This is a genomic window from Klebsiella sp. LY, assembly GCF_004010915.1.
Taxonomy (GTDB): Bacteria; Pseudomonadota; Gammaproteobacteria; order Enterobacterales; family Enterobacteriaceae; genus Klebsiella; species Klebsiella quasipneumoniae.
This window is the reverse complement of record NZ_CP022444.1, coordinates 1,867,166-1,923,532: the sequence shown is the minus strand read 5'-3', so window position 1 is coordinate 1,923,532 and position 56,367 is coordinate 1,867,166. Positions and strand designations below refer to the sequence as shown.

Below are 56,367 nucleotides of genomic sequence, written 5' to 3'. Positions count from 1 at the left end.
CATCGACCAGGAAGTGAAATCGCTGATTGAGCGTAACTATGGTCGTGCTCGCCAGTTGCTGAACGACAACATGGATATTCTGCACGCGATGAAAGATGCGCTCATGAAGTATGAGACCATCGATGCGCCGCAGATTGACGACCTGATGGCTCGTCGCGATGTTCGTCCGCCAGCGGGTTGGGAAGAACCAGGTTCTTCTAACAACTCTGACAACAATGGCACGCCTCGTGCGCCGCGTCCGGTTGATGAACCGCGTACGCCGAACCCGGGCAATACCATGTCAGAGCAGCTGGGCGACAAATAAGCTGCCGCTGTTGATGTCTTGTTTTAACCTTAAAACCCCGGGGCGCCCGCTCCGGGGTTTTTCTTTTTTAACCTCTTCTGTCTCAGGGATTTTGTGATGAAACTTGTAGCCCAGGGCTCAACCCTCGATCTCTCTCACCCCCACGTGATGGGTATTCTTAATGTGACGCCTGACTCCTTCTCTGATGGCGGCGCCCATAATTCGCTGATTGAGGCGGTGAAGCATGCCAATCTGATGATCAACGCCGGGGCGACCATCATTGATATCGGCGGTGAATCGACGCGGCCAGGGGCGGCTGAGGTTAGCGTGGAAGAGGAGCTTGCGCGGGTGATCCCGGTGGTGGAGGCTATCGCCCAGCGCTTTGAGGTGTGGATCTCAGTGGACACCTCCAAAGCGGAGGTTATCCGCGAATCGGCCCGAGCGGGGGCGCATATCATTAACGATATTCGTTCGCTGACCGAACCCGGCGCGCTGCAGGCTGCGGCGGAAACCGGGTTGCCGGTGTGTCTGATGCATATGCAGGGACAGCCGAAAACCATGCAGGAGGCACCGAAGTATGAGGATGTCTTCGCCGATGTAGAGCGCTTTTTTAATGAACACATCGTGCGCTGCGAACAGGCGGGGATCGCAAAAGAAAAATTGCTGCTCGACCCGGGATTCGGTTTCGGTAAAAATCTCACCCACAATTATCAGTTGCTGGCCAGGCTGGGAGAGTTTCATCACTTTGGTCTGCCGCTGCTGGTCGGTATGTCGCGTAAGTCGATGGTAGGTCAGTTGCTGAACGTTGGGCCGTCGGAACGGCTGAACGGCAGCCTGGCGTGTGCCGTCATAGCAGCAATGCAGGGCGCGCAGATTATCCGCGTCCATGATGTCAAAGAAACGGTAGAAGCGCTGCGCGTGGTGGAAGCCACCCTCGCCGCTAAGGGAAAAAAACGTTATGAGTAACCGCAAGTATTTTGGCACCGATGGTATTCGTGGCCGCGTCGGCGATGCGCCGATCACTCCGGAATTTGTGCTTAAGCTCGGCTGGGCGGCGGGTAAAGTGTTAGCGCGCCACGGCTCGCGTAAAATTATCATCGGCAAGGATACCCGTATTTCGGGCTATATGCTGGAATCGGCGCTGGAAGCCGGGCTGGCGGCAGCGGGACTCTCTGCATCGTTCACCGGGCCAATGCCGACGCCGGCGATTGCCTACCTGACGCGCGCCTTTCGCGCCGAGGCGGGGATCGTCATCTCCGCTTCACATAACCCTTTCTACGACAACGGCATCAAGTTCTTCTCCATTGAGGGCACCAAGCTGCCTGATGATGTGGAAGAGGCGATTGAAGCCGAAATGGAGAAAGAACTCACCTGTGTGGATTCGGCTGAGCTGGGTAAAGCCAGCCGTATCGTCGATGCCGCGGGGCGCTACATTGAGTTTTGTAAAGGCACCTTTCCCAATGAACTGAGCCTCTCCACGCTGAAAGTGGTGGTGGACTGTGCGCATGGCGCAACCTACCACATCGCTCCTAATGTATTCCGCGAGCTGGGCGCCCAGGTTATCGCGATGGGCTGTGAGCCTGACGGCCTCAACATCAACGAAGAGGTCGGGGCTACCGACGTGCGGGCGCTGCAGGCGCGCGTGCTGGCGGAAAAAGCCGATCTGGGCATTGCCTACGACGGCGATGGCGATCGGGTGATCATGGTTGACCATGAAGGCAATAAAGTCGATGGTGACCAAATCCTCTACATCATCGCCCGGGAAGGGCTGCGTCAGGGACAGCTGCGCGGCGGCGCCGTCGGTACGCTGATGAGCAATATGGGCCTGGAGCTGGCGCTCAAGCAGCTAGGCATCCCGTTTGCCCGCGCGAAGGTGGGCGACCGCTATGTGCTGGAGATGCTGCAGGAAAAAGGCTGGCGCATCGGTGCGGAAAACTCCGGCCATGTGATCCTGCTGGATAAAACCACCACCGGCGATGGCATCGTCGCCAGTCTGCAGGTGGTCGCGGCGATGGTACGCAACCACATGAGCCTGCATGACCTGTGCAGCGGCATGAAGATGTTCCCTCAGCTGCTGGTGAATGTGCGCTTTACCGAGGGCAGCGGCAACCCTCTGGAGAATGAGCATGTCAAAGCGGTGACCGCAGAAGTAGAAGCGGCATTAGGTAAGCGTGGCCGCGTCCTGCTGCGTAAATCGGGTACGGAGCCGCTGATCCGCGTCATGGTGGAAGGCGAGCATGAAGATCAGGTGCACGAGTTTGCGCATCGCATCGCCGAAGCGGTAAAAAGCGTCTAAGCTTGCCGGCTAAGTGGTTAAAAAGGCGGCGCTTGCCGCCTTTTTTATGATCGAATACCGGCTTTTTGCTGTTTTTTTCTGCAGTTGATACAATGTGTCGAAATTGCCCTTGCGAAGGTCATTCGCTTTGGTTAGTATTCACACCCGCTTCAGTGGGAAACGTTAAAACGCCCCGCTTTATTGGTCGAAGCACTTGGTATGCGGCGAATCCGCAAGGAACAGGTTGATTATGTACGAAGCTCTTTTGGTTGTTTTCCTTATTGTAGCGATTGGCCTCGTAGGTCTGGTTATGCTGCAGCAAGGTAAAGGCGCTGATATGGGAGCCTCCTTCGGTGCAGGCGCTTCCGGCACACTGTTTGGGTCCAGCGGTTCTGGTAACTTCATGACCCGTATGACCGGCATCCTGGCTGCGCTGTTCTTCATCATCAGTCTGGCGCTGGGTAATATCAACAGCAACAAGACCAGTAAAGGAAGTGAGTGGGATAACCTGAGCGCGCCGAAAACAGAGCAAACTCAGCCAACTGCGCCGGCTCAGCCGACCAGCGATATCCCGCACTAAGTATTCTGTACCGAGGTGGTGGAATTGGTAGACACGCTACCTTGAGGTGGTAGTGCCCTAACGGGCTTGTGGGTTCGAGTCCCATCCTCGGTACCAATATTCCAGAAGAAAGACGCTGAAAAGCGTCTTTTTTTGTTTTTGTCCCCACCGACCATTTATTATTAAACATCTCTTCGCTGGTCCCCTCCTTTTGCTGTCGTTAAAGTCGCCTCGTCAAATTAACAGAGGTGAAGTGACACAATGAACAAGATCGGGTTGCTTATCGTCGCCGGCGTGCTCGGTTTAGCGGGATGCAGTTCAACATCGCCATCCAAAACGGTGGAGACGATTAATACGCTAACCGTACCGGTATCGCACAGTGAGCCGGGGACTGCGGCGAACAATGCCCAGGCGGTGACGCGCTATTTCCAGGACAATACGGCACTGATTGGTCGCCTTAATCATTCGTTGAAAAGCCATTATTTGCAGGATGTAGAGCGCCGCGATGTTTTCGACAGACATAGTGAGGTATATCAGGTGTATGGCGCGTTGACCCGCCTGGAGCAGATGGCGTCCATGAATGACGTTTACCGTAAAGAGAATAATGTTGCTGGTCTGCAGGAGATCAACCGTGTACTGAAAAGCGTGCCGCTGACCAGCTGAGATGAGACAGGGACTGCCGGAAGGCAATCCCTGTGCATGGATTAAAAGCGGAAGTTAACCCCGGCATAGGCCCCGTCGGCGAGGGTGTTGTCGCGGTTGCCATTTTTCCCCGCCATATCGATATAACGATAGCCAGCTTCGATATTTAGCGACGGAAGCACGTTAAGGCGTAGCCCGGCATTGGCCTCCACATAATCATCGACGCCGCTGGACATCGAGTCCGGCGAGTAATAACCCTCACCGAAGAGCGTGAAGTACTGGCCGAGTGGGAGTTCTGCTCCGCCACCTGCGGCGATAGCGTAACCTTCATCACCGTCTTTAGGGTTCAAATAGACCCCTTTACCGCCCAGCGTCATCAGAAAGGGTCCGAGGTTAAAGTTGTAACCCATTCCCAGTCCTACGCTGTCCCCGTCATTGTCGCTGTGGGCCCACTGGGTGTTGAACGTCATGCCAGGTTCCCCGGCACCAAAGCTGGCGGACAGATTGGTAAACTCGGCGCCGGCTTCACCATGCAGGTTAACGGATGCGCAGGCAGCGCTGCTGGCCCCTAAAGCGATCATCACGGCAACCATTTTTGGAGCAATAGACTTCATTGTTGAATTCCTTCAGATAAAAAAAAGCCCGATACGGGCGTTCGGGCAAAATTAACGGGTTCTTGGATCTCATCGTTATGGTCGCTGCAGACGGCAAACAAGAGGGGTCAACTCCCGCTGCCGCTGCTCACGCCTGGCCGATTTCCGGTGGCATATCCTGAGCTGATGCAGGCCCGGCGGTTAACGCCGTGAGTGGCAGTCTGCTGGTTGAGCCTAGGGACATGTTGTCCACCGGTAAATTCAGGAACTCAGCATAAAATTTTTCTTTTTTTACCGTTAGCGTTTATTGATTTAAATTTAAACATTTTCAACAGTAAGGTGAATAACGACAAAAAGATGGTGACGGGCGCGGGTTAGAATTTTTCCGGAAGCGAGGCGATACTTTGCAAATAACCGCCGCGGGCAAAGGCAATATAACCGCCTTTCTTTAAGGCTGACAAGACATTGAGAATACTGCTGCGCGACAGATGGGTCCGGTCCTGAATATATTCCAGAATAGACACGCGCTGCCGAGTCTCTTCGGTTAAGAGCATCATTTCCAGCAGATGGTTACGGATCACCGAATAGGTTCGCTGCTGCAGGACCAGATCGTCACGATATACCATATACGAGGTATGATAAGCCAGCAGGCTGGTAACTTCTTCCCACAGGTTGTGCTGACGGAATAGCGCCGACGCCAGGTCATAATCGATACGCAGCAGTTCGGAAGAGACCTCCGCCCGCAGACTATGGCTGCGGCTGGGCTGCAGCATTTCCGCCACGCCGAACAGATGCGGCTCATAGACGGTCACCATCAATAGCTTGTCGGAATTACGAATAATCGACAGCTCGCCTTTTTTAAAAATAAAGAGTTGGGTCTTACCTTTATATTCCCACGTTAGTCTTTTTCTGGCGATCGCGTTAACGGGCGTCGCGTGTGGCTCAAGCACATCGATCAGTCGGTCAATGGCCTTTTGCGGCCTGATCGGCGGTTTAATATTCATGATGTTTATCACCAGATATGAATTAATCAATTGAGGCTATTATAGTCAACAATTTTGCTGGCCGGGTGATAAGGAAAAAATGCCTCTTTTCGATTTTTCTGCTGCTGACTGGTAACAAAAAATAAAAAGCCGGCGGAGAGCCGCCGGCAGAGAGAGTAAACATCGTCAGGCGATTATTTGCCTTTGTTTTCCAGATTTTCAACCTGCGGTAAACCCGTCGCTGAGGAGGCGCTCAGCAGGCCAGACTGCGCGTAACCGAACAGCTTCTCGCGGGTATCGGTGATATCCAGATTACGCATGGTCAGCTGGCCGATACGGTCTTCAGCGGTAAACATGGAATCGCCTTTTTCCATGGTCAGGCGCTCTGCTTTATAGGTCAGGTTGTCTGATACCGTATTGAGGATCGAGTAGTCATTGCCGCGACGCAGCTCAAGGGTGACTTCGCCGGTGATCTGGCTGGCGACCCAGCGCTGCAGCGAATCACGCAGCATCAGCGCCTGGGAATCGAACCAGCGGCCCTGATACAGCAGACGGCCCAGCTGGCGACCGTGAGCATGATACTGCTCGATAGTATCTTCGTTATGAATACCGGTCAGCAGACGCTCGTAGGCGATATGCAGCAGCGCCATCCCCGGGGCTTCATAAATGCCGCGGCTTTTCGCTTCGATAATGCGGTTTTCGATCTGGTCGCTCATGCCCAGGCCGTGACGACCGCCGATGCGGTTGGCTTCCAGCATCATTTCAACGTCATCGGCGAAGGTTTTGCCATTCAGCGCCACCGGGTGGCCTTGCTCAAAGCGTACGGTGACTTCTTCCGCAGGGATCTTCACGTTTTCGTCCCAGAACTTCACGCCCATAATCGGGTTGACGATCTTGACGCTGGAATTCAGAAACTCCAGATCTTTCGCTTCGTGGGTAGCGCCGAGCATGTTGGAGTCGGTGGAATAGGCTTTCTCGACCGACATCTTGTAGTCAAAGCCGCAGGCGATCATAAATTCGGACATTTCGTGACGGCCGCCGAGTTCATTGATGAAATCGCTGTCCAGCCACGGTTTGTAGATCTGCAGTTCAGCGTTGGTCAGCAGGCCGTAGCGATAGAAACGTTCGATATCGTTGCCTTTATAGGTGCTGCCATCGCCCCAGATGTTAACGCCGTCTTCTTTCATTGCCGCTACCAGCATGGTGCCGGTGACCGCGCGGCCCAGCGGCGTGGTGTTGAAATAGGTCAACCCGCCAGTGGTGTTATGGAAAGCGCCACACTGAATCGCGGCGATCCCTTCTGCGACCAGCTGTTTGCGGCAGTCGATCAGACGGGCACCTTCGGCGCCGTACTCTTTCGCGCGGCGCGGAATAGCATCGTAGTCGTCTTCGTCCGGTTGACCCAGGTTAGCGGTATATGCATAAGGCACGGCGCCTTTTTTGCGCATCCATAACAGCGCGGCGCTGGTATCCAGTCCACCAGAGAAAGCGATACCAATACGTTGACCAACCGGGAGATGCTTGAGAATCGTCGTCATAAAATAAAACCCTGCTCGATAGACTGTGGTGAGTTCGACCCAACAACCTTAACTGCATTTTTATGCATTAATTGTGAGTATTCATTTAACCATCTTTTACTGGCGACAGGAAGGGCTTCATCATCTTTTTGCTAAAAAAGCCTGAAATACCAGCACAAACGGCAATCGGGGGCGCTAAAATGCATGTTGACAAAATATACTAGTTGCCGTTACAATTCATCCCGATTTTATGTCCCGTCTTCGGTACCAAATCCCAGCAGTATTTGCGTCTTTTGCTCAAAAAGAGTAAAATATGCCACGTTTCAGGCGCGGGGTGGAGCAGCCTGGTAGCTCGTCGGGCTCATAACCCGAAGGTCGTCGGTTCAAATCCGGCCCCCGCAACCACTTTCCCATTAAGTACTTTTTCAAATATACTGTGAGGACTAGGTGTCCTTCGTAGCCGAATTTGAAAGAATTCTTGCGGAAGGTGTTCCAGATCGCCATGGCGATCTCAGGGTTCAGTTATCTAAAGCCCCGATTTATCGGGGTTTTTTGTTATCTGACTTCAGAATAACTGGGCTATACGCCCTTTTTTTATGTCTTGGGGGTGGGTTTGTCCACATTAGAGCAAAAATTGACAGAGATGCTCACTGCGCCGGTTGAAGCGCTTGGCTTTGAGCTGGTCGGCATCGAATTTATTCGCGGTCGCACATCCACACTGCGCATCTATATTGATAGTGAAGATGGCATCAACGTTGATGATTGTGCTGATGTGAGCCACCAGGTAAGCGCCGTCATGGATGTCGAAGACCCGATCACTGTCGCTTACAACCTGGAAGTCTCTTCGCCTGGTCTCGACCGTCCGATGTTCACCGCCGAACACTATCAACGTTTCACTGGCGAAGAAGTTGCGCTGGTGCTGCGCATGGCGGTTCAGAACCGTCGCAAATGGCAGGGCATTATCAAAGCGGTAGACGGTGAAATGATCACGGTAACCGTCGAAGGCAAAGATGAAGTGTTCGCGCTGAGTAACATCCAGAAGGCGAACCTGGTTCCCCACTTTTAACAGTCTGGATTGAGGTGAAAGGCCCCGATGAACAAAGAAATTTTGGCTGTTGTTGAAGCCGTTTCCAACGAAAAAGCGCTGCCGCGTGAGAAAATTTTCGAAGCGCTGGAAAGCGCGCTGGCAACGGCCACCAAGAAAAAATACGAACAAGAGATCGACGTTCGCGTTGAAATCGACCGTAAGAGCGGCGATTTCGACACTTTCCGTCGCTGGCTGGTTGTAGAAGAAGTGACCCAGCCGACGCGCGAGATCACGCTGGAAGCCGCGCGTTTCGAAGATGAAAGCATGAACGTCGGTGACTACGTCGAAGATCAGATTGAGTCTGTCACTTTCGACCGCATCACCACCCAGACCGCTAAACAGGTTATTGTGCAGAAAGTTCGCGAAGCCGAGCGCGCAATGGTGGTCGATCAGTTCCGCGAGCACGAAGGTGAGATCATCACCGGCGTGGTGAAAAAAGTGAACCGCGACAACATCACTCTGGATCTGGGCAACAATGCTGAAGCCGTGATCCTGCGTGAAGATATGCTGCCGCGTGAGAACTTCCGCCCGGGCGACCGCATTCGCGGCGTACTGTACGCAGTCCGTCCGGAAGCGCGTGGCGCCCAGCTGTTCGTGACCCGTTCCAAACCTGAGATGCTGATCGAACTGTTCCGCATCGAAGTGCCGGAAATCGGTGAAGAAGTGCTGGAAATCAAAGCGGCGGCTCGCGATCCGGGATCTCGTGCCAAAATCGCGGTGAAAACCAACGACAAGCGTATCGACCCGGTTGGCGCTTGCGTCGGTATGCGCGGCGCGCGCGTGCAGGCGGTTTCCACTGAGCTGGGCGGCGAGCGTATCGATATCGTCCTCTGGGATGATAACCCGGCGCAGTTCGTGATTAACGCTATGGCGCCGGCAGACGTCGCGTCCATCGTGGTGGATGAAGATAAACACACCATGGATATCGCGGTAGAAGCGGGCAACCTGGCGCAGGCGATTGGCCGTAACGGTCAGAACGTTCGTCTGGCCTCGCAGCTCAGCGGCTGGGAACTCAACGTGATGACCGTTGACGATCTGCAGGCTAAGCACCAGGCGGAAGCGCATGCCGCTATCGATACCTTCACCAAATATCTCGATATTGATGAAGATTTCGCGACAGTGCTGGTTGAAGAAGGCTTCTCCTCGCTGGAAGAGCTGGCCTATGTGCCGATGAAAGAACTGCTGGAAATCGACGGTCTGGATGAAGCCACCGTTGAAGCACTTCGTGAGCGTGCGAAAAACGCACTGACTACGCTGGCGCTGGCTCAGGAAGAAAGCCTGGGAGATAACAAACCTGCCGATGATCTGTTGAATCTCGAAGGTCTGGATCGTGCCCTGGCATTCAAACTGGCTGCCCGTGGTGTTTGTACGCTGGAAGATCTCGCCGAGCAGGGCGTTGATGACCTGGCTGATATCGAAGGGATGACCGACGAGAAAGCTGGCGAGCTCATCATGGCCGCTCGCAACATTTGTTGGTTCGGCGACGAAGCGTAATAAACTGTAGCAGGAAGGAACAGCATGACAGATGTGACTATTAAAGCGCTGGCCTCAGAGATTCAGACCTCTGTGGATCGCCTGATACAGCAATTTGCTGACGCAGGCATCCGCAAAACGGCTGATGATTCTGTGACCTCGCAAGAGAAACAAACTTTGTTGACGCACCTGAACCGTGAGCATGGTTCGGCGCCAGACAAGCTGACGTTACAGCGTAAGACGCGCAGTACGTTGAATATTCCAGGTACCGGTGGAAAGAGTAAATCGGTACAAATCGAAGTCCGCAAGAAACGCACCTTTGTGAAACGCGATCCGCAAGAGGCTGAACGCCTGGCCGCGGAAGAGCAGGCGCAGCGTGAAGCGGAAGAGCAGGCCCGTCGTGAAGCTGAAGAAGCAGCGAAACGCGAGGCGCAATTAAAAGCTGAACGTGAGGCCGCAGAACAAGCTAAACGTGAAGTCGCTGATAAAGCGAAACGTGAAGCTGCGGAAAAAGACAAAGTGAGCAATCAACATACCGACGAAATGACCAAAACCGCCCAGGCTGAAAAGATCCGTCGCGAGAACGAAGCCGCGGAACTGAAGCGCAAATCGGAAGAAGAAGCACGCCGCAAACTTGAAGAAGAAGCGCGCCGTGTAGCGGAAGAAGCACGCCGTATGGCAGAAGAAAACGAAAAAAATTGGTCTGAAACTTCAGACAGCCCGGAAGACACCAGCGACTATCACGTCACCACGTCACAGCATGCTCGTCAGGCAGAAGATGATAACGATCGTGAAGTCGAAGGCGGTCGCGGCCGCAGCCGCAGCAGCAAAGCGGCGCGTCCGGCGAAGAAAGGCAACAAACACGCTGAATCGAAAGCCGATCGTGAAGAAGCCCGTGCGGCCGTTCGCGGCGGTAAAGGCGGTAAGCACCGTAAGGGTTCTGCTCTGCAGCAGGGCTTCCAGAAGCCGGCGCAGGCCGTTAACCGTGACGTGGTGATCGGCGAAACCATCACCGTTGGCGAACTGGCTAACAAGATGGCGGTGAAAGGTTCTCAGGTCATCAAAGCGATGATGAAGCTGGGCGCCATGGCGACCATCAACCAGGTCATCGACCAGGAAACCGCACAGCTGGTTGCCGAAGAGATGGGCCACAAAGTTATCCTGCGTCGTGAAAACGAGCTGGAAGAAGCGGTAATGAGCGACCGTGACACCGGCGCGGCGGCTGAACCGCGCGCACCGGTTGTGACCATCATGGGTCACGTTGACCACGGTAAAACCTCGCTGCTGGACTATATTCGTTCTACTAAGGTTGCCTCCGGCGAAGCGGGTGGTATTACCCAGCACATCGGTGCTTACCATGTAGAAACCGACAACGGCATGATCACCTTCCTGGATACCCCGGGCCACGCCGCGTTTACCTCCATGCGTGCTCGTGGTGCGCAGGCGACGGATATCGTGGTTCTGGTGGTGGCGGCAGACGACGGCGTGATGCCGCAGACTATCGAAGCTATCCAGCACGCCAAAGCGGCGCAGGTGCCGGTGGTAGTTGCGGTGAACAAGATCGATAAGCCTGAAGCCGATCCGGACCGCGTGAAGAATGAACTGTCCCAGTACGGCATCCTGCCGGAAGAGTGGGGCGGCGAGAGCCAGTTCGTCCACGTCTCCGCGAAAGCCGGTACCGGTATCGACGACCTGCTGGACGCGATCCTGCTGCAGGCTGAAGTCCTCGAGCTGAAAGCGGTCCGTAACGGGATGGCGAGCGGCGCAGTGATCGAATCCTTCCTTGATAAAGGTCGTGGTCCGGTTGCTACCGTTCTGGTTCGCGAAGGTACTCTGCACAAGGGTGATATCGTTCTGTGCGGCTTCGAATACGGCCGTGTGCGTGCGATGCGTGACGAACTGGGTCGCGAAGTGCTGGAAGCGGGTCCGTCCATTCCGGTGGAAATCCTCGGCCTGTCCGGTGTGCCGGCTGCCGGTGACGAAGTGACCGTGGTTCGTGACGAGAAAAAAGCGCGTGAAGTGGCGCTGTATCGTCAGGGCAAATTCCGTGAAGTTAAGCTGGCGCGTCAGCAGAAATCTAAACTGGAAAACATGTTCGCTAACATGACCGAAGGCGAAGTTCACGAAGTGAACATCGTGCTGAAAGCGGACGTACAGGGTTCTGTCGAAGCGATTTCCGATTCCTTACTGAAACTGTCTACCGACGAAGTGAAAGTGAAGATCATCGGTTCCGGCGTAGGTGGTATCACCGAAACCGACGCCACCCTGGCTGCAGCATCCAACGCGATTCTGGTTGGCTTCAACGTTCGTGCCGATGCCTCTGCGCGTAAAGTTATCGAAGCGGAAAGCCTGGATCTGCGCTACTACTCCGTCATCTATAACCTGATCGACGAAGTGAAAGCGGCGATGAGCGGTATGCTGTCTCCGGAACTGAAACAGCAGATCATCGGTCTGGCTGAAGTGCGCGATGTCTTTAAATCGCCGAAATTCGGCGCCATCGCGGGCTGTATGGTTACCGAAGGGACCATCAAACGTCACAACCCAATCCGCGTGCTGCGTGACAACGTGGTTATCTATGAAGGCGAGCTGGAATCCCTGCGCCGCTTCAAAGATGACGTTAACGAAGTCCGTAACGGCATGGAATGTGGTATCGGTGTGAAGAACTACAACGACGTTCGCGTTGGCGATATGATCGAAGTGTTCGAAATCATCGAAATCCAGCGTAGCATCGATTAATCATCGGATGGCTAAGCCGCCGGGGAAGCGAAGCGCCACCCGGCAATCATTTTAAAAAGGGGCTTTAGGCCCCTTTTTTGTCTTTATTCTGGAGAATTTATTATGGCGAAAGAATTTGGTCGCCCGCAGCGCGTGGCCCAGGAGATGCAAAAAGAGATTGCGATTATCCTGCAGCGTGAAATCAAAGACCCGCGTCTGGGCATGATGACCACCGTTTCCGGTGTGGAAATGTCCCGTGACCTGGCCTACGCCAAGGTGTATGTCACCTTCCTCAACGACAAAGATGAAGCCGCGGTGAAAGCGGGCATCAAAGCGCTGCAGGAAGCCTCTGGCTTTATCCGCTCTCTGCTGGGGAAAGCGATGCGCCTGCGCATCGTGCCGGAGCTGACCTTCTTCTACGACAACTCACTGGTGGAAGGGATGCGCATGTCCAACCTGGTCACCAGCGTGGTGAAACACGACGATGAGCGTCGTGTGAACCCGGACGACAGCAAGGAGGACTGATGAGTCGTCCTCGTCGTCGCGGCCGCGACGTGCACGGCGTATTGCTGCTGGATAAGCCTCAGGGCGCCTCCAGCAACGATGTGCTGCAGAAAGTAAAGCGTATATATAACGCCAACCGCGCCGGACACACCGGCGCGCTGGATCCGCTGGCGACCGGCATGCTGCCGATCTGCCTTGGCGAAGCGACCAAGTTTTCCCAATACCTGCTGGATTCCGATAAGCGCTACCGCGTGATCGCCAAACTTGGCCAGCGCACCGATACCTCCGATGCCGACGGTCAGGTGGTGGAAGAGCGCCCGCTGACCTTTAGCGACGAACAGCTGGCGGCGGCGCTGGACAGCTTCCGCGGCGAGACGCAGCAGGTGCCGTCGATGTACTCGGCGCTGAAATATCAGGGCAAGAAGCTGTACGAGTATGCCCGTCAGGGGATTGACGTTCCGCGGGAATCCCGGCCGATTACCGTCTATGAGCTGCTGTTTATCCGCCACGAAGGCGATGAGCTGGAGCTGGAGATCCACTGCTCGAAAGGCACCTACATCCGGACGATTATCGATGATTTAGGTGAGAAGCTCGGCTGCGGCGCGCACGTGATTTTCCTGCGTCGCCTGGCGGTGAGCAAATACCCGGTTGAGCGGATGGTAACCCTCGAGCAGCTGCAGGCGCTGGTCGATCAGGCGGCGGCGCAGGATATTCCTGCCGCGCAGCTGCTCGATCCGCTGCTGATGCCCATGGACAGCCCGGCCTCGGACTATCCGCTGGTGACCATCCCGGAGACCTCCGCGGTCTACTTTAAAAACGGCAACCCGGTACGTCAGTCAGGCGCGCCGCTTAACGGGCTGGTACGGGTGATGGAAAGCGAATCCGGCAAGTTTCTCGGCATGGGCGAAATTGACGATGAAGGCCGCGTGGCGCCGCGTCGTCTGGTGGTGGAATACCCGGCGTAAGCGCTTTTCTTGCGATAAAAGCCTGCTACGAGTAGAATATCGCCGCTTAACGTCCGCTAAAGTGTTTTAACATTTTCGGGCGTTGCATCAGGGGTCGCTGAATTAGAGATCGGCACCCTTTCTTTCTTTTAATTTCTGGAGTTCTAAAATGTCTCTAAGCGTTGAAGCTAAAGCAAAAATCGTTTCTGAGTTTGGTCGTGGCGAAAACGACAGCGGTTCTACCGAAGTTCAGGTTGCACTGCTGACAGCACAGATCAACCACCTGCAGGGCCACTTTGCAGAGCACAAAAAAGATCACCACAGCCGTCGTGGTCTGCTGCGCATGGTTTCTCAGCGTCGTAAACTGCTCGACTACCTGAAACGTAAAGATGTTGCACGTTACTCCGCGCTGATCGAGCGTCTGGGTCTGCGTCGCTAATTCTGCGAGTTTCAGAAAAAGGGGCCTGACGGCCCCTTTTTTCGACCGGGCGGCAGCAATTCATTCAAAACTCATGTATTGTTGCTAGTAATGATCTTCATGCAGAGGTTCGCGCGGCTAATGAGAGGCTTCATCCGCAGGGGCGGGTAAAGGTTGTCATTAGTCGCGAGGATGCAGAGGATCGGGTCAATAGACGCTATGTCGTGGATATGGCGTGATTTATAGATAAAAAGGATAGAATTTTGCTTAATCCGATCGTTCGTAAATTCCAGTACGGCCAGCATACCGTGACCCTGGAAACCGGCATGATGGCGCGCCAGGCAACGGCCGCTGTGATGGTTAGCATGGATGACACTGCGGTATTCGTGACCGTTGTGGGCCAGAAAAAAGCGAAGCCAGGCCAGGACTTTTTCCCGCTGACGGTTAACTACCAGGAGCGCACCTACGCTGCCGGTAAAATCCCGGGTGGTTTCTTCCGTCGTGAAGGCCGCCCAAGCGAAGGCGAAACCCTGATCGCGCGTCTGATTGACCGCCCGGTTCGCCCGCTGTTCCCGGAAGGCTTTGTTAACGAAGTACAGGTTATCGCCACTGTTGTTTCCGTTAACCCGCAGGTTAACCCGGATATCGTCGCGATGATCGGCGCTTCCGCAGCGCTGTCCCTGTCTGGTATTCCGTTCAATGGCCCAATCGGCGCCGCGCGCGTGGGTTACATCAACGACCAGTACGTACTGAACCCGACCCAGGAAGAGCTGAAGTCCAGCAAACTGGATCTGGTGGTGGCCGGTACCGAAGCGGCCGTACTGATGGTGGAATCCGAAGCGGAACTGCTGAGCGAAGACCAGATGCTGGGCGCGGTGGTCTTTGGCCACGAGCAGCAGCAGATTGTGATCCAGAACATCAACGACCTGGTGAAAGAAGCCGGTAAACCACGTTGGGACTGGCAGCCGGAAGCCGTCAACGAAGCGCTGAACGCGCGCGTTGCTGCGCTGGCTGAATCCCGCCTGAGCGATGCTTACCGTATCACCGACAAACAAGAGCGTTACGCTCAGGTTGATGTGATCAAATCTGAAACCATCGCTACGCTGGTTGCAGAAGATGAAACCCTGGACGCTAACGAACTGGGTGAAATTCTGCACGCTATCGAGAAAAACGTGGTTCGTAGCCGCGTGCTGGCCGGTGAGCCGCGTATCGATGGTCGCGAAAAAGATATGATCCGTGGTCTGGACGTTCGTACCGGCGTTCTGCCGCGTACTCACGGTTCCGCACTGTTCACCCGTGGCGAAACGCAGGCGCTGGTTACCGCGACGCTGGGTACCGCACGCGATGCGCAGAATATCGATGAACTGATGGGCGAGCGTACCGACTCCTTCCTGTTCCACTACAACTTCCCTCCGTACTCCGTAGGTGAAACTGGCATGGTGGGGTCTCCGAAGCGTCGTGAAATCGGTCACGGTCGTCTGGCTAAGCGCGGCGTTCTGGCCGTGATGCCGACTATCGAAGAATTCCCGTACACCGTACGCGTGGTGTCTGAAATCACCGAATCCAACGGCTCTTCTTCCATGGCTTCCGTCTGCGGTGCCTCTCTGGCGCTGATGGACGCTGGTGTGCCGGTGAAAGCCGCCGTGGCGGGTATCGCCATGGGCCTGGTGAAAGAAGGCGACAACTTCGTCGTGCTGTCTGACATCCTCGGTGACGAAGACCACCTTGGCGATATGGACTTCAAAGTAGCGGGCTCCCGCGACGGTATCTCTGCGCTGCAGATGGATATCAAAATTGAAGGTATCACCAAAGAAATCATGCAGGTTGCATTGAACCAGGCTAAAGGTGCGCGTCTGCACATCCTGGGCGTGATGGAGCAGGCGATTAACGCGCCGCGCGGCGATATCTCTGAATTCGCACCGCGTATCCATACCATCAAGATCAACCCGGACAAGATCAAAGACGTTATCGGTAAAGGCGGTTCTGTTATCCGTGCCCTGACCGAAGAGACCGGTACCACCATCGAAATCGAAGATGACGGTACCGTGAAGATCGCAGCGACTGACGGCGACAAAGCACAGCATGCTATCCGTCGTATCGAAGAGATCACCGCTGAGATCGAAGTTGGCCGTATCTACAATGGTAAAGTGACCCGTATCGTTGACTTTGGCGCGTTCGTTGCCATCGGCGGCGGTAAAGAAGGTCTGGTTCACATCTCGCAGATCGCTGACAAGCGCGTTGAGAAAGTGACTGACTACCTGCAGATGGGTCAGGAAGTGCCGGTTAAGGTTCTGGAAGTTGACCGCCAGGGCCGTGTCCGTCTGAGCATCAAAGAAGCAACTGAACAGACTCCGTCTGCCGCAGCGCCGGAAGTTCCGGCTGCCGAGCAGGGCGAGTAAGGTTGCCGTTAGCCCTCCGCTTTTGCGGAGGGCGTTTTACGGGCAGGACGCCTCGTTTGCAGCCGGGGAACAGGACGTTCATCCAATCGTTGTCTTCGGGAGTGGGAAATGAAGCCTTTTTTGCGCTGGTGTTTCGTGGCGACAGCTCTCACGCTGGCAGGATGCAGTAGCACCGCCTGGCGTAAGGACGCCGTCCTCGCAGTACCATTGCAACCGACTTTACAGCAAGAAGTGATTCTGGCACGTATGGAACAAATTCTTGCCAGTCGGGCTTTATCCGATGACGAACGCGCACAGCTTTTATATGAGCGCGGAGTGTTGTATGATAGTCTCGGTCTGAGGGCATTAGCGCGAAATGATTTTTCACAAGCGCTGGCAATCCGACCCGATATGCCTGAAGTATTCAATTACTTAGGTATTTACTTAACGCAGGCAGGCAATTTTGATGCTGCCTATGAAGCGTTTGATTCTGTACTTGAGCTTGATCCAACTTACAACTACGCGCACTTGAACCGCGGTATCGCCCTGTATTACGGCGGCCGGGCTAAGTTAGCGCAAGATGATCTGCTGGCGTTTTATCAAGACGATCCCAATGATCCTTTCCGTAGCCTGTGGCTTTATATCGCCGAGCGTAAACTCGACGAGAAGCGGGCGCTTGAAGCACTCAGAGAGCGCTTAGACAAGTCGGACAAAGAGCAATGGGGATGGAACATTGTCGAGTTCTACCTTGGCGACATTAGCGAAAAAGAGCTGATGACTCGTCTGAAGGCAGACGCAACGGATAACACCTCGCTCGCTGAGCATCTCAGTGAAACCAACTTCTATTTAGGTAAGTACTACCTAAGTCTGGGGGACAAGGACAGCGCTACGGCACTGTTCAAACTGGCGGTCGCCAACAACGTACATAACTACGTTGAGCACCGATACGCATTGTTGGAATTATCGCTCTTGGGCCAGGAGCAAGATGACCTGGCAGAATCGGACCAGCAATAGCTGACGAACACATCAGCCCATAGTTTTTTGCTTGCCATCACCTTCGCGGGTGAGGGCGTTGTTGTTCGTTAATACACCTACTTTGAGCCGGTTCACACTTTTCAATGAAAATTATCGTAAATTTTCACGATGAGTTATGTAGACTGGCCGCCATTAATTTTGAGGCACACGTACTACATGGCTGAATTCGAAACCACTTTTGCAGATCTGGGCCTGAAGGCTCCTATCCTTGAAGCGCTTAACGATCTGGGTTACGAAAAACCATCTCCGATCCAGGCTGAGTGCATTCCGCATCTGCTGGACGGCCGCGACGTTCTGGGTATGGCCCAGACCGGTAGCGGTAAAACCGCAGCGTTTTCTTTACCGCTGCTGAACAACATCGATCCTGAGCTGAGAGCACCACAGATCCTGGTGCTGGCGCCGACCCGCGAGCTGGCGGTACAGGTTGCTGAAGCAATGACGGAATTCTCTAAACATATGCGCGGCGTAAACGTGGTTGCCCTGTACGGCGGCCAGCGTTATGACGTGCAGTTGCGCGCCCTGCGTCAGGGTCCGCAGATCGTTGTCGGTACCCCGGGTCGTCTGCTGGACCACCTGAAGCGCGGCACCCTGGACCTCTCTAAACTGAGCGGTCTGGTACTGGATGAAGCAGATGAAATGTTGCGCATGGGCTTTATCGAAGACGTAGAAACCATTATGGCGCAGATCCCGGAAGGGCATCAGACCGCGCTGTTCTCCGCCACCATGCCGGAAGCGATCCGTCGCATTACCCGCCGCTTTATGAAAGAGCCGCAGGAAGTGCGTATTCAGTCCAGCGTGACCACTCGTCCGGACATCAGCCAGAGCTACTGGACTGCCTACGGTATGCGTAAAAACGAAGCGCTGGTGCGTTTCCTGGAAGCGGAAGATTTTGATGCGGCGATTATCTTCGTCCGTACCAAAAACGCGACCCTGGAAGTGGCTGAAGCGCTGGAGCGTAACGGCTACAACAGCGCGGCGCTGAACGGCGACATGAACCAGGCGCTGCGTGAGCAGACCCTGGAGCGTCTGAAAGACGGTCGTCTGGATATCCTGATTGCGACTGACGTGGCAGCCCGTGGTCTGGACGTTGAACGTATCAGCCTGGTGGTGAACTACGACATCCCGATGGATTCTGAATCCTACGTTCACCGTATCGGTCGTACCGGTCGTGCGGGCCGCGCGGGCCGCGCGTTGCTGTTCGTTGAGAACCGTGAACGTCGTCTGCTGCGCAACATCGAACGTACGATGAAGCTGACCATCCCGGAAGTGGAGTTGCCGAACGCAGAGCTGCTGAGCAAACGTCGTCTGGAAAAATTCGCCGCGAAAGTCCAGCAGCAGCTGGAAAGCAGCGATCTGGACCAGTACCGTGCGCTGCTGGCGAAAATCCAGCCGACGGCGGAAGGCGAAGAGCTGGACGTGGAAACGCTGGCTGCCGCGCTGCTGAAAATGGCCCAGGGCGAACGCTCGCTGATCGTGCCGCCGGATGCGCCGATGCGTCCGCGTCGTGAGTTCCGTGACCGTGACGATCGCTTCGAGCGTCGTGGCGACCGCAACGATCGCGCTCCGCGTGGCGATCGCGAAGATCGTCCGAAGCGTGAGCGTCGTGACGTAGGCGATATGGAACTGTATCGCATTGAAGTGGGTCGCGATGACGGTGTTGAAGTGCGTCATATCGTTGGCGCGATCGCTAATGAAGGCGATATCAGCAGCCGCTACATCGGTAACATCAAGCTGTTCGCTTCTCACTCCACCATCGAACTGCCGAAAGGGATGCCGGGCGAAGTGCTGCAGCACTTTACTCGTACCCGCATCCTGAACAAGCCGATGAACATGCAGCTGCTGGGCGATGCGCAGCCGCGCACCGAACGTCGTGGCGGTGGTGAACGTCGTGAAGGTGGTCGTAGCTTCGGCGGTGAGCGTCGTGAAGGCGGTCGTGGCTTCGGTGGCGAGCGTCGTGAAGGTGGTCGTGGTGATGGTCGTCGTTTCAGCGGCGAACGTCGTGAAGGCCGTGCGCCGCGTCGTGATGATGCATCCGCGCCGCGCCGCGATGACTCTGCCGGTCGCCGTCGCTTCGGTGGCGATGCATAATTAACGTAGCCCGCTAGCGTAAACTAAATAATACAGCCCCGATCGTCATGATTGGGGCTTTTTTTATTTCTTTTGTACTCGTGTACTGGTACAGTGCTTCGCACCCATCGTGGGAAAGTATTTTTGACTGGAGATTTCGGTAAATGGCGACACTAACCACTACGGCAACCCGTCCGTCCCTGTTTGGCGGCGTGGTGATCATCGGCGGCACGATTATCGGCGCGGGTATGTTCTCGCTGCCGGTGGTGATGTCCGGCGCGTGGTTTTTCTGGTCGCTGGCGGCGCTGGTTTTCACCTGGTTCTGCATGCTGCACTCCGGTCTGATGATCCTCGAGGCCAACCTTAACTACCGGATCGGCTCCAGCTTCGACACCATTACCAAAGACCTGCTCGGCAAGGGCTGGAACCTGGTCAACGGCGTGTCGATCGCCTTTGTGCTGTATATCCTGACCTACGCCTATATTTCAGCCAGCGGCTCGATACTACATCATACGTTTAGCGAGATGTCGCTGAACGTGCCGGCGCGGGCGGCGGGTTTTGGCTTTGCGCTGCTGGTGGCATTTATCGTCTGGATGAGCACCAGGGCGGTGAGCCGCATGACGGCTATTGTGCTCGGCGCCAAGGTGATCACTTTCTTCCTGACCTTTGGCAGTCTGCTGGGGCACGTCGAGCCGACGACGCTGTTTAACGTTGCGGAAAAGAACGCCTCCTATGCGCCATATCTGCTAATGACGCTGCCGTTCTGCCTGGCCTCGTTTGGCTACCACGGCAATGTGCCGAGCCTGATGAAATACTACGGCAAAGATCCACGCACCATTATCCGCTGCTTAACCTACGGTACGCTGCTGGCGCTGGGTCTGTACGTGGTCTGGCTGCTGGTGACGATGGGCAATATCCCGCGTCCGCAGTTTGTCGACATCGCGCAGAAGGGCGGCAACATTGATGTGCTGGTGCAGGCCCTGAGCGGGGTGCTGAACAGCCGGAGCCTGGATCTGCTGCTGGTGGTGTTCTCTAACTTTGCCGTCGCCAGCTCGTTCCTTGGCGTCACGCTGGGGCTGTTCGACTACCTGGCGGATCTGTTTGGTTTTGACGACAGCGCGCTGGGGCGCTTTAAAACTGCGCTGCTGACCTTTATTCCGCCGATGATGGGCGGGCTGGTGAAACCCGATGGCTTCCTCTACGCCATCGGCTATGCCGGCCTGGCGGCGACGATCTGGGCGGCGATTGTACCGGCGCTGCTGGCTCGCGCCTCGCGTAAACGCTTCGGCAGCCCACAGTTCCGCGTATGGGGCGGAACACCGATGATTGTGCTGATCCTACTGTTTGGCCTTGGCAATGCGGTTGTACACATTCTGTCGAGCGTTAATCTGCTGCCGGTTTACCAGTAATTTTAATCTACCTGAGCCAGAATTACCGATCTGGCTCAATATATATTCCCCAGCATTCTCTTATTATCAGGTAAGGTCATTTTAAATAAGGGGATGTTTATATGCCTGAGCAAGACATCACTTTGCGTAAACTGGAAATTTTCCTTGGATATATGGAAACCATGAATATTTCTAAGGCAGCAGAGAATATGAAAATATCTCCGGTCAGTGTACACCGCGCCATTCATTCTCTGGAAGATAATCTACGCTGTGCTCTGTTTACGCATAATGGCCGAAATTTACAACCATGTCCCGCGGCCTGGGTGATGCAAAAGCATGCCAAAGAAGTGATGGATGCCATGGAACGCTGTGTTTACATGACGCGAGAAGCTTCAGGATATCACTCTCCGGCATTACGCTTAGGTCTGCTCTATTCACTGGTGCTGAAAACGGCGCCGCAGATTGTTCAGGGGTTGAAAAATCGTCGCCCGGAACTTTCTATAGAATTTATTATGAATTCTAATAAGGTTTTATTAGAAGCTTTAAATGCAGGAAGTATTGATGCAGCATTAATTTCAACGCCCGATGAATATAATTCTCATTTATTTGAAACCTGGACGATATTTTCTGATTCCATTTATTTAGCGGTTCCCGTACAGGATGCGGATACTCTATCAGTACCCGTTGACCTCTCCCTGCTACAGAGTAAAAAGTTTATCGCCCTGAGTGAGGGGTTCGCCACCTGGAGAGGTTTCCAGCAAGCGTTTCGTATCGCTGGATTTGAACCTGACATTGCGCTTCGGGTGCATGATATTTTTTCGTTAATGAGCATGGTGAATGCCGGAGTGGGTTACACGCTTATTCCCGGGCGCATGCGTGGGCTTTTTCGTAGCGGTATACGCCTGTTGCCTTTGCAGGAGGCCTTTCGTATGGAGCAGGAGATATCGCTTGTTTTTCCCCGTAGCCAGGAAAATCATCCAGGACTGCTATCTCTTCTCGCAGAATGCCGTATGTATGCCAGGCAGCTTATGCTGGAGAATAACGATGTAGAGAAAGCCCCATGATTTCCTGGGTAATCCGCTGATAAACCTGGGCTTCGCCGTACATGGCGACGGCGAGCCACCGGGGGGTGCTGACTAAGGCAATTTTCATGCGGATATGATCATCGCTGATAGTATTCGTTAACGCGTGGGTCAGCGCCTGGCGGCTGAGTGAGCATAAGGTGAAAATGGCCGATTCCTGCCTGGTGATGATTTGATTCTTCAACGCACAGCCGATGACGGAGCGCTGAAGTTTGTTTCGCAGTTCATCAGGGGTGCCGCTGATAAACGCAAAGCCGATTCGGTGTTCGGGTTTATCGGCCAGTAGCTTTTGCCGAAAAATCTCCTCTTCCTCCTGCGTGCACAGAGAGGCCTGCATCGCAATTTGCCCGGGCTTCATACGATGAAATGAATCCATAAGTCTCCCTGGCGCCTGTTGCATAAAACAACAGGCGCATGCGGTTAAAAGAACGGGGATAAAGAGAGATAGAGCGCAGAGGGTGCCAGCAGACAGCCCAGGCCGGTATAGAAGGTGGCTGTCATTGCGCCATAAGGGACAAGTTTCGGGTCAGTCGCCGCCAGCCCTGCCGCCACGCCGCTGGTGGAACCCATTAGCCCGCCGTAGACAATGGCTGCAGCGGGAGAGTTCAGTCCGGCGGGTTTGGCCACCAGCGGCGTAACAATCATGATGGCGATAGATTTTATCACTCCGGCAGCGATACTGAGCGCGATAACATCCGAGCTTGCGCCAAGCGCCGCGCCGGTAACCGGGCCGACAATAAAGGTCACTGCGCCGCCGCCGATAGTCGCCATGCTGACCGCATCGGTATAGCCGAAGGCCCAGGCAACAATCGCTCCCAGGTAGAAGGAGAGCACGGTAGAGACGACCAGCGCCAGCGCGCCCGCGAGGCCCGCTTTTTTCAGCTCCTCAAGCTTCACGCCAAAGGCGGTGGCGATAATGGCAAAATCACGGAACATGCCGCCACCCATCAGCGCAATACCGCTAAAAAGAGTGATGTCGGAAAGCCCTTTTTTGCCGCCGGTGAGTTCGCCGCCTAGCCAGGCCAGCAGCAGACCCGCGGCAATGGCGATCGCCGAACTGTGAATTTTACCGCGAAAGACGTGGGTTGAAAGCCAGGCCGCAACCCAGCAGACAATACCAACCACCACAAAAGCGGTGACCAGGGCATTGCTGGTGAAGTTACTGGTAAGAATCTTTGTGAATTGTTCCATTCTTTATACTCTCCACCGGTTAGTCTGCTGAACGTGCCATCGTACTTTTGTTGCCGATTTTGCTCAGTGGTTTAATCAGCAGAAAACCAATCACCACTGCGCCAAGGCCAGCAATAAGCGCCACCGGGCCTCCTTTGAGCGCGGCCACAACGTTCTGGTTCGCGGACATGGCGACAACAATAGGGATATACATCGCGTTCCAGAATCCAACCCCCTGTTCGGCAGGTTTAGACAACAGCCCCTTATCCGTCAGCTTCTGGGAAATAACGACTAAAAACAGCATGGCAAAGCCGACGCCGCCGATATTGGCGGAAATTCCAAGCAGCAAGCCCAAAAGATCGCCGACAATTAACCCGGCGAACATGCATAATCCCATTAACATCAATCCGTAAATAATCATGATGTTTCTCTTTCTATAACCACACTAAAAGCATAAGAGGCTACCCGAACCGGGAAATGACAATAAAGTAAGACAAGGGCTTTTAGCACAGTCTGTTTTTATGATGCGGACAGTCAACAGTCAATTTATACGTACACACTCTGCCTGTCATATCAGCGAAATGTTTATCGCTGATATGACTCAGGCATAATGGTTATATCACAAAGGAATGCCGCACTATTTATTTAGTATTAAAAACGTGACGGTCTACTCAGCGGCAATTTCAAATAAGACCATGCCTGGGTTTACGCGATCGCCTGCGTTCACCGCCAGTGACTTTAATACGCCAGCCTCCGGCGAGGCGACAGGCATTTTCATTTTCATGGCTTCCAGGATCACAACCGGCTGGCCCTTTTCAATTTTGTCGCCCACTGCAGCTTTAACTTCATCGACCACACCCGGTACTTTTGATTTAACTTCAGACATATTAATTTCCTTTAATATATTTCATTGAAAGATGTTTTATTAACCCGGCGACATCATGTCGCGTCATTAATTCGACATCGGTCTCACCTTTAGCCAGCAGGGTCAGACTCCCGCTAAACCATTCCTGGATATTGATAGAAAAACCGTTGGGTAAGTTAATTTCCCCATCAATACGCACTGAATATTGCTGAGCAATATCAGTCAGAAATGAGTAACAATCGCTTAACGCCATTTCGTGCCAGGGCGTAATGCGGATATCTAAATCGGAGCGACTGTCCGTCCATAGCCAGGGCGTCGCCATCTCGAGCGCCACCGACCCCCATACGCCGAGCCCGGTTTCCGGTCCGCGCCAGGCCTGACGCAGGGCGCTAAAGGCACGTATCGCGCTGGTACGGCTGACGGCAGGCAGGGTGGCCGTTTGCTCCGGCGTTGACACGCGCGTGACGGCCTGTAATGAAGCCACCGTCGCCAGCCGTAAACGCTGCCCTTGCCAGCGCTGCGGAAAGCAAAATCCCAGGGAAATACTCACTTCATCACGAATGCCTCTGCGCACAATGCCGGGGAGATATCCGGAGAGCAGATAGTCCCGCGCCTCTTCCCGCCATGAGGCGGGGAGGGCGCTAAACGCGCCGTTCAACTGCCTCGCAATCAGCCGCAGCTCAGCGCTGTCCAGCCAGCACAGAGTATGGCGTTGCAAGGCACTCATCGCTGCTTGCTCCATGCCGGATCGTTTTTCGCCTGTTGCTGTAGATCTCGCTGCGCCGCCAGCAGGGCGTCAAACTGCGCGGTGGCCTGCGGACCGATAACATCGACCGGCGCGGTTTTTGCCGCTTCCTCCCCAGGAACCGTAACGGGGTAGAGGCGGATATGGGTGGCGCTGGCCTGGGTTTGTAACTGCGCGCTGACCCGGCAAACACGCCCCTTGATACGTAAAATCGTCCGTGCCGTCCGCTCGATAATTTCCCGGTGATGGGCGGTAGTCGCCATCACCACCATGTCATATTCCGGCGTGGTGCGCTGACGCTTCCAGGTCTGGATTTTGCCCTGCGCATTACACAGATGGCCGTTGGTCGCCACGGGAAAGCTGTCGCCGGTCGGCAGGCCGCCAACGATAACTTCCCGCCAGTCACCGCCCTGCGGCGCGGCGACCAGCGAAATATCTTCCCGCAGCGGAAGGCCGTCCAGGATCAGCCAGCCGAATTCCTGGCAACCGTAGACATCATGCAGTCCATAACCCAGCGAAGCGCACAGCGGAACCAGCGCTTCATCAAGGGGCGTGCCTGCGGTAATCAGCATCAGCGTTTTGGGTAAATACGCCTGCAGATTCATCTTTAGCGCCTGTTCGAGCGTGGCGCGTAAAAATGAGGACTCTCCCACCACCACATCCGGCTGCTGGCGACACAGGGCAATCAGCAGCGCGTCCCGGCAGGAGCGGGATAAAAAAGACCAGTGCAGACCGCTCTCGTCCAGCGCCTGACGCGTGAACACATTCACCAGCGGCGCGTAGGTCACCACCATATGCTGCCCTGCGGTTACACCGCATTCCGCCAGCACACGCCTACCCGCCGCGATACGCAACGGCAGTTCGTTCTGCGTTACGCCGACGATGTTTTGAAATGCGCTGCTGCCGGTGGTAAAGGTAACCAGCGCCAGATTCAACGGCGTATGGATCTCCTCGATAACGTGAGCCGCCGTGGGGCCAGCGATGCCTTTATCGCTCAGCGTGCGGCGCGGCATCTCCGTCAGCGTGGGGATACCCTGCTGGGCGTCAACCAGCCATTCGAGTGTGGCGATGGGATCGTTCATAGCGCGAACTCCAGAATCAGGCCGGTTGATACCGCGCCGCGACCGCCCGATACTCCTCGCGCATCTGCGCCAGAATCACGTTGCGCATTTTTCTGCCGCCGCGCGCTTCGCCTGCGATCCCACGCCCCTGCGGACCTGTCGCCGTGACGCCAGCCGCCTGTTTCTGCTGGCGCACTTCTGCGATATGGCGAACGATCGTCCCTTTCATCTCCGGGATCGCCTGGATCAGCGCTTCCACCCCGCCCAGTTGCCAGAAGAACTCCGGCCCGGCCGCGAAGACCGGATTGGTTCGGGAAAGTTCGCTCAGACGCTCCACGTCCTGGCGGGTAATACGCGCGATACTGCTCAGCGGCATAACGTGGATCATGGTGCCAAATTCCGACGTCAGGCTCAGGATATGATCGGCCTGTAAACCGTGGCAGAGAAACGCGCCGCTAATGGCGCGACCGATAACCATCGCGATAATCGGGTGCCCGGCATGGCGCGCCTCAGCCAGTGCCAGCTGATAGGCACCGGTGGCTTTATTCATGCCGATGATCTCTTCCAGCTTGCCCGGCCCGTTGCCGGGAGTGTCGACGATCAGCACCAGCGGACGTTTCTCGCCGACGGGCTTGTCTTTATCCATGGCCAGCGTGCGATAGACCGCCAGCGCCATTTTGTAGCCCTCTTCCAGCCCGATAACCCCGGCGTAGACCACCGGAAAACGCGGGTTAAAGGTCATGGCGTCGTTAGCAATAACGGTGCAGACTTCACCGCTAATGCGGGCGCTGCCGATGACGGCCCCTGGTCCGTAATCCTCATAAGGCAGCTCGAGATCCGCCAGCGCGTTTTCTTCGAAGCTGTTTTCGTCAACAATCAAATCGATAGCGGCGCGGCCCTGGCCGAGTAAATTTTCCATTATGCTTCCTCCACCGGCAGGCGTTTAACGTTGCTCAGGAACGTGTCGAGATCCATATCCACCAAAGACTGGGGCGCGGTATTGCCCGCCATCGCCCAGACATCCCGCGCATCTGATGGCTCTGACTCGCTGATTTTTTGCGTGAGCGCCATCTGGGCGCGTACTTTTGCTTCGCTGCCGATGCGGCGCATGGCTTCAATCTGCGGCCAGGGCAGGTCGGCAATCAGCGCGGCCTGCTGGTGGAAGGCTGCCAGCGAGTCGGCAATCAGATAGTTGCAGTCGCCGACGATATACTTGTGCTTACCGCCGGTGGTGCGGAACACCAGCGCGCGGTCAGAAGCGTCGAACTCGCTGCGGCCCATCTCCTGTTCGATGACCTCAGGCCCGGTCAGCCCCAGGCGGCCCGATTCGCTCATCACGATGACGTCGGTAGCGGCAGCGACAAACCCCATCCCGCCAAAGCAGCCGATCTTGCTGCCAATCATTGCCACCACCGGTACGCGACCGCGCAGGGTTTGCAGCATGTCCATGCACTCGGCGTGGGCCAGCAGTCCGGCGTTAGCCTCATGCAGACGCACGCCGCCGGTTTCAAAGGAGATGAGGACGATCGGGCGGCGGGCAGGGTCGGTGGTCTGCGCCGCCAGTTCGTCCGCCAGCATCAGCGCGCCGACCATCTTGGCGCCGCCCACTTCACCCACTGCCCCCCCGATAAAGCGCCCCTCCTGGGAGATGACGATGGCCGGGTGCTGGCCCAACAGGCCGATACCGGTGACGATACCGTCGTCAAATTCAACCGCCTCATTGAGCACGGGCAGGTGCGGGCTGGTTCGTTTGGCCGCCGGGCCGATCAGTTCAGTAAAGGTGCCTTTATCCACCAGCGAACTGGCGCGAACCCGGGCGCTGGCTTCCAGAAAACGCAGATCATTCATGATGGGTTTCTCCCGGCATAGCCTGCTGTAACGCTTGCTGAATTCGTAAAGCCACTACCGCCGGCGTGGCGTTATTGTCATTGATGCTGACCTGCATGTTGCCCAGCGGTCCATTTTCCAGAAACCGTTTCAGCACAATCTCCCAGATATGATCGAAACCGGTCACCGGCGTGGATATAGTGACTTCGATACCGCCCGCCAGCGCTTTCGGCTCCAGCAGGACCTCCAGATCGCCAGAGCCTACCACGCCGCAGTGCACGGTTTGCGGCAGAGATGCTCTTTCGCGGGTGCCGCTGAAATGATGTGATATTTGATGTAGAGCCATGTCCTTTTCCCCTACCAGTTACGGAATCGAGCGGGCGGGTTATAGAGTCCGCCAGACCAGTCAACCAGATCGCGAATGCTTTTCGCCGCCAGCATCTGACGGTTGGCGCGGCGGCGATCAATGCCTAAATCTTCCGGCGTTTTGACAATGCCAGCCTCTCGCAGCTGTGCGGTCTGTGCCGGATCGGCGGCAAGGCCAATGCCGGTGTAGCCCGCCACGGCGCGAATGGCCGCCATGCGCTGTTCCAGCCCTTCGCAGCGGTGCAGATAGGCGATGCCCTCTTCGGTCAGTACGTGGGTGACGTCATCGGCGTACACCATGACCGGCGGCAGGGCGAGGTTGGCTTTTTCCGCCAGTTCCCAGGCGTCCAGCTTGTCGACGAAAGCGGGCTGGCGCTTCTCGCGGAAGGTTTCCTGCATCTGCACCACCAGACGTTTGCCGCGCGGCATATCGCCAATCAGCTGCTGTTGGGTGGCCTTGAACTCTTCGCCGCATTTCAGCCAGGATTGCGTTGCATGACGGCGGCCTTTGGCGTCGCAGCCCATATTCGGCGCGCCGCCAAAGCCTGAAACGCGGCTGGCGGTGGCGGTGCTGCTGTTTCCGTACTTATCGATCTGCAGCGTGCCGCCGATAAACATATCGAGCGCGTAGTGACCCGCAGCCTGGGCGAAGGCGCGGTTGGAGCGAAGCGTGCCGTCCTGGCCGATATAAAAGACGTCCGGGCGTTCGGCGACATATTTCTCCATGCCCAGTTCACCGCCGAAGCAGTGCACCGACTGGATCCAGCCGCTTTCGATCGCCGGGATCAGCGTCGGATGCGGGTTGAGTACCATATGGGTACAGACCTTGCCTTTCAGCCCCAGCTCCTCGCCGTAGGTGGGCAGCAGCAGCTCAATGGCAGCGGTGAAGAAGCCAATGCCGTGGTTAATGCGCTCAACGCCGTATTCGGCATAGATACCTTTCAGCGCCATCATTGCCATCAGCACATGGGTGTCGGTAATAAGCCCCGGATCGCGGGTAAAAAGCGGCTCGACGTAGAACGGGCGCGGCGCTTCAATCACCGCATTTACCCAGTCGCCGGGGATATCAACGCGCGGCACTTTATCGACAATCTTATTGACCTGCGCGATCACAATCCCCTGGCGGAAATGGGTGGCTTCGGTAATAACAGGCGTATCTTCGGTGTTAAAGCCGGTGTAGAGATTGCCGTCTTTATCCGCTTCAAAGGCGGTGATTAGCGACACGCGCGGCGTGAGGTCGACAAAGTAGCGGCTGAACAGCTCCAGATAGGTGTGGATGGCCCCGAGCTTAATCTTACCGTCCTGGATCAGCTTCGCCAGACGGCCATCCTGCGGCCCGGCATAGGCGAAATCGAGCTTTTCAGCGATGCCCTTTTCAAACAAATCCAGATGGCTGGACAACGGTACGGATGACTGCACCATATGCAGGCCGGAGATCTTTTGCGGATCAAGCTGGCACAGGCATTCGGAGAGAAAATCCGCCTGTTTCTGGTTATTGCCCTCAATATTGACGCGATCGAAGCTTCGAATAACGGCTTCCAGCGCGGCGACAGTATCTTTGGCGTCGATAATTTTGCCGTCACGGAAATACGGGGCCAGCTGATTCAGGCGCTGTACCGTATCGTCCTTGAGTTGATGCCAGTTGTGCTCTTTTAGCATGGGTTGACTCCATTAATTCAGCAGGAATAGCGTGGAGATAAAGATCCCGGTGGCGATAGCCGAGACGATCAGACCGCTCACGCCCGCACCCATTGCCAGCGGCAGAATGATGGCGTAGGGGTTCTCATGGTTAACCTCTTTCTGCGCGATTTTTGCCGTCGTCGGCAGGCAGGAGACGCCCGCGATACCGATAGCCGGGTTATAACGCCCCTTCGAGATAAACCAGATAAACCAGCCGCCCAGCAGAGCGCCGACGGCGGAAATGGCCAGCGCGCCGATACCAAGGATCAGGATGATGGCCACTTTCGGGTCGAGAATCGTTTGCGCTTCGCACAGTGTGCCCAGCAGCAGGCCGAGAAACAGCGTTGCGGTATAGGTCAGCGTGGATTCCAGTAATTTCTGGAACGGTTCGATCTCCGCTTCTTTAATCGCGATCCCGAGGAAGAACGAGAGGATCAGCGGCGCGGCGACCGGCAGCAGCAGGCACAACAGCAGGCAGGCGCAGACGGTAAAGATGAATTTCGCTTTCTTCGATACGGTGGGGTATTCAATTTCAACTTCCATGCCACGGTATTTTTTCGGTACCAGCAGGCGCACCAGGTACGGATAACCGGCATAGGTCAGGCTCAGGTAGAGATAAGCGATAATGGCGATGGGGACGAACAGGTTCGGTGCGAGGATAAGGGAGGCAAAGAGCACCATCGGCCCATCTGCGCCGCCGATAGTGGCAATCGACGCGGCTTCGTTGGCAGGCAGGCCGAATACTTCAATACCCAGCAGCAGCGCGGCGAAGGTTCCCGCCTCGGCGAACAGGGCGACAACAATGCTGGCCCAGGGACGGAGCAGAATAAAGCTGATGTCGCTCATTGCGCCAATGCCGAAGAAAACGATACAGGCGATGAGGCCATTGCTAAAGGTGAAGTTATAGACCGGCTGCAGAAAGTTTACCTGCATCAGGTTTACCAGGTCGTTAGGCTCGCTGACCATCGGGTCGAGAATTAAGGTCCCGGTTTGTCCCCCCGCCAGAAACAGTACCCCGGCGTTAACCGCGATCATACCGAGGCCCATCGGCACCATAATTAACGGTTCAAGCTTACGGCGGAATCCCATCCAGGCCAATATAAAGCCGAGAACAATGAGCAGAAAACGTGCAATGGCTATTTTCGGATCTTCTATAAAAAAAGTGCCAATGCCCGAAAAGAGCTTAACAAAGATATCCATAACTATATTCCTGATGGCAAAGGTAAAGTTCGTAAATTAATCGTCGGTGATATTTAATTTATTCATCATCTTGTTGACGCCAACAATGATGCCGACAACCGCAAATGAAATTACAATCGTTAAGCCATACGTTAATAAAGTATAAAAATAGATGTTCATATTCTTCCTTATGTCATATCTCCTTGCGGCTGGCGGCAAAGAAAATACATCGCCAGACACAGCGCTAATAAATCGGCCGAACCGCCAGGGCTGACCCACCTATCCAGGCACCATGAATTAAAATCAGCCAGTTCCTGCTCGATCGCAGGGTTAAACATTCCGCCCTGCGTCATCAGACGCCGGGCATATTGCTTCATTTCCGCCAGCGCCTGCTGGCCGCCGCGAAACAGCACGGTTGTGTCATCGCAATGGGCCATTAGGGTGAGCAGCGTATGAATTAGCGCTTCCCGCCAGGCCAGCCCGTTGTCCAGCGCCTGATGCAGCGCGGGTAAGCCAATCTGGCAAACCAGTGGGAAGCCTTGCTCTGCCTCGCCGCGCACGCCGGTAATGCCGAATCCGACATACAATTTCTCACCGTGGGTTTGCGCCGGGCGTTCGGTCAGGACGGAGAAATCCCGACGGCAGAGATCGCGGCAGAGTTCAGCGACGCACTGGCTTAAGGCGTGATAAGAGAGGGTTTTCCCGCGCCCGGAAAGCCATCCTGCCGCTGTCGCCAGAACCGCGCCGGAAAAAAGAATGCCGCGCTGAGTATTAACCTGCTGTGTTGCCCGCAGCAGCGTATTTTCATAATGAATGCCAATGGCACGTATTGTTGTAAAGAGTTCCCCTGGTGAGCCCTGATGATTTTCCCCAGCATGGGCGCAGGCGCTAAAACAGGGGGCAATAGCCGATGTGCTGGTAATAAATAACCAGATATCCATATCTTTATGCGCCCCTTGTGAATGGGGTGTAACAAGGCCGGGTTTAGGCCAGGCGGAGACCTCCATTAACAGCGCTTTTAATAAGCACTCGCCGATCCACATAGCACGGGCAGTTGGTTGGCTCATGGGTATTCTCTTTTACCAGATTCAGGGTTGAAAAATAAAACAGAGGAAAATTAACACCGTTGAATGAGGTGGACAATTACGCCAGAGGTAATGTAATTACGCTCAACGTAATAAGACGGGGGTTATGCGAAAATATGAATGAAGACGATCACAAAATGGTTTAGCGGGCGAAAAGAAATGCGGCAAAAATGCCGCATAGCTCACTATCCCAACAATTCCTCTTTCACCTGCATCGCTAAATCGAAAGAATGCAGCCGCGCCTGGTGGTCGAAGATCTGGCCATTGACCATGATTTCGTCCGCCTCGGTTTCCCGCAAAATCGACTCTAAGCCGTGGCGGACTTTAGTTTTATCACCCACCAGCGACATGCGCAGCGCCTGCTGCACGCCATACTGCTCGGACGCTGACCATAGCTGATGCATATTTTCCACCGGCGGCGGCAGCTGTCCGGTTTCGCCGCGACGCAGCTTCACAAACGCCTGCTGCATGGAAGTGAAGAGAAACTCCGCATCGCGGTTGCTGTCGGCGGCGATGATATTGATGCACACCATGGCATACGGTTTTTCCAGCCGCGCGGAGGGCGTAAAGTTGCTGCGATACAGGTGTAGGGCCTGGAACAGCATATCCGGCGCGAAGTGCGAGGCGAACGCGAAAGGCAAACCGAGCTGCGCCGCCAGCTGGGCGCTGTAGAGGCTTGAACCCAGCAGCCACACCGGAATTCGCTCCCCGTAGCCGGGTACCGGGCGCACGTGCGGGTTCGGATCGCGGGCGTCAAACCAGTCCACCAGTTCCGCCACGTCGCGCGGGAAGTTATCGACATCGCCGCTCATATGGCGACGCAGGGCGCGCATGGTGGGCTGATCGCTGCCCGGCGCGCGGCCAAGGCCGAGGTCGATACGCCCGGGATAGAGGGTGTTCAGGGTGCCGAACTGCTCGGCGATCACCAGCGGCGAATGGTTGGGCAACATCACGCCACCGGAACCCAGATGCAGGGTAGTGGTATTGGCGGCGAGATAGCCAATCAGCACCGAGGTCGCTGCGCTGGCAATGCCGACCATATTGTGGTGCTCCGCCAGCCAGTAGCGGTGATAACCGCGCGATTCGGCCAGCCGGGCGAGATCCAGAGAGTGGGTAAAGGCTTCTTTGGCAGAAGATCCTTGCGGGATCGGCGCCAGATCGAGCACCGAGAACGGAACAGATTTGTCAGTCATAAAGGCTCACTTTGCTACAGCATCGTCATCAGATTGAAGGTCTTCTTCCAGCCTGGCGCATCCAGGACGCGCCAGCCAGAAAAGCTGCATCTTTAATAATGCATTAAAATCTGAGCACTGCTGTTAACAAAGTGAGCGGTTTATCAGGCCTGCAGCGCCAGCCCGGGCAGCCGTTTCCAGTAGCCGTTGCAATCGCTGTTGCCGGTGAGCGCCAACGGCGCAGCGCCGTTTTCATTGGCGCGGAAGGCGTCGAGCATGGCGAAGGTCTCGTTGCCCATCGGCGACAGGCGTACCATATCCACCAGGCCGTGCATGGACGTCAGCTCATTGCCCAGGTTGTAGACATAGCCGCTCATGGTCTGGATACCGTTGAGCACGAACACCTGCTGGTTCTCCTGGGACAGCATGCTGCGTCCGGTTGGGTATTTGATGCAGCAGGTCTCGCACTCATCCTTTGGCCTATCTTCCGAGCGGGCGGTAAAGCAGCGGGCGGAATAAGCCAGCGGCAGATGGCCGTAGCTCAGCACTTCGACTTCAAACTGATTGCGAATGCCCAGCTCTTCGCACTGGGTCAGTAAATTAGCCAGCCAGTCGCGGGAAAGCTCCACCGGCATGCACCAGCGCACCATGCCCTGTTTTAACAGCAGGCGCAGGGTAACGGCGTTGTAGCAGTTCAGCGCATGCCCGGCGACGAACGGCAGCTTGCGTTCGGCGCAGAGGTTGACCACGCCCAAATCGCTGGCCTCAATCAGGAACTCCCCGTTATCGACATAGCGCTTCAGCTCGCCCAGTTCGGAGGAGGCCTGCACCAGTGCGAGAGTAGACAGCACCACCTGTTTGCCGCTGCTCGCCAGCGCTTTCGCCATCTCAATCCAGTCGCCGACTTTGGTGGCACGGCGTTTGCTGCACACCGCTTCGCCGAGATAAATGGTGTCGGCGCTGCAGTTGGCTGCCTGCTGGTAAAAATTTTCCAGCGTCTCTTTTGGCCAGTAGTAAAGCACTGGCCCTAATGAATATTTCATGTTTCTCACTGCCATTTACGGTGGTAGGCGCCAAGGGTGGTTTGTGTCCCTTCGGACATGGAGCCAAGGGTTTCCATCCATGCGGATTGCGGCACGAAATTCTGTGGATCGGCTTTGCAGCGATCGATCGCCTGGCGCCAGACTTTCGCTACCTGGGTGACGTAGGCCGGGCTGCGCTGACGGCCTTCGATTTTCACTGAGGCGATATTGGCGGCCATCAACTCCGGCAACAGTTCCAGGGTATTGAGGCTGGTGGGCTCCTCCAGCGCGTGATAGCGCTCGCCATCGACCAGGTAGCGGCCTTTACACAAGGTCGGATAACCGGCGTTTTCCCCATCCTGATAGCGGTCAATCAGCACTTCATTGAGGCGCGATTCCAGCCCCTGTGGGGTTTGCTGCCAGCGCACGAAGCGGGCAGGCGAGCAGGCGCCGACGGTGTTGGGCGATTCGCCGGTCAGGTAGGAAGAGAGATAGCAGCGGCCTTCCGCCATGATGCACAGGCTGCCGAAGGCAAAGACTTCCAGCGGCACCGGCGTGGCGCGAGCCAACTGTTTCACCTGGTGAATAGATAACACCCGCGGCAGTACGACGCGCGCCACGTCGAAGTTGCGATGATAGAAGCGAATGGCCTCTTCATTGGTGGCGGAAGCCTGTACCGACACATGGCGTTCTATATGCGGATAGCGCTCCGCGGCGTACTCCAGCATGGCGATATCGGCCAGAATGAGCGCATCGGCGCCCAGCTGAGCTGCCATATCCACCGCGCGCTGCCAGCGGGCGTAGCCGTCGGGGTGGGCGAAGGTGTTGATGGCGATATGCAGCTTACGACGGTGCTGATGCACAAAGCTGACGGCTTCCTGCAGTTTCTTTTCGGTGAAATTAAGGCCGGCAAAGTGGCGGGCGTTGGTGTCATCTTTCAGCCCGATATAGACGGCATCGGCGCCGTTTTCGATGGCCGCCTTAAGCGCCGGAAGGTTACCGGCTGGGCAGAGCAGCTCCATAATTTTTCCTGAAAAATGCGGCCCGTCAGGGACGCTGAATGGTTAACGAGCAGGGATTTTAGTTAACCTTCTGGTGACAATTTTTGATTTGAGGCAGTTAAAAGTGTATTGGCGGCGCCAATAACGGGCTGCCGTCATCGCGTTTTTGTTGATTTACGCCGCTATGTTGTTTATGTGATATGGCACAATAGCGGCACAATTGCATTCATGGAGTAAAGCTTGTGTTGGATAAACTGCGTTCCCGGCTGGTCCACTTTGGCCCGTCTTTAATGAGCGTGCCGGTTAAGCTGGCGCCTTTTGCCCTCAAGCGCCAGGTGCTGGAGCAGGTGCTTAGCTGGCAGTTTCGCCAGGCGCTGGCGGAGGGAGAGCTGGAGTTTCTCGAGGGGCGCTGGTTAAGTATTCATGTGCGTGACATCGGTCTGCTGTGGTATACCTCGGTAGTCGATGGTCGCCTGGTGGTCAGCCAGCAGGCGGACGCCGACGTCAGCTTCAGCGCCGACGCCAGCGATCTGTTAATGATCGCCGCGCGCAAGCAGGATCCGGATACGCTATTCTTCCAGCGTCGTCTGGTTATTGAAGGCGATACGGAGCTGGGGCTGTATGTAAAAAATTTGATGGACGCCATTGAGCTCGAGCAGATGCCCAAAGCGCTGCGCGTGATGTTGCTGCAACTGGCGGATTTTGTCGAAGCTGGACTGAAGAGCCCGCAGAAACCTGAACAGACATCGGTAGGTGAGGCATGCTGATTCGAGTGGAAATTGGGATTGATGCACCGGGAATCGACGCGCTGCTGCGTCGTACCTTCGGCCGCGATGCCGAAGCGCAGCTGGTGCACGATCTGCGTGAAGATGGACTGATCACGCTGGGGGTAGTGGCGACGGATGATGAAGGCCAGGTGATCGGCTACGTTGCCTTCAGCCCGGTTGCGGTGGAAGGTGAAGAGCTACAATGGGTCGGCCTGGCGCCGCTGGCGGTGGATGAACGCTACCGTGGACAGGGCATTGGCCGGCAGCTGGTCTATGAAGGGCTGGATTCGCTGAATGAGTTTGGCTATGCCGCGGTGGTGACGCTGGGCGACCCGGAGTTATACCGTCGCTTTGGTTTTGAACCGGCCGCGCGCTTCGATCTCCGCTGCCGCTGGCCGGACAGCGCGGAGGCGTTCCAGGTGCACCGCCTGGCGGATGACGCCCTCGAAGGTGTCCACGGCCAGGTCGAATACAGCGACCACTTTAATCGTTTTTGAGCCTTGCCAGCAGGGTTTCGACGGTATCTTCTCCGGCAACGAGGCGCTCTTTTTCGCGCTTCGTTAGCTGCTTAATGCGGTATTCCAGCCGCAAAGCAAGTGAGTGTTCACCAACTTCATGGCTAAAGGCCAGCTGCAGGTCGCCTTTGCCGCGCAACGCCTTCGCGCCTTTCCCTGCCTGATGCTGGCGAAAGCGGCGCGGCACATCGGTGGTGATGCCGGTATAGAGGCGATTATCCGCGGTTCGAATGAGATACAGAAACCAGCACACGGTTATAAAGTCACTATGGTAAGGTGTAGGCACCATAGCATAATGGAGAAGAAAGATGGATACGCTTGCCGCCATTGGCCGCTGGCTGAGTAAACAGCACGTCGTCACCTGGTGCGTCTCCCGCGACGACGAGCTGTGGTGTGCGAACGCCTTTTACGTCTATGAACCGGATAGCGTGGCCTTTTATCTGCTCAGCGATGAGCACACCCGCCACGGCCAGATGACCGGCGAGCGGGCGAAGGTGGCCGGCACGGTCAACGGCCAGCCAAAAACCGTGGCCCTGATCCGCGGCGTGCAGTTCCAGGGCGAGATCCGCCGACTGCGCGGCGACGAAGAGGCGCGTATGCGTCAGCGCTACGTCAAGCGCTTCCCGGTGGCCCGCATGTTGTCGGCGCCGGTTTGGGAGATTCGTCCGGACGAAATCAAGTTTACCGACAACACGCTGGGGTTCGGGAAAAAGCTACACTGGCGGCGCGATGCCGGCGCCGAGCAGGCGTAGCGCTTCGCGATTGAAGGCCGGCAGATCGTCCGGCGTTCTGCTGGTGACCAGCTGTTCGTTATCGACCACCACCTCCTGGTCGTAAAACTCGCCCCCGGCGTTTTTCACATCCACCACGATAGGCTTCACCGCCGTGAGCTTACGCCCGCGGATCACATCGGCGCTGATCAGCAGCTGCGGGCCGTGGCAGATGGCGAAGACCGGCTTCCCGCCGTTGACAAAATCGCGGGTAAAGGTGACAAAGCGTTCATCCCCGCGCAGCTGGTCAGGGGAATAGCCCCCGGGCAGCAACAAGGCATCAAATTCACCCGGTGTGACGTCATCAATGGCCCGATCGATGGCGACCTCTGCTTCTCCCTGTTTACCCTTCACCGTCTTGCCAGCCTGCTTTTCGATGGTCACGACCTGATGCCCGGCGAGCTTAAACGCCTCGGCGGGAGAGGTAAATTCAGAATCTTCAAAGTCGTCGGTAATGAGCACGGCTATCTTTTTACTCATGTTTCCTCCGCTATCTGGATGGTCAATGAGGTAATTCCATGATGATGGTGGATACTTACCTTGTAAGGTATTAAGCCTGGAACATGAGCCCGAAAGTGCAAGGCGGAGAATTCTGTAAAGGAGAATCAATGAGTCAGGTATTATTGACCGGCGCGACCGGGTTAGTTGGCGGTCACTTACTTCGGCTGCTGCAGAATGAGCCGAGCATCAGCGCCATCGCCGCCCCGACGCGTCGCCCACTGGCGCCGGCGGAAGGGGTTTTTAATCCGCACGATCCGCAGCTGACTGATGCTCTGGCGCAGGTGGTTGACCCGGTGGATATCGTTTTCTGCTGTCTGGGAACGACGCGCCGGGAGGCCGGGAGCAAAGAGGCCTTTGTCCATGCTGACTACACGCTGGTGGTTGATACCGCACTGACCGGCAAACGGCTGGGTGCGCAACATATGCTGGTGGTTAGCGCGATGGGCGCCAACGCCCACTCGCCGTTTTTCTACAATCGGGTGAAGGGGGAAATGGAGGCGGCGCTGATCGAGCAGGATTGGCCGCGGCTGACTATTGCCCGGCCGTCGATGCTCTCAGGCGAGCGGGAAAAAAAGCGGGCCAATGAGACCTTCCTCGAACCGCTGTTCCGACTCTTACCGGGGAACTGGAAATCCATTGCGGCCCGCGACGTGGCGATTGCCCTGCTGGCGGAGGCGCTGTCGCCTACTCACGAAGGGGTGCAAATTCTCTCATCGTCCGAGCTGCGGGAGCGTGCCGCGCGGCAGGCGGAATAGCGGTTTGCAAACGCAGGCTTCCGGCGTAGTATTCACGGCTTCAATTCATATCCACATTTCTTGCTGGGGAATGCTATGGCTGGTCAGTCTTCATCTCAGGCGGCGTCACCATTTCAATGGTGGAAGCCCGCGCTTTTCTTTCTCGTCGTGATTGTCGGCCTGTGGTTCGTCAAATGGCAGCCATACTACGGGAAAGCCTTCACCGCTGCGGAAACCCACAGTATCGGTAAATCCATTCTCGCCCAGGCCGACGCTAACCCGCTGAAGGCGGCGTGGGACTACGCGGTGGTTTACTTCCTTGCCGTCTGGAAAGCGGCGGTGCTCGGCGTGCTGCTCGGGTCGCTGATCCAGGTGCTGATCCCGCGCGACTGGCTGCTGCGCACCCTGGGACAATCGCGTTTTCAGGGGACGCTGCTGGGGACGATTTTCTCGCTGCCAGGCATGATGTGCACCTGCTGCGCCGCGCCGGTCGCGGCCGGGATGCGCAAACAGCAGGTGTCGATGGGCGGGGCGCTGGCGTTCTGGATGGGCAACCCGCTGCTCAACCCGGCGACGTTGGTGTTTATGGGCTTCGTGCTGGGCTGGCAGTTTGCGCTGGTTCGCCTGGTGGCGGGCCTGGCGACGGTGTTGATTGTCGCGACGCTGGTGCAGAAATGGGTAAAAGAGGCGGCGACGCAGCCTGCCGTGGTGCCTGAAGCGCAAGCGAAAGCGGCCCAGGGCGGCTTCTTTAGCCGCTGGCTGCGGGCGCTGTGGACGTTGTTCTGGAACACCATCCCGGTTTATATCCTCGCGGTACTGGTGCTGGGGGCGGCGCGCGTCTGGCTGTTCCCGCACGCCGATGGCGTGGTGGATAATACCTTGTTCTGGGTCATCGCGATGGCGATCGCCGGCTGTCTGTTTGTGATCCCTACCGCGGCGGAAATTCCGATTGTCCAGACAATGATGCTGGCGGGGATGGGCGTTGCGCCGGCGCTGGCGCTGCTGATTACGTTGCCGGCAGTGAGCGTGCCATCGTTGATTATGCTGCGCAAAGCCTTTCCGGCCAAAGCGCTGTGGCTGACTGGCGGGTTGGTGGCGCTGTGCGGTGCGATTGTTGGAGCGCTGGCGCTGGTGTAGTTTGCCGTAAACGTACGGATAGCCGGATGGGGTGTCGGGCGGCGGCTACGCCTTACCCGGCACACAACGGACAGGGGGCGGTGGCCCGGCTAAGCGTAGCGCCAGCCGGGAAATTGCAGCTTTATTTAATGTAGGTAAAGGCGGTGGTCACCCGGGACACGCCGCTCACCCGGCTGGCGATATCCGCCGCCGCGCGGCCTTCACGGTCGGTCACCAGTCCCATCAGGAAGACTTCGCTGTTTTCCGTGGTCACCTTCACGTTCGATGATTTGACCTGATCGGTGCTCAGCAGCTGCGAACGCACCTTGGTGGTAATCCAGGTATCAGAAGAGGCGGTGCCTAAACCAATCGGCTGGCCCTGGCGCACTTCGTTAAACACTTCCGTGGTTCCTTCCACGCCCATGGCGATTTGCTTGGCGCGGGCAGAGAGATCCGGCGTCGGCGACTGACCGGTCAGCAGGACTTTGCCCTGATAAGCGGTAACGTTGATGCGGGCCTGTTTCTTAATCTGTTCATCTTTCGACAAGGCGCTATTGACGCGCAGTTCCAGGGTGCTGTCATCGACCTGGGTTCCCACCGTACGCGGGTCCGTTGCGGCTTTAGTGCCGACTGCTGCCGTTCCGACAACCGCGGCGGCAACGCAGCCCTGCAGCAGTAGTGCTGAAAGCAGGATGGCGAGGGGCGAGAGAGCCTTCATGTGTTCTCCTTAATCGTCCTGGTGTGGAAAAAGAGTGTTATCTATCAAATCGCACAGACAGTTGACGGTCAGCATATGCATCTCCTGGATACGCGCGCTGCGGTGTGAGGGGATGCGGATTTCGACATCCTGCTGACCTAACAGGCCCGCCAGCTCACCGCCGTCATAGCCGGTTAACGCGACGATGGTCATGTCGCGGGTCACGGCGGCTTCCACCGCCTTGACGATGTCCCGACTGTTACCGCGCGTGGAGATTGCCAGCAGCACATCGCCAGCGTGTCCCAGGGCGCGCACCTGCTTGGCGTAAATCTCGTCATGCAGGCGATCGTTAGCGATGGCAGTTAAGACCACATTATCGGTGTTTAGTGCAATGGCGGGTAAACCAGGGCGTTCCGTTTCAAAACGATTAATCATGCTGGCAGCAAAATGCTGTGCGTTGGCGGCGGAAGTGCCATTACCACAACAGAGGATTTTGTTGCCGTTGAGCAGGGACTGCACGAGCGTCATCGCCGCCCGGGAGATGGCGTCCGGGAGTGCTTCTGCTGCGGCAATTTGGGTTTGAATGCTTTCGGTAAAGCAGGCTTTGATTCTGTCGAGCACGGGATCCCTTACTTCTGGTATTACGCTATTCGCCAAAGGCGTTTTTTAGCCATTGGATGTCGTTTCCGGTGAAGGCTACCACATCGAAACGGCAATCCACAGTCTCAAAGCTCCCATTCTGTCGGCAGAGCCACAAACGGGCGGCTTTAAGCAGGCGTTGCTGTTTTTGCGGGGTGACGCTGGCCGCCGCGTCACCGTACAGAGCGCTGCGGCGGTAGCGTACCTCGACAAAGACGGTGACGGCGCCGTCGCGCATAATGAGGTCAATTTCGCCGCCACGCTCGCGAGCATTGGCGGCAATAAAACGCAGGCCCTGGCTTTCCAGCCAGCGGCGAGCACGGTTTTCCCATGCATCGCCGGTCTGTTTGCTTAGCTGGCCGGGACGATTTGTCCCTGCTGGTATTTGAGCCATGACAGTTTCCTGGTAATCACGCAGTCCTGAGTCGCCGTCAGATCGCCGGTATTCCCGTTCAGCTCGAAGCCCGGCGTCTGGCGCATTTGCGTGAAGTGGTTTGCCAGCGACCAGGCGTCAGCGCCCATCGCATACAGACGCGCCAGCGAGTAGTCATTGCGCACCGCAGACAGCGCCTGCTGCAGCAACGCCGGGTTGCTGCCAGCCAGCATCGGGATTTCGCTATACTGCAGGCCTTCCATCTCCAGACGGAAATCCGGACCTGCGGTGCCCTGTGCGCTGCGCGAGCTGGCGTACAGGGTGACATTGCTCTGGCTGCCGTTGCGCATCGCGATCATGGGTTTGATATAGCCAATCTGTTCCGGGGTGGCGAGGATATAGGCCGCGTCGACGCTGCCGCCGCTGCTAACCGGCATTTCATCCGCCGTGCCGAGGACGCTGTTCTGCGCTGATGGCAGGGTGGAGACCGGGGTGCCGCTCAGCGCAATGCCCCCTCCGCCGTTAACGCCGGCGCGCAGCTCCGCCGTGGAGCCAAAACGCTGCTGCAGGACGCTGGCGCCGCCCAGCTTCAGCCACTCGTCGGCAAACGCGTTGACCACACGATCGCCCAGCGCGCCGCGCGGAACCAGCAACAACGGCGTCTGTTTGCCCTGTTGATGGATGTGTCGGGCGGCGTCACGCGCTTCGTCTTCCGGTGACAGCGCGAAATAGCAGATATTAGCGCGGCCTTCGACCTTCTCCGGCTGGTTGAGCGCCAGCACGTTGAGCGGCGTATTGCTCTTGAGAACATCTTCGACATTCTCTTTTAGCAGCGGCCCGACGACGAGGGTGGCGCCGTCCTGCTGAGCCAGGGCAAGGAGCTGGCCGATCGGCTGGCTGGTGGTATCGTAAATTTTCAGTTCCGCAGAGGGATTGGCGGCGGTGGCGACCACTGGCTGCGGCTGTGCGGCCGGGGCGGTGACCGGCTGGGTGACCGGGGACGCGGTGGTCTGCGGCGTGGTGGCCGCTGCCGGCGCCTGAGCCGCCGGCTCCGCCGCTGGCGTTGCCTGAGTTTGCGCCGGGGCCTGCACCGGTTCGGCGCGACTTCCGGCAGCCGTCAGATCGCTAATTTCCGCCTGCGACGGGCTTACCACGTCATCGTTACCGGACGTGTTCGCCGCCTGAGCGACCTGAGCGGGAACCGCGCTGCCCGTCACCGACGGCGCGCCGTTTTTGGCGGCTTCGAAGCCCTGCTGGATGGTGCGGCCGAAGATCGAGGCCTGGCCGTTCAGCGGCAGGAAAAGCGCAATCTTGTTGATGGAGGCGGGCTTATAGTTTTGCATGTTCACCAGCGCCGTTGGCAGCATTTTGGCGCCAGGGTTTTGCGGGTAGCGCGTCTGCCAGTCTTTGACGCCGGCTTTCAGCAGCGTGGGATCGTTGCGGTTGTCAAACCACATCCGCTGCAGATCCAGCCAGCCCTGGAGGGTGTTTTCATCGGCATTGATCACCAGCGCATTGGCCTGATCCTGGGTCATCGCGGTCAGCGCTTGCCAGGTCGCGTCAATATTTTGCTGGCGCTGTTTGGCATCGCTCAGCAGCGGCTGCTGGGCGATTAAGGCGCGCAGCAGAGTCACCGAGGGTTTGCCCTGGCTGGCATCGATTTGCGCCTGCCAGTAGCGCGCCTGCTGAGGCTGCTCCAGGCTTGCCGGGTCAAGCTTAGCCAGCAGAATACGGGCCCCCTGATAGTCGTTCTGCGCCAGCTTTACTTCTATTGCCAGCAGTGACTGTTCACGGGCCTGGGTGCTGTCCAGGTTTGACGGCAGCTGGTTAAACAGGTCGATGGCCTGCTGCTGCTTTCCTTCCTGCAGCAGTGCACGAATGGCGAGTAATTGCCAGTTGGTCTTGCTATCATTCGTGCTTTGCTGCATCTGCTGCAAGTAGAAACTGGAGTTGGCCTGCGACGTACCCTGCATAAACGCCGTGCTTTGATCCTGCGTGTGGGTGCCGCAGCCAGCAAAAAGAAGAGTCGCCAGCAATACGGGCAGACAGCGCGCGGGCTTAGAACGAAGAAATGTTGACGGTACCATAAGTGTCCAGTGATATTTTTTTGGCTCAATGCTCAATATTAAATCGGCAATACGGACGAGACAATGAAACAACACGAATCAGCGGATAATTCTCAGGGGCAGCTCTATATTGTGCCCACTCCGATAGGAAATCTGTCTGATATCACGCAGCGCGCACTGGAAGTGTTGCAAGCCGTTGATTTAATTGCTGCGGAGGATACCCGCCACACCGGTTTGCTGCTGCAACATTTTGCAATTAACGCCCGTTTATTTGCGCTTCACGACCATAACGAGCAGCAAAAGGCGGAAACACTTCTCGCTAAACTGAAAGAAGGGCAAAACATCGCGCTGGTCTCCGATGCGGGCACGCCGCTGATTAACGACCCAGGCTATCATCTGGTGCGTACCTGCCGCGAAGCCAATATCCGCGTCGTGCCGCTGCCGGGTCCTTGTGCGGCTATCGCCGCCCTGAGCGCCGCTGGCCTGCCTTCCGACCGTTTCTGTTATGAAGGCTTCCTGCCGGCGAAATCGAAAGGCCGTCGCGATACCCTTAAAGCGCTGGAAGAAGAGCCGCGCACCCTTATCTTCTATGAGTCGACCCACCGGCTGGTGGAGAGTCTGGAAGATATCTGCGCGGTACTGGGAGAATCTCGCTATGTGGTGCTGGCCCGCGAGCTGACCAAAACCTGGGAATCGATCCACGGCGCGCCGATTGGCGAGCTGGTGGCGTGGGTCAAGGAAGACGAAAACCGTCGCAAAGGCGAGATGGTGCTGATCGTCGAAGGCTTTAAGGCGCAGGAAGAGGCGCTGCCGGCAGCCGCGCTGCGGACTCTGGCGCTGCTGCAGGCGGAACTGCCGCTGAAGAAAGCCGCCGCGCTGGCCGCGGAAATCCACGGCGTGAAGAAAAATGCGTTGTATAAGTATGCCCTGGAGCAGCAGGGGGAGTGATCCTGTAGACCCAATTGAAGTCTGGCAAGCAGCCCTTCAGATAGTGAAGAGCTGCTGGAGCGTCCTCCTACATGTCGGAAGAAATGTCGGAAGAAAAGTGCAGATTCACTTGCGATACCAATGCTGAGTTTTCGCACCGCTAAGCGCAATCACACTATCTTCAGTTCCACCTTTTTGCTGCTTAACGCTGCACGGTCATTTTCGCTAATGCCGTCGTCGGTGATCACGCAGTCTATTTTTTCCATCGGCAGTACCTGGTTAAAGCCCCGGCGATTGAATTTGCTGGCGTCGAGCACGGCGATCACCTGATGCGCGGCGGCGGCCATCACGCTGCTGATGGAGTAACCTTCGTTAAAGGTGGTGATACCGTTGGTGGCGTCGATACCGTCGGCGCCGACAAACATCAAATCGGCGCAAATTCCCTGCAGCGAACGTTCGGCAATTGTGCCGTGCATCGAATGCGTTTTGTGCCGCACGGTACCGCCGCATACCACCAGGGTGATGTCTTTATTTTCCGCCAGGGTAAACGCGGCGGGCAGGCTGTTGGTGATCACGGTGATATTGGTCATCCGCACCAGCGCCTCGGCAATCAGCAGGGTTGTGCTGCCGCTATCGAGGATCACCGTCATACCTTCACGGATCATTGCCGCGGCGGCCTGGGCGATGCGCTTTTTGGGATCGCTGGCAAGCTGATAACGATCTTCCAGTACCACTTCCTGATTTTCGGCGTCGGTCAGGTCGCTGCCCGCACGGGCGGCGCCGCCGTGAAAACGGGTTAACAGCCCTTTCTCTTCCAGTAAGCGGAGATCGGCGCGAATCGTTACCTCAGAGATGCCAAAGAGATTCGAAAGGTCTAGAACCAATACGCTACCCTGCGTATTCACCATATCGACGATTTTGTTCCTTCGTTCAAATGAGTTCATCTTGATTTGCCTGATAATTAACTCATCTCAGTGTAATCGAAGGGTAACGAAAGTTGAACGATAATTTTCGAAAGGTTTGATGAGCCAGCGCCGAGGGCTGGCTCGGGCGGTCAGGAGAGTTTGAGCAGGATTTTGCCCTGCATCGGCGCGCCGTTGAGCGCCTGCACTTCACGCGCAAAGCTCTCCGCGTCACCGCGGTGGGCGATCAGCGGCGCCAGCTGCAGGCGTTTTTCTGTCAGCAGGCGGGTGGCCGTTTGCCACTCTTCTCCTGGCCACGGGCCAGAGTAGTTCATCCAGCTACCGACAATATTCAACTCCTTGCGCAGGATCTGCCCGAAGGTGGCGGCCGGGAGGGTTAAATCGTGATGGAGCGTGCCGACCAGCGCCAGCTGCGCCCGCGGCCCGGCGGCTTCAATCGCTAATGCGACGGTCTGCGGCGTACCGGCGGTCTCGAGGACTAACTGGTCGAACTGAATGGCTTCCAGCGCCTGCTGAATCGCCTGGCCGCTCATCTCGCGGCTGTTGAACACACGGGTTGCGCCAAGGGTTTTGGCCAGTTCCAGTTTCTGCGGATTGATATCGATCGCCGTGACGCTGTTGGCGCCCAGTTCGCGGGCGCACTGCAGCGCCAGCAGGCCAATGGTGCCGGCACCGATAATAATCACGTTTTTACCTTCGCAGCCCTGCGCCAGATGGAAAGCGTGCAGGCCGACGGTTATCGGTTCGATAAACGCGCCGTCATCAATTGGCATCTGGTCCGGCAGGCGGAACAGGTTGGCGCGCTTTACCACCACATATTCGGCGTTGCCGCCTTCGCTGCGTGAGCCGACGAACTGATACTGTTTACATAAAGAGAAATACTCGCGCTGGCACTGCGGGCACTGGAAGCAGGGCAGCAGCGGCACGCAGGCGACGGCATCGCCGGGCTGCAGGTCGGTTACCGCCGCGCCGTAGGATTCCACATAGCCGCTGAATTCGTGTCCCAGCGTAATAGGGTAGTAATGCGCGCCTTTGGCGAAAATGCGCGGGATATCAGAGCCGCATAATCCGGAACTGACTACTTTGACCAGGACATCGTTTTCCGTTTGCAGCGTAGGGATAGGGCGTTCTTCAACGCAGACGTTCCCCTCAGCATGGATTACCACTGATTTCATAACATTCTCCAGCTATAAGATTGAGGGGAGCGAACGCTCCCCTTTTAGATCAAGACATGCCTGTACTTTGTTGCGGGGCAGCGCTTTTTTCTGCTTTTTCCGCCGCGATGAAGCCGCGAGCGCGACGCCAGGTTAGTAAAACGCCGGCCAGATAAATGATACCGATGACCGCGAAGCCAACCACATTTTGCCAGGTAAAGAGCTGGATCAGCAGCCAGGTAATCGGCGAACCACCCTGGTCCATTGAGGCCACCATGCCGCCGGCTTTCAGGGCCCCGGCGTTTGCCGCCAGCTGGGTGTGCAGGCCAATCGTCTGGGTGGCGATCCACAGGGTGATACCCATAATGATGACCCCGGAAATCAACGTGCGGAACAGGTTACCCTGATGTACCGCCACTGCCATTGCCACGAAGAAGCCGATGGTGGCCAGGTCGCCAAACGGCAGAACCTGATTGCCAGGAACCACGACGGCGATAAGAATGGTCAGCGGGATGAAGATCAGGCTGGCCGAGACCACCGAGGTATGGCCGAGCAGCAGCGCCGGGTCGAGACCAATCAGGAACTCCTGGCCGCCAAATTTGGCCTGCAGACGCTTACGCGCCTGTTTGGCTATCGGCGTAAGGCCATCCATAATCGGCTTGATCACCCGTGGCATCAGCAGCATCACCGCTGCGGTTTTCACCGCCAGCTGAAGAATGCCCTTCAGGTCGTAACCCGCCAGCGCGCCAATCACCAGCCCCATGACGAAGCCAACGGTAACCGGTTCACCGAAGGGACCGAAGCGTTTCTGAATGTCATCGGCGCTAAAGTGAATGCGGTTAAGGCCGGGGATCTTGTCGATGATGGTATCCACGAGGACAGCAACCGGCCCTAAATACGCCGAACTACCGTGGGGTATCGCAATACCCTCAAGGCCGAAGAAATCGCGGGTATCTTTGGCAAACCAGTCGCCCAGCTTATACACAAAGGCGGCATGCACCACCACGCCGAGAATACCTATCCAGTACGACCCGGTAGCGATGTGCAGCATCGCGCCGGTAAAGGTCATATGCCAGATGTTCCAGATATCGACGTTCACCACGCGGGTCATACGGGTAACCAGCATCACGATATTGACCACGATGGCCACCGGGATTGCCACCAGGGCGATTTGCGATGCCCAGGTCATCGGTGATGAACCCGGCCAACCGATATCGATCACATGAAGATTAATCTGGAAATGCTCCGCCATCGCCTTTGCCGCCGGGCCGATGGAGTCGAGCATCAGGCCAATGACCAGCCCGATACCGACGAAACCGATCCCGATATGCAGACCAGATTTAAAACAATCCCCGAGCTTCATCCCCAGTAATTTGGAGAAGATAATGATCACGATCGGCAGCATCACCGTCGGACCAAGATCGAGGATATAACGCATGATTTCGCTAAACATGGCGTTTACTCCGCGAGGATGCCGAGAATTTTCTGTTGTAAGGCTTCAATGCCGACGCCCGAAACGAACGGCATGCCGTGCACCACCGGAATGTCGCCGAAGGTTCGCTCCACGCGTGCGGTGGTGCAGATAAGATCCGCCCCGTCCATGTAGGTTTCGATTTCATTAACCCGGCACTGCACCAAATCCAGTTCAATATTGTGGTCTGCACATAGCTCTTTAATCTCTTCAGCCGCCATCGTGGAGGTGGCGACGGCACCGCCACAGGCGACGATAACTTTACGTTTCATAGGGTACCCCTTTTATTATCAGTATCTTATGAAGCCACGGCGTTAAGCTCGGGCTCAAGGATAAATTGCTGGAACCGCACCGGTAGCTGATCGTCGGAAGCGGCGAGCAGTGCCTCCAGTGTGTGCGGATTTTGTAGCTCACTAAATAACCGGCGCAGCAGCTTCAGCTGTGCCGCCGGGTTTTCAACAATCAGCGCGATGATGAGCGAAACATCGATTTCGCCGTCGTCGTCAGCGCGCTGAAAAGGGACCGGCATGTCCGGACGTATCAGGTAAATGGCCGGCGATTTCGCGTGAACCGCTTCGCAGTGCGGGATAGCGACAGCGTGTTGTTCCAGGGCGATGCCGGTGGGAAAAGTCGCTTCGCGTTCGAGCAGGGCGGCGGGATAGCTATCGTGTACGACGCCTCGCGCCAGCATCTCTGCGCCAATGTGTTCCAGTGCCTGTTGGCTGGAACTGAAATGAATGCCGGTACGAACAAACAGTTGACTCATATATCCTCTTAACTTCAGGCGGTTTCAGAAGAACAGCCGTAGCGATAGGCACGCAGGACATCCTGGATTTTGTCGAGGATCAGCGCGTGCGGCTCGGCGTTCAGTTCATTCAGCGACAGTCGTTCAAACTGCACCGGCATATACTGGCTGATAAGCCCCAGCGGCAGCTTAGCGTCGGTCAGATTAGCGATAAGTTTCTCAACGCTCTGGCGAATACGCGGATGCGGCCAGTAATAACGGATACGGTCGGAAAGGCTGAAGTGGATATCGACCATCGCCTGGCTCCAGGTGGGGCGATAGTATTTTTTCCAGTAGCCCGGCTCGTTAAGCATCACTTCGTCGATCACCTCCATTACGCGGCTGCGAGACTCCGGGGCGATCAGCTCATTTTCCATTTGGGCGAGGGCAAAGATGGCTTCACGCAGGGCAAAGGTGAGCGCCGGGCCGACTTTCAGAATGGCGAAGTGGTCGCGGACCAGCGCACGATAAGCCTGGCGGGTTTGGTAGTCGGTGGAGTGCGCTTCGTAGACCATCGGGGTGCTTTCGATCCAGGCGGAAAGCGCTTTCGCTTCCTGCGGCTGGTAATGAATGATTTGCGTATGGTCAAACTCCACGCCTGGCTGCACGACGATGGCGATCACGCGTTCCAGCGCGGCGTCGAGGCCCAGCTTGCGGAAGGCGGCTTCATGGGTTTCGAGCGTCGCGGCGGCATCCTGCGCCCGGGTGACATGTACGCTGCCGATGGTGCTGGCCTCACCGCCGGGAACCGGAACTTCGGTCCCGATGACGTAGGTCAGGTGGCGCTTTTGCTCAGCGCTGGCGGTCTCTTCGGCAGCCTGACACAGGCGGGCGGCGCGCTCAGCAACCACACCAGGATCCAACGGCACCGGATCGTCAGCACAGGACATTGACGCATCAAGATGGATTTTGCTAAAGCCGGCGGCGACGTAGGCCTTGATCAGGTCGATTGATTTTTCCATCGCCACGGCTGCTGGTTCATCTTGCCAGCAGTTCGGCCCGAGATGATCGCCGCCAAGAATAATGCGCTCAGCCGGGAAACCGACGGTACGCGCGATGTTGTAGACGAAGTCGCGGAAATCGGCCGGCTGCATGCCGGTGTAGCCACCAAACTGATTTACCTGGTTGGACGTCGCTTCGATCAGCACCTTGTTGTTGGTCGGCAGATCGAAACGTAACGCCGCTTCGATAACCAGCGGATGCGCTGAACACACTGAACAGATGCCGATATGTTCGCCGGACTTGTGGCGAGAGATAATGTCTTTCATTTACAACCTCCGTTTTCTTTCGAATATATTCGTTATGTTTTGTTTTGGTCGCAAATGGCTTTGTTTTGAATTGTGATCTGTATCGATAAATAGTGATGTAACGCAGTGAAAGGTGTCGTCTTTCGAGACAAAAACGCCCTGACCAGGAAGGTAGGGCGTTTTTAATTTATTGAAAATTAACTAAATAGTCGGGAGAGCCAGCTGCGTTTCGTTTTGACGGTTTCCTGAGAGACCTGCTGCGGCTGGGCGGCAATTTCGCCGAGACCGGCGTTAAAAGCGTCGCCAATGGCTTTTAACGCCTGCTGCGCATCGTTGCCGCTGGCCATAAAGTGCAGACGATGACCCTGTTTGGCACCCAGCGATACGACGCGCATCAGATTTTTGGCATCAACAATCGCGGAGCGCGTATCCAGGTTTTCGACCTGGATTTGCGATCGCCACTGCTTGACGGCTTTCACCAGCACCGCGCTGGGGCGGGCATGAAGACCGTGCGGATTGCGCAGGGTAAAGGTGGCCTCTTCGTCAAAATGCGGCGCGGGTTGCGGTTCTTCGCCTGCCGGCAGAGGGATATCGCCAGCGAGAATTTCCAGCACCGCCTGAGGGGTATCGGCGCGCGTCAGCGCCTCAGGCACCCGATCGTCGCCCAGGGCATGGGTGAGCTGGCGCAAAATATCGAGATGCTCATTGTCCTGAGCCGCAATACCGACAATCAGATAGGCGGTTTGCTCCTCACCCCAGTCAATCCCCTGCGGACAAGCCAGCACCTTAACGCCCGTTTTGAGCACTGCGTCGCGACTGTGCGGCGTACCGTGGGGAATGGCGATGCCGTTGCCCAGATAGGTGCTGATTTGCTCCTCGCGCTCGCGCATGCCTTGCAGATAGGCTGCTTGCGTATGTCCGGCCTGAGTCAGGGCTGCAACGACACGCTGTAGCGCCTCGTCTTTCGTTTTGACCTGACGATCGAAACAAATATCGGCAGAAGTCAGTTGCATAGCGTGCTCCTTATTTCATGGCGCCAGCAAGAGCTGTCGCTTTGTCAGTGCGTTTTTGCCACAGCCGCCAGCATCCCAGCATAAGTGCGCCGCAGGCGGAACCGGCGAGAATGCACAGCACCCACATCAACGGTTTGCTGACCAGCGGCAGGATTAAGAAGCCGCCGTGCGGTGCCGGAACCTGAATATGCAAGCTGTAGCTGAGTACCGCAGAAATTGAGGAGGCGATCATCATCATCGGGATCACCCGCAGTGGATCCTTGGCGGCGAAGGGAATTGCACCTTCGGTAATGTGCGTGCAGCCGAGGATATAGTTGACCATCCCGGCGGCGCGTTCTTCCTCGCTAAAGCCTTTCGGAAAGAACGTGGTCGCCAGGGCGATGACCAGCGGCGGCGTAATGCAGGCGGCAGACACACCGGCCATAAAGAAATAGTTACCTTGCCCCAGCAGCAGCGTACCGGTGACATAGGCCGCTTTGTTGACCGGCCCGCCGAAATCGAAGGAACACATTGCGCCGACCACGATCCCCAGCAGGATGGGGTTGGCTTCCTGCAGAGAACTGAGCCAGTTCATCATGCCATTGTTGATCGCTGCCACCGGCTGGCCGAGCAGGACCATCATCACGCCAATCACCAGGACGCCGATCAGCGGCATAATGAAGATCGACTTCAGCCCTTCGTACTGCCGCGGCAGACCGTCGAGCAGATGACGGATCAGCAGCATAAAATACCCAGCTGCAAAACCGGCGATGATCCCACCGAGGAACCCGGCGCCGGTGGCGTTCGCCAGCAGGCCGCCGACAAAACCGGCAACCATACCCGGGCGGCCAGATATCGACCAGGCAATGTAGGCGGTAAACACCGGCACCATGATCGAGAACGCCTGCTGACCGACTTTCATCAGGGTGGCGGCAATCACGTTATACTGCGGTGAATTCGGATCGGCGGAGTAGATGCCCCACAGGAAAGAAACGGCGATTAAGATCCCGCCGGCGACAACGAACGGCAGCATGTTGGAAACGCCGCTCATCAGATGTTTGTAAATCTGTCGGCCGAAGGATTCTCGCTCATATTTCTCGGCGGGATCCGTCGTCGCGGAGAGTCCCTGGCGACGCTGCGCCTGACCGTTAACGACTTTATTAATTAATTCCGCCGGATGGTGAATGGCTTCTTTAACCGGCACCTCGATAACGGGTAAGCCATTAAAACGTTCGGCATTAACATCTTTATCGGCAGCGATAATTACGCCATAAATATCCTTTAGGTCTTCCGGCGTAATGGCATTTTCTACGCCGGAAGCGCCATTGGTTTCGACTTTTATTTCAACGTTTAATTTTTTCGCTGCGGTTTTTAAGGCCTCTTCAGCCATAAATGTATGAGCAATACCTGTAGGGCAGCCGGTAACGGCAATAATTTTTTTCATAATCGGACCTTTATAATTGGACGATCTGAAGTTGTTGTAATAATTCTTGCGTACGGTTTAATTTGCCAAGCCCGGCGGAGGCGGCAACATCGGCGCCGGTGGCGCTGGCCAGCGCCAGCGCCTGGGGAATATCGTCTGTGTTAAGCCATTGGCTGAGAAACGCGCCCAGCGCGGCATCGCCAGCGCAGGCCGAGCTGACCAGCTCGATTTTCGGGGCCGAGCAGAACCACAGCTGCTCGCCATTCGAAAAGTAGAGTCCTTGCGCGCCAAGGGTCAGCAGCACGTTACGGGCCCCGAGCTGGTGGAGCGTTTGCATTGCTTCGCGTACCCGCCGTGGGTTGCTGACATCCAGACCAAAGATCTCTTTCAGCTCGTCGTCATTGGGCTTAATCAATAGCGGACGCCACTCTAACAGCTGGCGCAGCACCGGGTGGCTGATATCTAAGATGACTTCACACCCTTTTTGCTGACACAGCACTAGAATCTCGCTATAAAACCGGCTCTCTATTCCCGGTGGCAGACTGCCGCTGATAACTAAATAATCACCAGGCGCGACGCACTGTAAATGATGAAGAATTTGTTCTTTTCCTTCATCGTCAATCCGCGCGCCGGGATTTACCAGTTTGTATTCATCGCTGCCGTCGTTAATAAAGATATTAATACGGGTGGGTTCAGCGACCCATGCCGGCGTGACGTTAATATGCTGTTTGCGTAGTTCCTCAACGATATAGCGGCCGGTAAAACCGCCGAATATGCCCATAACATGGGTTGGCTGCTGGTAATGATGTAATACCAGCGAGACGTTAACCCCTTTACCATTCGGGCAATATTCCGTCTGCCGGGTGCGGTTGACTGCCGCCGGCTGGAGCGGATCGCAAAAGATATTCATATCAATCGCGGTATTCAGTGTCAGGGTGTGGATCACGACAAGGCTCCTTCGATTCGCTGATTACAGTTGTCCTTCGCAGCCACAAACGTGAATCACTTTGCGAACGACCTCTTTCATTGCCGCTTTCGCCGGTTTCATATAGTGGCGAGGATCGTTGGCGCCCGGATTTTCCAGGAAGTAGGCTTTCAGTGCATCCGAGAAAGCAATTTTTAGTTCGGTGGCGACGTTGACTTTGCAGACGCCCAGAGAAATGGCGCGGCGAATATCACTATCCGGCAGGCCGGAAGCGCCATGCAGGACCAGCGGAACGTCAACGCGGTCGCGAATAGCCGCCAGGCGCTCAAAATCAAGCTTCGGTTCGGCGGTGTAAAGGCCATGCGCGGTACCGATGGCAACGGCCAGCGAATCAATACCGGTACGAGCGACAAATTCGCGGGCCTGTTCGGGGTTGGTATAGAGCGCATCTTTTGCATCGACCACCAGATCGTCTTCTACCCCGCCCAGACGGCCCAGCTCGGCTTCTACGCTGGCATCATAGCGGTGACTCAACTCCACTACGCTTTTTACCAGCGCCACGTTCTCTTCGAACGGCGAGTGAGAGCCATCGATCATGACCGAGCGGATCCCTGCCTGGACTTTGCGTGTGATATCAGCCAGATCCTCATGATGATCGAGGTGCAGAGCGAGCGGGAGATCCCACTTTTTCGCCAGATCGCGGGCGATCGCCACCACGTTGCCGGTGCCGGCATAGCTATAGGTACCGGGCGTGCCGGCAAGGATCAGGGGGGAGTGTAGCTCAGCTGCCGTTTCAACGACGACCTGCATAGTTTCGAGGTTATGGATATTGAAAGCCGGCACGGCATAACCCTGTCGTTGAGCTTTCAACAGCATGTTTTTACTGGAAATGATGTACATTTTAGTCCTCTATTTTCAAGTTGTAAGTTATTTGTCTCTAATAACCTTCAATTTGAAAGTAATGTACCGATCGTCTCGGCTTTTAGGTGTGATCAACCGCACACAATGATGAATTGATTTTTAAAATGAAAGTTAATAACATTTTTAGTGTTTCTTTTTTAAAGTTTTCGCCGGGAAGGTGTGTTTTTGTAACTATATGATTATTATTGATTATTTTATTTATGGCGGAGTAGGTATACAGCCGCGGTTTGACATTGCACCAGGGAAATTTAAAAATGAAAGTTATTCCAGGAGAAAATAATAAGGCATAAACCGTGGCAAAACCGTCAACCAGCCTGCTGAAAAGGCGCTTGGACATCGCAGAGATCGTTCGTAAGAACGGCGAGATCAAAGTCGACGATCTGGCCGAAATGCTGGCTGTTTCCGGGGTGACAATCCGTAACGATCTCAACTACCTCGAGCAGCAGGGCTACTTGAAACGCTCCTTCGGCGGGGCGATTTATACTGCCCAGGCTGGCGCGCCGGTTGCGGTGACCCGGGAAGCACCGGCCGTCAGGGATAAAGCGCTGGAGACGGAAATGGCTCGCCAGGTGGCGGCGCAGATAGAAGATGGCGAAACGCTGTTTTTAGGTCAGGGTTCTATTTTGCGCAAAGTGATCCCCTTTCTGGCCAACAGAGAAGAGCTTTGCCTGCTGTTAAACGATCTGGGCCATGTCGCGCTGGCGCAGGAGTTTTTAAATGGGGAAACCGTTCTGCTTGGCGGGGTGCTGTCAGGCCAGGGGCGGATTGTGGAGGGCGATCTGGCGCTGAAGGCGTTAGGCCATTACCGCCCTTCACGTGCCCTGATAGCGGTGGATCATATTGCCGAAGACGGCACGCTGAGCGTGCGTAACGAGGTCACAGCACATTTACTAAACGAGGCTGTCGCCCAGAGTAAACGAGTCATTGCGATTGTCGCGTCCCGACCGGTCTATGGCGAGAAACGTTATGCTGTGGGTGAATTGCAACAGATCAGCAGCGTCGTGACCCCGCAGGTGGTCGCGGCAGAGTACCATGCCTGCTTCCTCGCTGCGGGTTTGACCAACAGCTATACCAACAATGAATGCCTGACATGGCTCAACACGGCTTTGCATAAGACAAACCAGGAGCGGTGATGAACGTAACCATTTGCACCATCGGCGAGCTGCTGGTGGAGTTTCTCGCCAAGGAAGAGAATCAGGGTTTTTCCCGCCCCGGTGAATTTTGGGGGCCCTATCCGAGCGGGGCGCCGGCAATCTTTGCCGATCAGGTAGCTAAGCTGGGTTTTGGTTCCGTGCTGTTTAGCTGCGTGGGCAGCGACGCCTTTGGTGAGATGAACATTGCGCGGCTGGAGAAAGACGGCGTTAACGTCAACGGTATCGCCATGCTGCAGAAAGCGACCACCGGTAGCGCCTTCGTCAGCTATCGTAGTCAGGCGCAGCGCGATTTTATTTTTAACATGCCCAATAGCGCCTGCGGTTTACTGACCGCCGACCACATTGATGAGGCGCTGCTCAACCGGTGTCAGCATTTTCACATTATGGGATCGTCGTTGTTCTCGTTCCGTATTATCGATGCGATGCGTAAAGCGATTGAAAATATAAAAGGCCGCAACGGGACGGTGTCGTTCGACCCCAATATTCGCAAAGAGATGCTTAACATCCCGGAGATGTCGCAGGCTTTTGAATATATCCTCGACTACACCGATATCTTCCTGCCGAGCGACGGCGAGCTGGATTACTTTGGCCTCAATCCGGAGCGCAATGAGCAGGTCCTGGTTGATAAGCTACTGAAACGCGGCGTGAAGCATGTAGTGATTAAACGCGGGCCGCGTGGCGCCAGCTACTTTAGCGCCAACGAGACACACCATGTCGCCGGCTTCAACGTGCCAGTGGTGGATCCGACAGGCGCCGGGGACTGCTTTGGCGCCACCTTTGTCAGCCTGTTCCTCAATGGCGCCACGCCGCAGGAGGCGCTGAGATGGGCAAATGCCAGCGGCTCGCTGGCGATTAGCCAGCGTGGACCGATGGAAGGTACCTCGACGCAGGCGCAGATCAGCGCTTTTCTTGCCGCACAGCACGCTTAATCAACAAGCCCGGATAAATCCGGGCTGAAGGGGAGTGGGCTGCCAGTGTCGCGATCAGGTTACCGGCGCCGGGTTGAATACCGCCAGTTGGTTATGCAGACCCCATTGATCGGAGAAGGTTTTCTTGCGTCCGCTGGCGACGTCGAGAATAAATTCGAACAGCTTCAGCCCCACCTCCTCAATCGTCTCTTCGCCGGTGGCGATGGTGCCCGCGTTAATGTCC

The 56,367-nt window shown here is 56.3% G+C and carries 60 protein-coding genes and 2 tRNA genes (2 of these 62 only partly in view); 27 read left to right on the top strand and 35 right to left on the bottom strand.

What is annotated here, in order from left to right:
- The 6 genes from ftsH to CE636_RS28730 form a co-directional block, all read left to right on the top strand.
- Positions 1-304, top strand: partial view of an ATP-dependent zinc metalloprotease FtsH gene (gene ftsH, locus CE636_RS12265; RefSeq protein WP_004206183.1) — the end only. 1,631 nt of this gene lie to the left of the window's left edge; 304 of the gene's 1,935 nt are visible here — the last part of the coding sequence; the start codon falls outside the window, past its left edge; it ends in the stop codon at positions 302-304.
- Positions 305-400: 96 nt separating this feature from the next.
- A complete protein-coding gene (gene folP, locus CE636_RS12260) occupies positions 401-1,249 on the top strand; it encodes a dihydropteroate synthase (protein ID WP_004206182.1) in 849 nt (282 codons plus the stop codon).
- Entirely contained in the window at positions 1,242-2,579 is a 1,338-nt protein-coding gene (gene glmM / locus CE636_RS12255; RefSeq protein ID WP_004206179.1) for a phosphoglucosamine mutase, read from the top strand. Before folP ends, glmM begins: the two co-directional genes overlap by 8 nt.
- Before the next feature lie 229 nt (positions 2,580-2,808).
- Complete coding sequence (gene secG, locus CE636_RS12250; RefSeq protein ID WP_002918369.1) at positions 2,809-3,138, top strand: preprotein translocase subunit SecG; 330 nt, start codon at positions 2,809-2,811, stop codon at positions 3,136-3,138.
- 9 nt (positions 3,139-3,147) lie between these two features.
- A tRNA-Leu gene (locus CE636_RS12245) sits at positions 3,148-3,234 on the top strand.
- Positions 3,235-3,531: 297 nt separating this feature from the next.
- The gene (locus CE636_RS28730) at positions 3,532-3,780 is read left to right on the top strand and encodes a hypothetical protein (RefSeq protein WP_025999211.1); all 249 of its coding nucleotides are present in this window, start codon (positions 3,532-3,534) and stop codon (positions 3,778-3,780) included.
- Between the two features lie 41 nt (positions 3,781-3,821).
- On the opposite strand, the gene CE636_RS12235 is transcribed toward CE636_RS28730, so the two are convergent.
- The 3 genes from CE636_RS12235 to argG form a co-directional block, all read right to left on the bottom strand.
- Positions 3,822-4,373 carry a YfaZ family outer membrane protein gene (locus CE636_RS12235; RefSeq protein WP_004206177.1) on the bottom strand — a complete coding sequence of 184 codons (552 nt, stop codon included), beginning with the start codon at positions 4,371-4,373 and terminating at the stop codon, positions 3,822-3,824.
- A gap of 353 nt (positions 4,374-4,726) precedes the next feature.
- Positions 4,727-5,356: a winged helix-turn-helix transcriptional regulator gene (locus CE636_RS12230; protein ID WP_004206175.1), complete on the bottom strand. Its 630-nt coding sequence runs from the start codon at positions 5,354-5,356 to the stop codon at positions 4,727-4,729.
- A 173-nt stretch (positions 5,357-5,529) separates the two neighbouring features.
- Positions 5,530-6,873 (bottom strand): argininosuccinate synthase, encoded by a 1,344-nt coding sequence (argG, locus tag CE636_RS12225; protein ID WP_004144895.1) that lies wholly within the window; start codon positions 6,871-6,873, stop codon positions 5,530-5,532.
- A gap of 307 nt (positions 6,874-7,180) precedes the next feature.
- Between argG and CE636_RS12220 the strand changes: the two genes are divergently transcribed.
- The 13 genes from CE636_RS12220 to CE636_RS12155 all read left to right on the top strand — a co-directional run bounded on the left by CE636_RS12220 (position 7,181) and on the right by CE636_RS12155 (position 21,925).
- Positions 7,181-7,257: transfer RNA gene (locus tag CE636_RS12220), tRNA-Met, on the top strand.
- Between the two features lie 208 nt (positions 7,258-7,465).
- Complete coding sequence (gene rimP / locus CE636_RS12215) at positions 7,466-7,918, top strand: ribosome maturation factor RimP (RefSeq protein WP_002918364.1); 453 nt, start codon at positions 7,466-7,468, stop codon at positions 7,916-7,918.
- A 27-nt stretch (positions 7,919-7,945) separates the two neighbouring features.
- Complete coding sequence (gene nusA / locus CE636_RS12210; protein WP_002918252.1) at positions 7,946-9,433, top strand: transcription termination factor NusA; 1,488 nt, start codon at positions 7,946-7,948, stop codon at positions 9,431-9,433.
- Between the two features lie 24 nt (positions 9,434-9,457).
- Positions 9,458-12,148 carry a translation initiation factor IF-2 gene (gene infB, locus CE636_RS12205; protein ID WP_004206173.1) on the top strand — a complete coding sequence of 897 codons (2,691 nt, stop codon included), beginning with the start codon at positions 9,458-9,460 and terminating at the stop codon, positions 12,146-12,148.
- A 102-nt stretch (positions 12,149-12,250) separates the two neighbouring features.
- The gene (gene rbfA, locus CE636_RS12200) at positions 12,251-12,652 is read left to right on the top strand and encodes a 30S ribosome-binding factor RbfA (protein ID WP_002918248.1); all 402 of its coding nucleotides are present in this window, start codon (positions 12,251-12,253) and stop codon (positions 12,650-12,652) included.
- Positions 12,652-13,596 carry a tRNA pseudouridine(55) synthase TruB gene (truB, locus tag CE636_RS12195; RefSeq protein ID WP_017899913.1) on the top strand — a complete coding sequence of 315 codons (945 nt, stop codon included), beginning with the start codon at positions 12,652-12,654 and terminating at the stop codon, positions 13,594-13,596. The genes rbfA and truB overlap by 1 nt, the downstream gene beginning before the upstream one ends.
- A 148-nt stretch (positions 13,597-13,744) precedes the next feature.
- Positions 13,745-14,014, top strand: a complete 270-nt coding sequence (gene rpsO, locus CE636_RS12190; protein ID WP_002918244.1) for a 30S ribosomal protein S15 — start codon at positions 13,745-13,747, stop codon at positions 14,012-14,014.
- A gap of 242 nt (positions 14,015-14,256) precedes the next feature.
- Positions 14,257-16,392, top strand: coding sequence for a polyribonucleotide nucleotidyltransferase (pnp, locus tag CE636_RS12180; RefSeq protein WP_004206170.1), 2,136 nt, complete (start codon positions 14,257-14,259; stop codon positions 16,390-16,392).
- A gap of 108 nt (positions 16,393-16,500) precedes the next feature.
- Positions 16,501-17,385, top strand: coding sequence for a lipoprotein NlpI (nlpI, locus tag CE636_RS12175; protein WP_004206169.1), 885 nt, complete (start codon positions 16,501-16,503; stop codon positions 17,383-17,385).
- Positions 17,386-17,489: 104 nt separating this feature from the next.
- On the top strand, positions 17,490-17,570 hold the full coding sequence (yrbN, locus tag CE636_RS12170; RefSeq protein ID WP_085955485.1) for a protein YrbN: 81 nt from the start codon (positions 17,490-17,492) through the stop codon (positions 17,568-17,570).
- A complete protein-coding gene (gene deaD, locus CE636_RS12165; protein ID WP_004206168.1) occupies positions 17,563-19,494 on the top strand; it encodes an ATP-dependent RNA helicase DeaD in 1,932 nt (643 codons plus the stop codon). Before yrbN ends, deaD begins: the two co-directional genes overlap by 8 nt.
- 143 nt (positions 19,495-19,637) lie before the next feature.
- Positions 19,638-20,882 (top strand): tryptophan permease, encoded by a 1,245-nt coding sequence (gene mtr, locus CE636_RS12160; protein ID WP_017899912.1) that lies wholly within the window; start codon positions 19,638-19,640, stop codon positions 20,880-20,882.
- Between the two features lie 101 nt (positions 20,883-20,983).
- Positions 20,984-21,925, top strand: a complete 942-nt coding sequence (locus CE636_RS12155; protein ID WP_017899911.1) for a LysR family transcriptional regulator — start codon at positions 20,984-20,986, stop codon at positions 21,923-21,925.
- On the opposite strand, the gene CE636_RS12150 is transcribed toward CE636_RS12155, so the two are convergent.
- From CE636_RS12150 to ubiU, 15 genes are all read right to left on the bottom strand, one after another.
- Positions 21,888-22,319, bottom strand: a complete 432-nt coding sequence (locus CE636_RS12150; RefSeq protein ID WP_017899910.1) for a HutP family protein — start codon at positions 22,317-22,319, stop codon at positions 21,888-21,890. The two genes, CE636_RS12155 and CE636_RS12150, sit on opposite strands and share 38 nt — an antisense overlap.
- A gap of 44 nt (positions 22,320-22,363) precedes the next feature.
- Positions 22,364-23,134, bottom strand: a complete 771-nt coding sequence (gene madM / locus CE636_RS12145; protein ID WP_017899909.1) for a malonate transporter subunit MadM — start codon at positions 23,132-23,134, stop codon at positions 22,364-22,366.
- Positions 23,135-23,153: 19 nt separating this feature from the next.
- Positions 23,154-23,534: a malonate transporter subunit MadL gene (madL, locus tag CE636_RS12140; RefSeq protein ID WP_025999210.1), complete on the bottom strand. Its 381-nt coding sequence runs from the start codon at positions 23,532-23,534 to the stop codon at positions 23,154-23,156.
- Between the two features lie 246 nt (positions 23,535-23,780).
- Positions 23,781-23,999, bottom strand: coding sequence for an acetyl-CoA carboxylase biotin carboxyl carrier protein subunit (locus CE636_RS12135; RefSeq protein ID WP_017899907.1), 219 nt, complete (start codon positions 23,997-23,999; stop codon positions 23,781-23,783).
- Between the two features lies 1 nt (position 24,000).
- On the bottom strand, positions 24,001-24,705 hold the full coding sequence (mdcG, locus tag CE636_RS12130; protein WP_017899906.1) for a malonate decarboxylase holo-[acyl-carrier-protein] synthase: 705 nt from the start codon (positions 24,703-24,705) through the stop codon (positions 24,001-24,003).
- Complete coding sequence (locus CE636_RS12125; RefSeq protein ID WP_017899905.1) at positions 24,702-25,805, bottom strand: hypothetical protein; 1,104 nt, start codon at positions 25,803-25,805, stop codon at positions 24,702-24,704. Before CE636_RS12125 ends, mdcG begins: the two co-directional genes overlap by 4 nt.
- Before the next feature lie 16 nt (positions 25,806-25,821).
- The gene (mdcE, locus tag CE636_RS12120) at positions 25,822-26,703 is read right to left on the bottom strand and encodes a biotin-independent malonate decarboxylase subunit gamma (RefSeq protein WP_017899904.1); all 882 of its coding nucleotides are present in this window, start codon (positions 26,701-26,703) and stop codon (positions 25,822-25,824) included.
- Complete coding sequence (locus CE636_RS12115; RefSeq protein ID WP_017899903.1) at positions 26,703-27,632, bottom strand: biotin-independent malonate decarboxylase subunit beta; 930 nt, start codon at positions 27,630-27,632, stop codon at positions 26,703-26,705. The genes mdcE and CE636_RS12115 overlap by 1 nt, the downstream gene beginning before the upstream one ends.
- Positions 27,625-27,957, bottom strand: coding sequence for a malonate decarboxylase acyl carrier protein (gene mdcC, locus CE636_RS12110; RefSeq protein ID WP_017899902.1), 333 nt, complete (start codon positions 27,955-27,957; stop codon positions 27,625-27,627). Before mdcC ends, CE636_RS12115 begins: the two co-directional genes overlap by 8 nt.
- A gap of 11 nt (positions 27,958-27,968) precedes the next feature.
- Positions 27,969-29,636 carry a malonate decarboxylase subunit alpha gene (gene mdcA / locus CE636_RS12105; RefSeq protein ID WP_017899901.1) on the bottom strand — a complete coding sequence of 556 codons (1,668 nt, stop codon included), beginning with the start codon at positions 29,634-29,636 and terminating at the stop codon, positions 27,969-27,971.
- 12 nt (positions 29,637-29,648) lie between these two features.
- Positions 29,649-30,857: a Na+-transporting malonate decarboxylase, carboxybiotin decarboxylase subunit gene (gene madB / locus CE636_RS12100; RefSeq protein ID WP_017899900.1), complete on the bottom strand. Its 1,209-nt coding sequence runs from the start codon at positions 30,855-30,857 to the stop codon at positions 29,649-29,651.
- Between the two features lie 167 nt (positions 30,858-31,024).
- On the bottom strand, positions 31,025-31,903 hold the full coding sequence (citG, locus tag CE636_RS12095; protein ID WP_025999209.1) for a triphosphoribosyl-dephospho-CoA synthase CitG: 879 nt from the start codon (positions 31,901-31,903) through the stop codon (positions 31,025-31,027).
- Between the two features lie 203 nt (positions 31,904-32,106).
- A complete protein-coding gene (locus CE636_RS12090) occupies positions 32,107-33,114 on the bottom strand; it encodes a luciferase-like monooxygenase (protein ID WP_017899898.1) in 1,008 nt (335 codons plus the stop codon).
- Between the two features lie 143 nt (positions 33,115-33,257).
- Positions 33,258-34,136: a U32 family peptidase gene (locus CE636_RS12085; RefSeq protein ID WP_017899897.1), complete on the bottom strand. Its 879-nt coding sequence runs from the start codon at positions 34,134-34,136 to the stop codon at positions 33,258-33,260.
- A 5-nt stretch (positions 34,137-34,141) separates the two neighbouring features.
- Positions 34,142-35,137: a ubiquinone anaerobic biosynthesis protein UbiU gene (gene ubiU / locus CE636_RS12080; RefSeq protein WP_004206164.1), complete on the bottom strand. Its 996-nt coding sequence runs from the start codon at positions 35,135-35,137 to the stop codon at positions 34,142-34,144.
- 221 nt (positions 35,138-35,358) lie between these two features.
- On the opposite strand from ubiU, the gene ubiT reads away from it, so the two are divergent.
- Together ubiT and CE636_RS12070 are read left to right on the top strand one after the other, a co-directional pair.
- Positions 35,359-35,883, top strand: a complete 525-nt coding sequence (gene ubiT, locus CE636_RS12075) for a ubiquinone anaerobic biosynthesis accessory factor UbiT (RefSeq protein WP_002918231.1) — start codon at positions 35,359-35,361, stop codon at positions 35,881-35,883.
- Positions 35,877-36,380 carry a GNAT family N-acetyltransferase gene (locus CE636_RS12070; protein ID WP_004206163.1) on the top strand — a complete coding sequence of 168 codons (504 nt, stop codon included), beginning with the start codon at positions 35,877-35,879 and terminating at the stop codon, positions 36,378-36,380. The genes ubiT and CE636_RS12070 overlap by 7 nt, the downstream gene beginning before the upstream one ends.
- Here the strand turns inward: CE636_RS12070 and CE636_RS12065 are convergent.
- Entirely contained in the window at positions 36,367-36,657 is a 291-nt protein-coding gene (locus tag CE636_RS12065; protein ID WP_025999208.1) for a GIY-YIG nuclease family protein, read from the bottom strand. The two genes, CE636_RS12070 and CE636_RS12065, sit on opposite strands and share 14 nt — an antisense overlap.
- A 49-nt stretch (positions 36,658-36,706) precedes the next feature.
- Here CE636_RS12065 and CE636_RS12060 point away from each other — a divergent pair, with 49 nt between their 5' ends.
- Positions 36,707-37,150 carry a YhbP family protein gene (locus tag CE636_RS12060; RefSeq protein WP_017899895.1) on the top strand — a complete coding sequence of 148 codons (444 nt, stop codon included), beginning with the start codon at positions 36,707-36,709 and terminating at the stop codon, positions 37,148-37,150.
- Here CE636_RS12060 and CE636_RS12055 read toward each other — a convergent pair.
- Positions 37,112-37,648: a type 1 glutamine amidotransferase domain-containing protein gene (locus CE636_RS12055; protein WP_004206160.1), complete on the bottom strand. Its 537-nt coding sequence runs from the start codon at positions 37,646-37,648 to the stop codon at positions 37,112-37,114. The two genes, CE636_RS12060 and CE636_RS12055, sit on opposite strands and share 39 nt — an antisense overlap.
- Positions 37,649-37,776: 128 nt before the next feature.
- Here CE636_RS12055 and CE636_RS12050 point away from each other — a divergent pair, with 128 nt between their 5' ends.
- The gene (locus tag CE636_RS12050; protein WP_017899894.1) at positions 37,777-38,424 is read left to right on the top strand and encodes an NAD(P)H-binding protein; all 648 of its coding nucleotides are present in this window, start codon (positions 37,777-37,779) and stop codon (positions 38,422-38,424) included.
- A gap of 75 nt (positions 38,425-38,499) precedes the next feature.
- Positions 38,500-39,540 carry a permease gene (locus CE636_RS12045; RefSeq protein ID WP_004206156.1) on the top strand — a complete coding sequence of 347 codons (1,041 nt, stop codon included), beginning with the start codon at positions 38,500-38,502 and terminating at the stop codon, positions 39,538-39,540.
- Between the two features lie 121 nt (positions 39,541-39,661).
- Here CE636_RS12045 and dolP read toward each other — a convergent pair whose 3' ends face one another.
- The 4 genes from dolP to CE636_RS12025 are packed head-to-tail and all read right to left on the bottom strand — an operon-like array spanning position 39,662 to position 43,315.
- Positions 39,662-40,237 (bottom strand): division/outer membrane stress-associated lipid-binding lipoprotein, encoded by a 576-nt coding sequence (dolP, locus tag CE636_RS12040; protein ID WP_002918214.1) that lies wholly within the window; start codon positions 40,235-40,237, stop codon positions 39,662-39,664.
- A gap of 9 nt (positions 40,238-40,246) precedes the next feature.
- On the bottom strand, positions 40,247-40,837 hold the full coding sequence (diaA, locus tag CE636_RS12035) for a DnaA initiator-associating protein DiaA (protein WP_002918211.1): 591 nt from the start codon (positions 40,835-40,837) through the stop codon (positions 40,247-40,249).
- 25 nt (positions 40,838-40,862) lie between these two features.
- Positions 40,863-41,249, bottom strand: a complete 387-nt coding sequence (locus CE636_RS12030) for a YraN family protein (protein WP_004206155.1) — start codon at positions 41,247-41,249, stop codon at positions 40,863-40,865.
- Positions 41,207-43,315: a penicillin-binding protein activator gene (locus CE636_RS12025; RefSeq protein WP_017899893.1), complete on the bottom strand. Its 2,109-nt coding sequence runs from the start codon at positions 43,313-43,315 to the stop codon at positions 41,207-41,209. Before CE636_RS12025 ends, CE636_RS12030 begins: the two co-directional genes overlap by 43 nt.
- 63 nt (positions 43,316-43,378) lie before the next feature.
- On the opposite strand from CE636_RS12025, the gene rsmI reads away from it, so the two are divergent.
- Positions 43,379-44,242, top strand: a complete 864-nt coding sequence (gene rsmI / locus CE636_RS12020) for a 16S rRNA (cytidine(1402)-2'-O)-methyltransferase (RefSeq protein WP_004144878.1) — start codon at positions 43,379-43,381, stop codon at positions 44,240-44,242.
- Positions 44,243-44,391: 149 nt separating this feature from the next.
- On the opposite strand, the gene CE636_RS12015 is transcribed toward rsmI, so the two are convergent.
- The 10 genes from CE636_RS12015 to CE636_RS11970 all read right to left on the bottom strand — a co-directional run bounded on the left by CE636_RS12015 (position 44,392) and on the right by CE636_RS11970 (position 54,040).
- Positions 44,392-45,165, bottom strand: coding sequence for a DeoR/GlpR family DNA-binding transcription regulator (locus CE636_RS12015; protein ID WP_004206153.1), 774 nt, complete (start codon positions 45,163-45,165; stop codon positions 44,392-44,394).
- A gap of 110 nt (positions 45,166-45,275) precedes the next feature.
- On the bottom strand, positions 45,276-46,319 hold the full coding sequence (gene gatD, locus CE636_RS12010) for a galactitol-1-phosphate 5-dehydrogenase (RefSeq protein WP_004206152.1): 1,044 nt from the start codon (positions 46,317-46,319) through the stop codon (positions 45,276-45,278).
- Between the two features lie 49 nt (positions 46,320-46,368).
- Positions 46,369-47,751: a galactitol-specific PTS transporter subunit IIC gene (locus CE636_RS12005; protein WP_004206150.1), complete on the bottom strand. Its 1,383-nt coding sequence runs from the start codon at positions 47,749-47,751 to the stop codon at positions 46,369-46,371.
- A 5-nt stretch (positions 47,752-47,756) separates the two neighbouring features.
- A complete protein-coding gene (gene gatB / locus CE636_RS12000) occupies positions 47,757-48,041 on the bottom strand; it encodes a PTS galactitol transporter subunit IIB (RefSeq protein WP_002918119.1) in 285 nt (94 codons plus the stop codon).
- Between the two features lie 26 nt (positions 48,042-48,067).
- Positions 48,068-48,535 (bottom strand): PTS galactitol transporter subunit IIA, encoded by a 468-nt coding sequence (gene gatA, locus CE636_RS11995; protein WP_004206149.1) that lies wholly within the window; start codon positions 48,533-48,535, stop codon positions 48,068-48,070.
- A gap of 14 nt (positions 48,536-48,549) precedes the next feature.
- Positions 48,550-49,821: a tagatose-bisphosphate aldolase subunit GatZ gene (gatZ, locus tag CE636_RS11990; RefSeq protein ID WP_004206147.1), complete on the bottom strand. Its 1,272-nt coding sequence runs from the start codon at positions 49,819-49,821 to the stop codon at positions 48,550-48,552.
- A 176-nt stretch (positions 49,822-49,997) separates the two neighbouring features.
- Positions 49,998-50,813, bottom strand: a complete 816-nt coding sequence (locus CE636_RS11985) for an HPr family phosphocarrier protein (RefSeq protein WP_032456650.1) — start codon at positions 50,811-50,813, stop codon at positions 49,998-50,000.
- 10 nt (positions 50,814-50,823) lie between these two features.
- Complete coding sequence (locus tag CE636_RS11980) at positions 50,824-52,236, bottom strand: PTS fructose transporter subunit IIC (protein ID WP_004206144.1); 1,413 nt, start codon at positions 52,234-52,236, stop codon at positions 50,824-50,826.
- Between the two features lie 10 nt (positions 52,237-52,246).
- Entirely contained in the window at positions 52,247-53,161 is a 915-nt protein-coding gene (gene pfkB / locus CE636_RS11975; protein ID WP_004206143.1) for a 1-phosphofructokinase, read from the bottom strand.
- A gap of 24 nt (positions 53,162-53,185) precedes the next feature.
- Complete coding sequence (locus CE636_RS11970; RefSeq protein WP_004206142.1) at positions 53,186-54,040, bottom strand: tagatose bisphosphate family class II aldolase; 855 nt, start codon at positions 54,038-54,040, stop codon at positions 53,186-53,188.
- Between the two features lie 350 nt (positions 54,041-54,390).
- Between CE636_RS11970 and CE636_RS11960 the strand changes: the two genes are divergently transcribed.
- Positions 54,391-55,194, top strand: coding sequence for a DeoR/GlpR family DNA-binding transcription regulator (locus CE636_RS11960; protein WP_072140524.1), 804 nt, complete (start codon positions 54,391-54,393; stop codon positions 55,192-55,194).
- A complete protein-coding gene (locus tag CE636_RS11955) occupies positions 55,194-56,144 on the top strand; it encodes a sugar kinase (RefSeq protein WP_004206140.1) in 951 nt (316 codons plus the stop codon). Before CE636_RS11960 ends, CE636_RS11955 begins: the two co-directional genes overlap by 1 nt.
- 54 nt (positions 56,145-56,198) lie before the next feature.
- On the opposite strand, the gene garD is transcribed toward CE636_RS11955, so the two are convergent.
- Positions 56,199-56,367, bottom strand: the final stretch of a protein-coding gene (gene garD / locus CE636_RS11950) for a galactarate dehydratase (RefSeq protein ID WP_017901471.1). 1,403 nt of this gene lie beyond the right edge of the window; 169 of the gene's 1,572 nt are visible here — the last part of the coding sequence; its start codon lies beyond the right edge, outside the window; the stop codon is at positions 56,199-56,201.

Coding starts and splice junctions, on each gene's coding strand:
- folP (WP_004206182.1), top strand. CDS start 401: ATGAAACTTGTAGCCCAGGGCTCAACCCTCGATCTCTCTCACCCCCAC.
- glmM (WP_004206179.1), top strand. CDS start 1,242: ATGAGTAACCGCAAGTATTTTGGCACCGATGGTATTCGTGGCCGCGTC.
- secG (WP_002918369.1), top strand. CDS start 2,809: ATGTACGAAGCTCTTTTGGTTGTTTTCCTTATTGTAGCGATTGGCCTC.
- CE636_RS12235 (WP_004206177.1), bottom strand. CDS start 4,373: ATGAAGTCTATTGCTCCAAAAATGGTTGCCGTGATGATCGCTTTAGGG.
- CE636_RS12230 (WP_004206175.1), bottom strand. CDS start 5,356: ATGAATATTAAACCGCCGATCAGGCCGCAAAAGGCCATTGACCGACTG.
- argG (WP_004144895.1), bottom strand. CDS start 6,873: ATGACGACGATTCTCAAGCATCTCCCGGTTGGTCAACGTATTGGTATC.
- nusA (WP_002918252.1), top strand. CDS start 7,946: ATGAACAAAGAAATTTTGGCTGTTGTTGAAGCCGTTTCCAACGAAAAA.
- infB (WP_004206173.1), top strand. CDS start 9,458: ATGACAGATGTGACTATTAAAGCGCTGGCCTCAGAGATTCAGACCTCT.
- rbfA (WP_002918248.1), top strand. CDS start 12,251: ATGGCGAAAGAATTTGGTCGCCCGCAGCGCGTGGCCCAGGAGATGCAA.
- truB (WP_017899913.1), top strand. CDS start 12,652: ATGAGTCGTCCTCGTCGTCGCGGCCGCGACGTGCACGGCGTATTGCTG.
- rpsO (WP_002918244.1), top strand. CDS start 13,745: ATGTCTCTAAGCGTTGAAGCTAAAGCAAAAATCGTTTCTGAGTTTGGT.
- nlpI (WP_004206169.1), top strand. CDS start 16,501: ATGAAGCCTTTTTTGCGCTGGTGTTTCGTGGCGACAGCTCTCACGCTG.
- yrbN (WP_085955485.1), top strand. CDS start 17,490: ATGAAAATTATCGTAAATTTTCACGATGAGTTATGTAGACTGGCCGCC.
- deaD (WP_004206168.1), top strand. CDS start 17,563: ATGGCTGAATTCGAAACCACTTTTGCAGATCTGGGCCTGAAGGCTCCT.
- mtr (WP_017899912.1), top strand. CDS start 19,638: ATGGCGACACTAACCACTACGGCAACCCGTCCGTCCCTGTTTGGCGGC.
- CE636_RS12155 (WP_017899911.1), top strand. CDS start 20,984: ATGCCTGAGCAAGACATCACTTTGCGTAAACTGGAAATTTTCCTTGGA.
- CE636_RS12150 (WP_017899910.1), bottom strand. CDS start 22,319: ATGGATTCATTTCATCGTATGAAGCCCGGGCAAATTGCGATGCAGGCC.
- madM (WP_017899909.1), bottom strand. CDS start 23,134: ATGGAACAATTCACAAAGATTCTTACCAGTAACTTCACCAGCAATGCC.
- madL (WP_025999210.1), bottom strand. CDS start 23,534: ATGATTATTTACGGATTGATGTTAATGGGATTATGCATGTTCGCCGGG.
- CE636_RS12135 (WP_017899907.1), bottom strand. CDS start 23,999: ATGTCTGAAGTTAAATCAAAAGTACCGGGTGTGGTCGATGAAGTTAAA.
- mdcG (WP_017899906.1), bottom strand. CDS start 24,705: ATGAGTGCCTTGCAACGCCATACTCTGTGCTGGCTGGACAGCGCTGAG.
- CE636_RS12125 (WP_017899905.1), bottom strand. CDS start 25,805: ATGAACGATCCCATCGCCACACTCGAATGGCTGGTTGACGCCCAGCAG.
- mdcE (WP_017899904.1), bottom strand. CDS start 26,703: ATGGAAAATTTACTCGGCCAGGGCCGCGCCGCTATCGATTTGATTGTT.
- CE636_RS12115 (WP_017899903.1), bottom strand. CDS start 27,632: ATGAATGATCTGCGTTTTCTGGAAGCCAGCGCCCGGGTTCGCGCCAGT.
- mdcC (WP_017899902.1), bottom strand. CDS start 27,957: ATGGCTCTACATCAAATATCACATCATTTCAGCGGCACCCGCGAAAGA.
- mdcA (WP_017899901.1), bottom strand. CDS start 29,636: ATGCTAAAAGAGCACAACTGGCATCAACTCAAGGACGATACGGTACAG.
- madB (WP_017899900.1), bottom strand. CDS start 30,857: ATGGATATCTTTGTTAAGCTCTTTTCGGGCATTGGCACTTTTTTTATA.
- citG (WP_025999209.1), bottom strand. CDS start 31,903: ATGAGCCAACCAACTGCCCGTGCTATGTGGATCGGCGAGTGCTTATTA.
- CE636_RS12090 (WP_017899898.1), bottom strand. CDS start 33,114: ATGACTGACAAATCTGTTCCGTTCTCGGTGCTCGATCTGGCGCCGATC.
- CE636_RS12085 (WP_017899897.1), bottom strand. CDS start 34,136: ATGAAATATTCATTAGGGCCAGTGCTTTACTACTGGCCAAAAGAGACG.
- ubiU (WP_004206164.1), bottom strand. CDS start 35,137: ATGGAGCTGCTCTGCCCAGCCGGTAACCTTCCGGCGCTTAAGGCGGCC.
- CE636_RS12070 (WP_004206163.1), top strand. CDS start 35,877: ATGCTGATTCGAGTGGAAATTGGGATTGATGCACCGGGAATCGACGCG.
- CE636_RS12060 (WP_017899895.1), top strand. CDS start 36,707: ATGGATACGCTTGCCGCCATTGGCCGCTGGCTGAGTAAACAGCACGTC.
- CE636_RS12055 (WP_004206160.1), bottom strand. CDS start 37,648: ATGAGTAAAAAGATAGCCGTGCTCATTACCGACGACTTTGAAGATTCT.
- CE636_RS12050 (WP_017899894.1), top strand. CDS start 37,777: ATGAGTCAGGTATTATTGACCGGCGCGACCGGGTTAGTTGGCGGTCAC.
- CE636_RS12045 (WP_004206156.1), top strand. CDS start 38,500: ATGGCTGGTCAGTCTTCATCTCAGGCGGCGTCACCATTTCAATGGTGG.
- dolP (WP_002918214.1), bottom strand. CDS start 40,237: ATGAAGGCTCTCTCGCCCCTCGCCATCCTGCTTTCAGCACTACTGCTG.
- CE636_RS12030 (WP_004206155.1), bottom strand. CDS start 41,249: ATGGCTCAAATACCAGCAGGGACAAATCGTCCCGGCCAGCTAAGCAAA.
- CE636_RS12025 (WP_017899893.1), bottom strand. CDS start 43,315: ATGGTACCGTCAACATTTCTTCGTTCTAAGCCCGCGCGCTGTCTGCCC.
- rsmI (WP_004144878.1), top strand. CDS start 43,379: ATGAAACAACACGAATCAGCGGATAATTCTCAGGGGCAGCTCTATATT.
- CE636_RS12015 (WP_004206153.1), bottom strand. CDS start 45,165: ATGAACTCATTTGAACGAAGGAACAAAATCGTCGATATGGTGAATACG.
- gatD (WP_004206152.1), bottom strand. CDS start 46,319: ATGAAATCAGTGGTAATCCATGCTGAGGGGAACGTCTGCGTTGAAGAA.
- CE636_RS12005 (WP_004206150.1), bottom strand. CDS start 47,751: ATGTTTAGCGAAATCATGCGTTATATCCTCGATCTTGGTCCGACGGTG.
- gatB (WP_002918119.1), bottom strand. CDS start 48,041: ATGAAACGTAAAGTTATCGTCGCCTGTGGCGGTGCCGTCGCCACCTCC.
- gatA (WP_004206149.1), bottom strand. CDS start 48,535: ATGAGTCAACTGTTTGTTCGTACCGGCATTCATTTCAGTTCCAGCCAA.
- gatZ (WP_004206147.1), bottom strand. CDS start 49,821: ATGAAAGACATTATCTCTCGCCACAAGTCCGGCGAACATATCGGCATC.
- CE636_RS11985 (WP_032456650.1), bottom strand. CDS start 50,813: ATGCAACTGACTTCTGCCGATATTTGTTTCGATCGTCAGGTCAAAACG.
- CE636_RS11980 (WP_004206144.1), bottom strand. CDS start 52,236: ATGAAAAAAATTATTGCCGTTACCGGCTGCCCTACAGGTATTGCTCAT.
- CE636_RS11970 (WP_004206142.1), bottom strand. CDS start 54,040: ATGTACATCATTTCCAGTAAAAACATGCTGTTGAAAGCTCAACGACAG.
- CE636_RS11955 (WP_004206140.1), top strand. CDS start 55,194: ATGAACGTAACCATTTGCACCATCGGCGAGCTGCTGGTGGAGTTTCTC.